The organism is Streptomyces sp. NC-S4, assembly GCF_054353315.1.
The window spans coordinates 279,292-331,967 of the sequence record NZ_CM135937.1; the positions used below are offsets into that span (position 1 = coordinate 279,292).

The following is a 52,676-nucleotide window of genomic DNA, read 5'->3' on the forward strand; positions in this document are numbered from 1 at the left end:
GCCACATCGAGCTGACCGTGGACAGCGCGGCCGCCGGTCCGGTGCGGCTGCGTCTGAGCCACCTCACCCCGTGCGCGCTGTGGCGGCCCGCCTACCGGGCCGTTCTGGACGGGGACTCGCTGACGCTGGAGACCGATGCGATGGTCTGGCAGCGCACCGGCGAGGACTGGTCGGACGTACGGCTGACCCTGTCGACGGCCCGGTCGGCACTGGCGACCGAGCCGCCGCGGCTGGACGAGGACCGGCTCGCACTGGGCGACCGTACGGCGGCGGAGCGCCGCACGGTCGACGTCGAACTGCGCGAGGAGGAGATCGGGGACCTCGGTCCGGCGGCTGCGGTGCTCGGCCTGCCCGGTGTGGACGACGGGGGCGAGGCGCGGGTCCTGCACTCCCCCGTACCGGTCTCCGTACGCGGGGACGGCCGCGCCCACCGGGTGCCGCTCTCCGCCTTCCGTACGGCCGCGAGCAGCGAGTACGCCTGCTCCCCCGAGCTGTCCCCGCTGGTCACCCGGGTGGTGTCCTTCGACAACCGGTCCGGTCACGCACTGCTGGCGGGTCCCGTGGACCTGGTCCGCGGCAGCGGGTTCAGCGGCCGCGGCACGCTGGGCTTCACCGCCCCGGGCGCCCCGGTCGAGCTGGCTTTCGGCAGCTGCGACGACCACCGGGTGGTCCGGTCCGCCGAGGAGTCCCGGGACTCGGCCGGATTCACCCAGCGGACGGTGGTCACGCGCACGGTCCGGCTGCACCTGTCCCGGTTCTCCGCCCCCGGGGACAGTGGTGAACGGGTGGTCGTCGTCCGGGAGCGGATCCCGGTCTCCGAGGTCTCGGCGGTGGAGGTGCGCCTGCGCAAGGAGGCCTGCTCGCCGGCGCCGGACTCGGTCGATCCCGAAGGCATCGCCCGCTGGGACGTCCCGCTGGCCCCGGGCGGCCGGCGGACGGTCACACTGGTCTACGAGCTGTCGGCGAGCGCCAAGGTCACCGGGCTGTGAGCGGAGCGACGCCGGTGCCCGACGGCCACCCCGGACGGCTGTGGGCGGCCACGACGGCGTGCTGAACCACCGCTTCCACGCGGTGAGCGGGATCGACCGGTTCTTCTTCCGGGTCTGACGCGGTTCAGCGCGGCACGAGGCGGTCGACCTCGGCGGCGAAGAGCAGGGCCGGATCGAGGCCCATGCCGGTGAAGTGGCCCGCCAGTTCGAGGGACAGCACTCCGTGCAGCCGGCTCCAGAAGGTCAGGGCCAGGTGCAGCGCCGACGGCGGGGCGTCCGGACGGCTGCCCGCCCATGTGCGGTGCGCGGCCAGGTGGTCCTCGAAGGCGTGCGGCGCCGCGTCCGGCGCCGCGTCCGGGGCGGCCTCGGCGCAGGCGTCCAGCAGGACCGACATCAGTTCCGAGGCGATCCCGGTGATGTCCGGCGGCGCGTGGTAGCCGGGCACCGGGGTGCCGTAGACCAGGAAGTAGCGGTGCGGGTCCGCCAGGGCCCAGTGGCGCAGCACCTGCGCCAGCCCGGCGAGTCCGGGCCGGCCCGCTCCCCCGTCGGCAGCGGCGGCGATGAAGGCGTCGGCGAGGCTGCGGTAGGCGTCGCGGACGAGTTCGGTGATCAGCTCGTCGCGGTTGGCGAAGTACCGGTACAGCGCCGGTCCGCTCATGCCCATCTGCTTGGCGATCGCGTTGAGGGAGAGCGCCGAGGCGCCGGAGCCGGCGATCTGCTGCCAGGCCTTCTCCTTGACCTCGTCACGCACCTGCTGCCGGTACCGCTCCCGGGGGGTCGTCGTGCTGCCCGTCATCCCTGCCGCCTCTCGCCGCTCGCCCTTCACCGTCTGACGAGTTAGAGGCTATCACCATCGTCACACCCACTTCCGATCGAGCGGAGCGATCCCTTGACATCGACGAGATAGCCAATCACTCTGGTTACGGCTTCTAACAAACACGACAAGCAGAAACTCACTGGAGGTCATGATGACGAACACCGTCGAGCGGATCGAGGTCGTACTACCGGGCAAGGTCGAGCCGGAGGGCCTGCAGTTCCACCGCGGTCCCGTCCCGGTACCGGCGGCCGGCCAGGTGGTCGTCGCCATGGAGGCGACGGGCGTGTCCTTCGCCGAGCAGCAGATGCGGCGCGGCCGGTACTACGACCAGCCGCCGTACCCCTTCGTCCCCGGGTACGACCTGGTCGGCACGGTGCTGGCCGTGGGTGAGGGTGTCGGTGACGCGCTGCTCGGCAAGCGGGTCGCCGCCCTGACCAAGACCGGCGGCTGGGCGAGCCACGTCGCGCTCACCGCCGCCGACGTGGTGGAGGTGCCCGAGGGCGTCAGCCCGGTGGACGCGGAGACCGCGGTGGTCAACGGCATCACCGCCTGGCAGATGCTCCACCGCAAGGCCCGGGTGCGTGCCGGCCAGACCGTCCTGGTCCACGGCGCCAACGGCGGTGTCGGCTCGATCCTGGTCCAGCTGGCACTGACCGCGGGCGCCCATGTGATCGGCACAGCCTCCACCCGCCACCACGACGCGCTGCTCGCGCTCGGGGTGACGCCCGTCGACTACCGCTCCGGCAACGTCCCCGCACGGGTACGGGCCCTGGCGCCCGGCGGAGTGGACGCGGTGTTCGACCACGTGGGCGGCGACGGCATCGTCGACTCCTGGCGGCTGCTGGCCCCCGGCGGCACGCTCGTCTCCTACGGCAGCGCCGCCACCCGTGACGACCAGGGCTCCGGCTCGTGGCCGGTGCTCAGGCTGCTCGGCCGGGTGTGGGTGTGGAACGCGCTGCCCAACGGCCGCCGCGCGTACTTCTTCAACGTGTGGGCCGGCCGCGCCTACGCCAAGGACCGCTTCCGGGCGCGCCTGCGCTCCGACCTCACCCAGGTGTTCACCGCCCTCCAGCACGGCGAGATCACCGCCAAGGTCGCGGCGCAGATCCCGCTGGCGCGCGCCGCCGAGGCGATGCGCCTCGCCGAGTCCGGCACGGTCGCCGGGAAGGTCGTCCTCGTCCCGTGACCCGGCCGCCGGGCACTTCAGGAGAAGGGCTGCCGGTCCGGCTGGCAGACCGTGCCGGGCGGCGGGAGCGTGCCGTCGATGAAGTAGCGGCTCTCGTAGGTGTTGATGCAGGTGCTGGAGTTGTTGAAGAGTGCGGTGTGGCCGTACCCGTTGTTCGTGAGCAGCCGGGCGTCGGCCAGTTCCTCGGCCATGGCCTGGGCGTCCGAGTGGGGTGTGGAGGGGTCGTACGTCGTACCGACCACCAGGACGGGGTTCGCCGTGGGCGCGTTCCACGGACCGTCGTACCGGTTGGCGGACCGGGCCGGCCAGGTGGCGCAGGGTTCGCCGGACCAGGTCCAGTAGCGTCCGGCGTCTCCGGCGCGCTTGGCGCTGTCCTCCTCCAGACCGTGGTAGACGGCCGGGTCGCGCGGGTTGGGGCTGTCGCCGCACCACACGGCTGCCGCCTGTTCCTCCCCCAGGTACGGGTTCGGGTTCGCGACCGGGGGCGGGGGCGGGTACTGGGCCGGCTTCGGGGTGCGGCCCTGCCAGAGCTCCTGGAGCCGGGCGGCGAGGGCGGTCCAGCCGGGGTGGACGATGTAGAGGCTGCTGACCGCGTCGGCAACGGTGGCGGCGTACGTCCACGGGCCCACCGGGTGCTCGCGCAGGCGGCCCATCAGCTGGTCGAACTTGTCGCGGGTGGCTTGCGGACTGCCGGCCGAGAAGGCGCAGCGGGCGGTGGTGGCCGATCCGCAGAGTTCGAGGAACTTGTCGAGGGTCGCCGCGGCGGTGCGGTCCGAGCCCATGCGCAGGAGGGTCGTGGTCCGCGGTTCGCTCGTCGAGCCGTTGTTCGTCCACGCCAGCGGGTCGATGTTGCTGTCGAGGACCATGGCGCGGACCTTGTCCGGGAACAGGTTGGCGTAGGTGGCGCCGAGGACCGTGCCGTAGGAGACGCCGAGGTAGTTGAGCTGAGGCTCCCCCACCGCCCGGCGGAGCAGGTCGAGGTCCTGGGCGGTGTCGGCGGTCGACACGTGGCGCAGGAGGTCGGGGTCGCGCTTCTCGCAGCGGCGGCCCAGGTCCTCGTACGCGTCGATCCAGGTCGTGCGTTCCTTCTCGCCGACCGGGAAACCGACCGGCTTGCCCGCGCCCCAGGCCTGGGCCTCCTCGGGGCTGTCGAAGCAGTTCACCGCGGTGCTGTTGCCGATGCCCCTGGGGTCCCAGCTGATGATGTCGAACCGTTCGCGCAGGTCCTTCGGGAAGGAGTCGTAGTTCTGCGGCACCTGCACCGTCCCGGGGCCGCCGGGGCCACCGGGGTTGACGAACAGCGTGCCCAGGCGCTTCGCGGGGTCGCCCGCCTTCCGGCGGACGACGGCCAGGTCGATGGTGCGGCCGGACGGGGCAGCGTGGTCCAGCGGCACCTCGGCGGTGGCGCAGTCGTACGGGCTGCCGGGTTTGCAGGGGCTCCAGTCCAGCCGGGGGACGGTCTGCGACGGCGAGGGCGAGGGCGACGGCTCCGCCCGCGCCGCGGCGAGTTCCGGCGCGACGAGCATCGAGGAGCAGACCGCCGCCACGACGAGGGCGGCCGCGCACCGGTGGCGGCCGGACCTCGGCCGGGGTGCGGGTCGAGGTACAGGTACAGGTGCGGCTCCAGATGCGGCTCCAGGTCCGGGCATGGTCCGCCCTCCTCCGGCACGTCGGGGGCGTGGCGCGGCGGCCGGCTACGGCGTGCCGGCACGTGCCGCTCGCTCATGGTTCAACCAAACCCCTTTTCGCCGACGCGCGCGAGCCGGGCCGGGCCGGGCCGCGGGATCACGGCCGCAGGCGTCCGCAGGGGCGCGGATCCACGGCCCGCACGCTATCCTCCGCGCCATGTTGATTGACATGGACATGCGCTTACGGGTGCGGTCGCGCGCCCTGGTGTGCCTCCTCCTGCTGGCCCTGCTGGGCACGGCGACCACCGCGGCCGCCGCACCCCGGCCCGCGGCCCCCGCCACGCAGGCCCCCGCGGCCACCGCGAACACCTCCGCCGCGGCCGCGGCGACGGCCCGCTGGGGCGACCGGCGGCTCGACGAGGCCGCCTTCCTGACCACCCACAACGCCTTCACCAACTACGAGGACTCCCGCTGGAGCTCGGTGAACCAGTCCGAGTCCGTCCGCGCCCAGCTCGAAGGCGGCGTGCGCGGCCTGAGCCTGGACACGCACTGGTACGAGCGCAGCACCTGGCTGTGCGTCATCAGCTTCGGCAGCGACTGCTACCCCAGCGACGTGTACCTGTGCCACGGCGACTGCAAGACCTTCGCCGGAGCCACGTACGCCCTGCCGCGCCAGACCTTCCACGGCACGATGCAGACCGTGGTGGACTTCCTCGCCGCCCATCCGCAGGAGGTCGTGACCGTCTTCCTGGAGGACTACGTCGGCGCCGACCAGCTGCAGGCGTCCCTCGGCCGGGTCAGGGGGCTGCAGGACATGGTGTTCCGTCCCGACCAGTGGGACGTACGCCAGCACGGCTGGCCCAAGGTGGCCGACCTGGTCACCTCCGGCAAGCGGCTGCTGATCTTCTCGGACCGGTCCGACCGGGAGCACCTGGGCGTCATGTACGACAAGTCCTGGACCGTCAGCAACTTCTGGAGCCTCGGGGACCTGGGCAATGACCTCTCGTGCGTCAGCCGCTGGTCCGACGTGCCGCTCGACCGTCAGGAGCCCGGATTCCGGCGCCTGTTCACGATGAGCCACCACCGCAACGTGCCCACGGTCCTCACGGCCGCCCTGGACAACGGGGCCAAGCTGCGCAACCGCATCGCCGAGCAGTGCCGGGCGGCCACCGGGGGCCGCGACCCGAACTTCGTCTCCGTCGACTTCCACCGTCTCTCGGACGGGAGCGGCCACACACCGGCCTCGATCGTCGCGGAGCTGAACGCGCGGCCCTGATCGGCCCGTCGGCGCGCCGGCCTGTCGGCCTCCCCGCCGGCCGGGTGCATCACCGCGTACGGCGCGGCGCGGCGCACCCGGCCGGTCAGCCCGCCTTGCGCGCGCCCAGCGCCCGCCGCTCGTCCTCGGTCAGTCCGCCCCACACGCCGTACGGCTCCTGCACGCGCAGCGCGTGGCTCAGGCAGTCCGACCGCACCGGGCACAGCGCGCACACCTCCTTGGCCTCCTGCTCCCGCGCGCTGCGTTCCTCACCGCGCTCCCCCGCCGGGTGGAAGAACCGGTCCGTACCGAGGTCCCGGCACGCCGCGTCCTCCTGCCACTCCCACCGGTGCTCCGCTCGGCCCGGCAGGCGTGCCACCTTGGACATGTCCCGACTCCTCTCCTCCGCCTTGCGCATCTCTTTCGACTCCTTGCTCACGCGTCTGACCCGGGTGCCGGTTTCGAAACGCCGTCCGCGTACGCCGACGGGACGGCGGCCGAGGACGTGGAGACCCTGGGCAGGGCGTACGGGTGCTTCTCCGCCAGCCAGGCGACGAGCTGTTCGCGTACCGCGCAGCGGGCGGTCCACAGGTCGTCCGCGTCCTTCGCGGTCACGATCGCCCGCACCACGATGGCGCTGGGCGTCGTGTCGGTGACTGCCAGGTCCCAGCCCCGGCCGTCCCAGGCCTCGCAGCCCTCCAGGATCTCCCGGAGCTTCTCGCGCATCAGCGCGACGGGGGTGGTGTGGTCGCAGTGCAGGAAGACCGTGCCGGTCATCTGGATCCCGCCGCGCGACCAGTTCTCGAAGGGCCGCCCGGTGAAGTAGGAGACGGGCATGGTGATCCGCCGCTCGTCCCAGGTGCGCACGGCCAGGAAGGTGAGCGTGATCTCCTCGACGACTCCCCACTCGCCGGCCACCACGACCGTGTCGCCGATCCGCACCATGTCGCCGAAGGCGATCTGGAATCCGGCGAAGAGGTTGCCCAGGGTGGACTGGGCGGCCACGCCCGCCACGATGCCGATGATCCCGGCCGAGGCCAGCAGCGAGGTCCCGACGGCGCGGAGGTCGGGGAAGGTCAGCAGCATCGCCGCCGCGGCCACCACGACGACCACGGCGGTGACGATCCTCATGATCAGCGTCACCTGGGTACGGACCCTGCGCACGCGTGACGGGTCGCGCGTGCCGAGCGCGTAGCGGGCGTACGAGGACTCGACCACCGCCGAGGTGACGAGGACGACGCACCACGCGCCCGCCCCGATCAGGACGAGCGTCAGGGCCCTGCCCACGGCTGCCTCGTGCTCCTGCAGCGGCTCCCACTCGATCTGCCGGTACACGGCGCGCAGCACCGCCGCGAACAGCAGGAGCCGTACCGACGAACGGCATCGGCGCAGCATGTTCCAGAGCGGTGTCTCGGGGTGCCGGGCACTCGCGCGCCGCAGCAGCAGGTCGGTGACCCTGCCCGCGACGAAGGTGAGCACGATCGAGCCGCCGATGACGGCCGGTACTTGCACGAGGCTGTTCATGACTCCTCTGGATGGGTCTGGGGGACGGGTCCCGTCGCGCGTGCCCGGCTCCTGCTGGGACAAACGGGGCGTCCGTTGCGCAATGGCGGGTACAAGCGACCACGACACGACAGCCGAGGACGGGGTGAGTGCGCAGTGCAGACCATCGGACCGGACACCGGCGGGCCCGGAGCGGACGCGCGGGGGCCGGCCTTCCCCCAGCTCCGCCGGCTCGCCCTGCGCGAGGCCTTGCGGCAGGTGGCGCGAGGCCGGCAGTTCACCCGTGAGGCGCTGGAGGACTGGGGGTGGGGCGGCCGGGAGACCGCCGAGGACGCGATCCTGGTCGTGTCCGAACTCGTCACCAACGCCAAACTGCACGCCGGCGGATGCCACGAGCTCACGCTCCGCGCCGGGGACGCGTTCCGCGTCGAGGTGTACGACGGCCACAGGGAGCTCCCGCGGCCGCTGCCCGCGCTGCGTCCGGGTCGCCCCGGCCGCCCGGGCGGGCACGGCCTGCGCCTGGTGCACCGGCTCGCCGACCGCTGGGGCGTCCAGGCGGTGGGGCACGGCAAGGTCGTCTGGGCCGAGTTCGACGCCGAGCGCCTGCGGACGGGCCGGCCCGGGCGCGTCTGAACCCGACGGGGCGCCCCGTCGGGTTCAGACGCGCCCGGGCCGGGCGGAGCGGTACCGGGTCAGGTGTGCAGCAGCTCCTCGCGCAGGGCGCCCAGGGTGCGCGTGAGCAGGCGGGAGACCTGCATCTGGGAGAGGCCGATCTCCGCGCCGATCTCCGCCTGGGTCATCTCCTGGCCGAAGCGCAGCTCCAGGATCTGGGTGGAACGCTCGTCCAGGTCGGCGAGCAGGGGCGCGAGGGCGTGCCGGTCCTCGACCGCCTCCAGGGCGGGGTCGATCTCGCCCATGGTCTCGGCGAGGCTGCGCGTGTTCCGCGCGGCGGCGGACACCTGCGTGCCGCCGGTGGCGCCGTCCTGGGGCACGTCGAGGGACTGCGTGGAGTAGCCGTTGGCCGCGACCAGGCCCTGGCGGACCTCCTCCTCGGTGAGGTCGAGCCGCTCGGCGAGTTCCGCGGGGGTGGGCGCGTGGTCCGTTTCGGCCGTCAGCTCCTCCGTGGCCTTCGCGAGCTCCAGGCGCAGCTCCTGGAGGCGGCGCGGCACCCGCACGGCCCAGGTGGTGTCCCGGAAGTGGCGCTTGATCTCGCCCGTGATGTAGGGCAGGGCGAGGGTGGTGAGCTGCGTGTTGCGCTCGGGGTCGTAGCGGTCGATGGCCTTGATGAGTCCGATGATGCCGACCTGGACGATGTCCTCGTTCTCGGGGCCGCCGGGGCGGTCGCGGAACGGGCGGGCGGCGAACTGCACCAGTGAGATGTTCATCTCGATCAGCGTGTTGCGCACGTACTGGTACTCACGGGTCCCCTCCTCGAGGCTCTGGAGCCGTTCGAAGAAGACACGGGTCAGCTCCCGGGCGTCGCGGGTCGACAGTTCCCGTGGGCAGGGCACGTCCGGCAGCCCGCCGAGTGCGGGGGCTTCGCCGGTGCCACCGCTGGGGGTGGCCGTCGTCGGGATCGTCGTCGGGGTCATGGCCTCGGCCGTGGCCGTGAAGGTCATCGTCTTCGCTCCTTGGGCACGTGTGCTTGCGGTGCGGTGCGTCGCTCGGTTGCTCCGGTCATGCGGAACTCTGCTTCCGCTTCCCCTGAACCCTGTCGGGGCCGGGGACACACGTCAAGTAATACCGGAAAACCAGTTCTGGAATTGCATTTCGTGAGTCATCCCTCAAGAATGACGGTGTGGAGAGCGAGCGCACAGGTCACCGCCGCAACAGCTGGACCTTCCTGACGAACCACGCCCGGGTGCTGATCGCCATCGCGCGCGACCCCGGCATCCGGCTGCGCGACATCGCCGCGGACTGCGGTCTGACCGAGCGCACCGTGCAGGCGATCGTCACGGACCTGCAGGCGGACGGGTACCTCGACAAGACCCGGGACGGGCGGCGCAACCGCTACGTCGTCGCCCCCGGCGCCCGCTTCCGGCACCCGGCGGAGGCCGGCCACGAGATCGCCGGCCTGCTGGCCTACCTCACCGCCCCGCTGCCCACGCCGTCTGCACCGATGACGACGGCGACACCGGCCGCCGAGGTGGCGAACGACACACCCGGCCACGAAGAGCCCCGCGCCGCCGTGTGATCCCCGACCCGGGTGCCGCACCGGGTCAGGAGCGGCCCGGGGACGGCCGCCCGAACCGTACGGGGACCCCCGGCGAGTAGAGCACGCTCACGGGCGGCCCGGCCGGGGCGGGCAGGCCCGCCGCGGCCACCAGGTCCTCGTCGCAGTCCAGGAGCTCCGCACGGTGCAGCGGCCAGCGCGGGTGCGCGTTCGGGACGTACAGCGCCCGCCCGAAGAGCTCCGTGTGCATGCCCCAGCGGGCGGTCAGGAAGTGTTCCAGGGCCGTCGGCTCCGCGATGCGCCCGCCCACCCGCACGGCGATCCGACTGTGCGCGCCGCGCGGGCCGGGCAGGCGTCGGCGACTGGTGTACGTCACCGTGTCGCCGTCATGACGGACCGCCATCCGGGACCAGACGTACGGCAGCCGGAACGCGGCCCGGCCGACGGCCACCGGAATCAGCCGGGAGGCGTCCAGTGAGCGGAAGACCACGGCCCGGCGGCCTGCGGCATCGACCGAGTAGAGGCGCACGTTGGTCTCGGGGAAGGAGCCCAGGTACGGGACTCCGGGCAGCCGGAACCAGCCGACCCTGTGCATGCGGAAGGCCACCAGCCCGACGTAGGTGACCCCGTCCAGCGTGTCCGGCACGGTGCCCGCCGGCAGCAGCGGGGCGACCCGGGCCGGATCGGCGGCCCAGTGCAGGAACGCGAGGTCCAGCCAGGACTGGGTGAGCAGGGGGCGGTCCACCAAGTGCGGCGGGTCGGCCGATACCGGCTCCGGGACCACGGCGGGCGGCGGTGACTGACGCATTCGGCCAGTATTCCCCGCGCGCCCGGGGCTCAGGCGTCGACGGTGACGGCGGGCCCGCGCCGCACGGCGGCGTCGGTGGGCGCAGCCGCCGGTACGGGGGGCTTCGCCCGGCGGGTGAGGAGGCCGGCCAGCGGTTCGGTGCAGCGGGCGGTGAGCGGGCCGATGACGACGAGGATCAGGACGTAGGCGGTGGCCAGCGGGCCGATCCGGGGCTCGACCCCCACGGCGAGGCCGGCGATGACGATGGAGAACTCGCCGCGGGCGACGAGGGTGCCACCGGCCCGCCAGCGGCCCCCGCTGCGGATCCCGGCGCGGCGGGCCGCGTACCAGCCGGTGGCGATCTTCGTGAGCGCGGTGGCGACGGCGAGGAGGAGGGCGGGGAGGAGGACCGGCGGAATGTCGGCGGGATCGGTGGACAGGCCGAAGAAGACGAAGAAGACGGCGGCGAACAGGTCCCGCAGCGGGGTGAGGAGGGCGGCGGCGCCTTCGGCGACCTCTCCGGACAGGGCGATGCCGACGAGGAAGGCGCCCACGGCCGCGGAGACCTGGAGCTGCTGGGCGATCCCGGCGACGAGGAGGGTGAGGCCGAGGACGACGAGGAGCAGCATCTCGGCGTTGTCGGAGGAGACGGCGCGGCTGATCAGCCGTCCGTGGCGCAGGGCCACGTACAGCACGGATCCCACGGTGCCCAGGGAGATCAGCAGGGTGACCGCGCCTCCCGCCAGGCTCGCTCCGGCGAGCAGCGCGGTGAGGATGGGCAGGTAGACGGCCATGGCGAGGTCCTCGATGACCAGGATGCCGAGGACGACGGGGGTTTCGCGGTTGCCGAGGCGGCCGAGGTCTCCGAGGACCTTGGCGATGACTCCCGAGGAGGAGATCCAGGTGACGCCGCCGAGGGCGAACGCGGCGACGGGTCCCCAGCCCAGCAGCAGCGCGGCGGCGGCGCCGGGTGCGGCGTTGAGGACGAAGTCGACGGCGCCCGAGGGGTATTGGGTCTTGAGGTTGGTGACGAGTTCGGAGGCGCTGTATTCCAGGCCGAGGAGGAGCAGGAGGAGGATGACGCCGATCTCGGCGCCGGTCGCGACGAACTCCCCGCTCGCCTGGAGCGGCAGGACGCCGCCGTGCCCGAAGGCGAGTCCGGCGAGCAGGTACAGGGGTATGGGGGAGAATCCCACGCGCCCGGCGAGTCTGCCGAGCAGGCCCAGGGCGAGGATGATGGCTCCGAGTTCGATGAGCAGGGCGGTCGTGTGGTGCACGGGCGTCGGTCCTCCGGTCGGTTCGGTGACGGCGTCGGCGCCTTCTCGGGTACGGGCAGCCGGGCGCGGTGCCCGGTGGGTGCGGCGGCGCCGGGCACGGCAGGCGTGCGCGACCGCCCGGTCGGTCGGTCGGTCGGCGAAGGCATGACCGGGCCGGTCTCGGCGTACGGGTGGGCGAAAGGACGGCGCACCGGGAACCGGGCGGTCGGCGAAGGCAGTCGGGGCCGTCGCGGAAGGGACCACGCGCGTGGTCGCGCGAGGTCGCGCGCCGTCAGACGCGAGGAGCGGTGCGGCCGGTATCGGGCACGCTGTCGCGGGCCGTGTTGTCCATGCGGACCGCCCTCGCGGGGCGCACGGGCCGCGGGTTCGGCGACTGGGCGGCGGGCGGGTTCAGGGCATGGACGTGTCGACCCATGTCATGTCCCCCCGTTCGCACCGACGTCCGGACCGGACGACAAGAAGCCCCCAAGAATGAGCATTCATCCGCTCAATGGAGCGTAATGACTCGGTAAAGAACTTTACCCCATGATCAGCGTGCCGGAGCGATCACGGCCCCGCTCGCGACGCCGGGCCCCCTTCCCCGGTGGTGCATCATCTCCGAAAGCCCCGACGGCGGGGCACCGCGCGAAGGAGGCGCCGCATGGTCGAGTGGAAACGGATCAGCTCGGGGATTCGCCCCGTACCCAGCCCCGCCGCGACCCCTTCGGTCTGGGCGGCGGCCGCCGCCCTGGCCGTCATCCTGGTCGCCCTGCTCAACCTCCTGGACGGACCCGACGACCCCACCGTCGACCTCTTGGCGCTCTCCCTCGCCGTGGCCGTGGTGAGCACCGGAGCCCGCCTCGCCGCCGCCCCGGGGACCGCCCTGCTCTGCTGGCTCGTCCTCAACTTCTTCGCGACCGCGCCCGTGGGCGAGCTCAGCTGGGAGACCCCCTACGACCTGGTGCGCCTCGTCTGCCTCCTCGCCTCGGCAGGCACGGGAACCGTCATCGCCCGCCTCATCCACGCGCGCGCCGCACACCGGCGGCTCACGCCGTAGGAGCATGACGCCCCCTGCCGCGCGTCAGCCGGCGGGCGCGGCTCCCGAGGTCCCCCGCAGCACGCCTATCTTGTCGATGCGGTGCTCGGGATTGCCCTGGGCGTCGTGCCAGAAGTTGCCCTCGGCGTGGTCCTCCGGGGTGGCACAGGTCGAGATCGTGATCATGGCCTGGGTAGGGGCCGCCCCGGGTGCCCCGGGTACGGCGGCGCGCTGTTCGCCGAGCGAGCGCTCCGACCGGAAGGACGTCTTGCGGGTCGCGGTGATCTCGTAGGTGTACACCACCTCGCCCACGGTCACGCCGACCGTGTCGCCCGGCCCCACGGCGGGCAGGGCCCCCAGCGGACCACCGGCCGACAGGCGGTGTGCGGTGACCAGGAAATTGCCCACCTGGCCCGGTCCGACCCCGCCCCGCTTCCCGTACGGACTGGCGGCCACGCCGAGGTCCTGGATCCGGGTTCCCGCCACGTCGTCGGTGGTGCCCTCGTACGGCACCACGCGCAGCCCGGTGACACCCGCGGCGGGTATGGACAACGTGGATTCCGCGGGGGCGGTGGCGGGCACCGGGGCAGCGGCGGCGGTGGCCACGGCCGGGGGCGTTCCGGCCGGGGCGGAGTCGGGTACGGCAGCGGTCGAGGGGGCGCACGCCGCGAGCAGGGCGGTCACGGCGCCGGCCAGCACGGCAGGGACGGCTCGGTACGGGAACGGCAAGGACATGGGTGTTTTCCCTGTCGGTCGGTCGGCCGGGGCGTGCGGTGGGGGCGGGACCCGATGCGCCCGGCCAGAGTGACATACGGAGCAAGCGGTCCATAAGGGTCCGCCCCTGTGACCTCGCTCCCGGTACTTCCGTAGGCCGGCACACAAAAACGGAAGTCGCGGGAACTTCCCTCCGCTCCTCTGCGACTACCTCGCCGGAGGAAGTGCCGTCCCGGCTCCGGCCACGGCCCGATCGGCACCTCGTCCGTCTGGAACCGAGCACAAGAATCCGGAGTGACGATGACGGACCGGCTTGAGTACCCGACCCTGGCGATCACCGCGCTCAAGCGGTGGGCGCCGCCGCCCGCTCTCGCCGGCTTCGTGGCGCTCCTCATAGTGATGTTCGGCGTGGCCTACGCGGTGGGAACGGGCGCCGGCCCGGTGGCCCCCGGCATGCGGTCCACCGAAGTCGAGACTCCGGCGTTCGTCGGGGAGCTGGGACGGACGCACGGTCACACGGGCGGTACGGGTGGCACCCGGTGACGGCGGAGCGGACCGAGGTGGTGGTGGCCACCACCGATCTGGTGGTCGGCGGGATGACCTGCGCGGCCTGCGTGAACCGGGTCGAGAAACGGCTGGCGAGGATCGAGGGCGTGAGCGCCACGGTGAACCTCGCCACCGGGCGGGCGCGGGTGCTGCATCCGGCGGACGTGACGCCGCAGGACCTCGTCTCGGCGGTGGAGCGGGCGGGCTACAGCGCCGAGCTGCCGGCGCCGCCCGCACCCGCGCCCGCGCCCGCGGAGGACCGGACGCCCCCGTCGGGGACCGAGGGCCCCCCGGGCGGCGAGGAGGTGCGGCGGCTGCTGATCACCGCCCTGCTCTCCGTTCCGGTCCTGGCGCTGTCGATGGCGCCCGCCCTTCAGTTCCGCAACTGGCAGTGGCTGTGCTTCGTGCTGGCCGCGCCGGTCGCCGTCTGGGGTTCGCTGCCGTTCCACACCCGGGCGCTGCGGGGGCTGCGGCACGCGGCGGCGACGATGGACACCCTGGTCTCGCTGGGCGTGGTCGCTTCCTTCTCCTGGTCGGCGTACGCGCTGTTCCTGGGCGGGGCGGGCGATCCGGGGATGCGTATGCCGTTCAGCCTGCTGCCCTCGGCCGGCGGCGAAATGGCCCACATCTACCTGGAGGCCGCGGTCGGGGTCCCGCTGTTCGTGCTGACCGGGCGCTTCCTCGAATCCCGGGCCCGCCGCGGCACGGGTGAGGCGCTCCGCTCGCTCGCCGGTCTGGCCGCCAAGGACGTGACCGTACGGGAGGACGGCCGCGAACGGCTGGTCCCGATAGAGCAGTTGCGGGTGGGGCAGGAGTTCGTCGTCCGGCCGGGCGAGCGGGTCGCGACGGACGGGGTCGTGGCCTCCGGCGGTTCGGCCGTCGACCTTTCCCTGGTCACCGGCGAGAGCGAGCCCGTCGAGGTGGGCCCCGGCCGGGCGGTGGTCGGCGGTGCGGTCAATGCGGGCGGTCTGCTGATCGTCCGGGCCACCGCGGTCGGCGCGGACACCCAACTCGCCCGCATCACCCGCATGGTCACCGAGGCGCAGTCCGGTAAGGCCCGGGCCCAGCGGCTGGCCGACACGGTGGCGGGGGTCTTCGTCCCGGTGGTACTGGCCCTGGCCGTCACCGTTCTCGGCTTCTGGCTCGGTGCCGGTGCCGAGCCGCAGGCAGCCGTCACGGCCTGTGTGGCCGTCCTGGTCGTCGCCTGTCCCTGCGCCCTGGGGCTGGCGACCCCCACCGCCCTGCTCGCGGCGACCGGCCGGGGCGCGCAGCTCGGTCTGCTGGTCAGCGGACCGCGGGCGCTGGAGACCCTGCGGCACGTCGACACCGTGGTGCTGGACAAGACGGGCACGCTGACGACCGGACGGATGACCGTCGCGCGGGTGACGGCCGTGCCCGGCGGGATGGGCCGGGACCGGGCCCTGTGGCTGGCCGCGGCGGTCGAGCAGGGCTCCGAGCACCCGCTGGGCCGCGCCGTGGTCGCGTACGCCCGGCAGGAGCCGCACCTCGGCCCGCCGACCGAGGTGACCGGGTTCCGGGCCACCGCGGGCATCGGGGTGACCGGGGTGGTGCAAGGGCACCGCGTGGAGGTCTGCGCCGCGGGTGCGGACCTGCATCCTTCGCTGGACCGGGCCCTGGCCGAGGCGGAAGCGGCCGCGCACACGCCGGTCCTGGTCCGGGTGGACGGCGCCGACCAGGCCCTGATCGCTCTCGGGGACGTCCTGCGACCCGGCAGCTACCGGGCCGTCGACCGGCTGCGGCGCCTGGGGGTGGATCCGGTCCTGGCCACCGGCGACCGCGAGGCCACCGCGACCCGGGTCGCCGCCGCGCTCGGGATCAGGGACGTGCGCGCACAGTGCTCGCCCGAGGACAAGGCCCGGCTCGTACGGGAGTTGCGCGATCAGGGGCGGCGGGTCGCGGTGATCGGCGACGGGGTGAACGACGCCGGCGCCCTGGCCGGGGCCGACCTCGGCATCGCCATGGGGAGCGGAACGGACGTGGCCATCGGCGCGGCCGATGTCACGCTGGTGCGCGGCGACATCGAGGCGGTCGCCGACGCCGTCGAGCTGGCCCGGCGGACCCTGCGGACGATCCGGGCCAACCTGGTCTGGGCCTTCGGCTACAACGTCGTCACCGTGCCGCTCGCCGCGGTGGGGCTGCTCAACCCGATGGTCGCGGCCGCCGCGATGTCGGTGAGTTCCCTGATGGTGGTGGCCCACAGTCTCCGGTTGCGCACCTGGCAGCCGGCACCGCACGCACGCCGGGCGGGCACGAGCAGCCGAACGAGAGGTACGGGGCGATGACGCTTTCACCTTCGGAGCAGACCCGGGGCATCGGCGGCCTCCTGATCGACCGGCGCGTGCGCGAGGGGCTGCGCACGGCGATCGCCCCGGTGGCCGCCTGCGCGCTGGCGCTGGCCGGCCTGACGGCCTGGACCTCGTCCGGCGCCGCGGGCAGCCCTCCGCAGATCGCCGCCGGGAACGGGCGCGTCATCCTGCCCGACGGCAATGGCCGGGACACGGCCGCCTTCTTCGACATCACCAACATCGGTGGCGCGGACGACCAGTTGACCGACGTGACGTCGTCCGGCGTCGAGAAGACGCTGCTCAGTCGGCGGGAGAGCTCCGGGCTCGGTCCCGACCTCCTGCGGACGGCGGGTCCGGTGCGGGTGCCCGCGGGCGGCACCGTCACGATGTCCCCCTTCGACCTGAGCGTCACGACGCGGACGAAGGAGGCCCGCTGGGAGGCGGGCGACATGGTGCCGTTCGTCCTCCACTTCCGCCACAGCGCGCCGGTCGAGTTGATGGCGGTGGTGGTCCGGCCCGGCAGCTGACTCGCCGTCGGTTCTCTCCGCCCGGTCCCCCGGGGCCGGGCGGGGACCCGTACAAGGCCTCGGGAAGGACCCTGCGATCATGTGTCCCATGGGCGAACCGGTCGAGCGGGTCGATGAGCAGGACCGCGTCGTGGCCGTCGTGGACCGGGCGGAGGCGATCCGGGAGCGCTGGCCGCACCGCGTCGCGACGATCGTGTGCCGCGACGGCGACGGGCGGATCCTCGTGCACCGCCGTCCGGACGACGCGTCCCGGTTCCCCGGGCAGTTCAACTGGATGCTCGGTGGCGCCGTCGACGTAGGCGAGTCGTACGAGGAAGCGGCCGCCAGGGAGCTGGCGGAGGAGCTCGGGGTCCGCGCCGCGCCCCGCTTCGTGCTCAAATTCCTGTGCGACGGGGCGATCAGCCCCTACTGGCTGGGACTCCACGAAGCCGTGATCACGGCGCCGGTCCGGCCCGACCCCGAGGAAGTAGCCTGGTACGACTGGCTGACCGAGCCCGAACTCGAGGAACTCGTCGGCCGCTCCGCGTTCGTCCCGGACGCCCGTGAGGCGTTCCACCGCTATCGCGCCCTGGGGCGCCCTCTCGCGCACGAAGAGTGACGCACGGCCACGGCCTGCACAGCTTCAACCTCCCACGAGCGGGTATGGGGCTTTGAGGGAACTCCCCGAGGAGGCCTTATGCCTGCCACTCTCCGTAGCCGTGCCGGCTCCGCACCGCAGGATCCCCGCGAGATCCGCGATCCGCGGTCCGTGAGCACCGCCGACGCCCACGACCTGTCGGTCTCGCTCTTCCGGCGCCTGCGCGAACTGGACGAGGGGACCGCGGCGTACTCGTACGTGCGCAACACCCTGGTCGAGTTGAATCTGAGCATGGTCAAGTATGCGGCCACGCGCGTCCGGCACGTCGGCGCGCCGTGGGAGGACGTTCTGCAGGTCGGCACCATCGGCCTGATCAAGGCCATCAACAGGTTCGATCCGGAGCGCGGGTTCGAGTTCATGTCGTTCGCCCTGCCCACCATCGTGGGAGAGATCAAGCGCTACTTCCGCGACACGACCTGGGCCGTCCGCGTACCGCGGCGGCTGCAGGAGCTGCGCCTCGATCTGGCCAAGGCGAACGACGCCCTGGAGCAGGAACTGGGCCACGCTCCGGGTACGCGGGAGCTCGCCGAGCGGCTGGACATCACCGTGGAGGAGGTCCGCGAGGGCCGGCTCGCGGCCAACGGCTTCACCAGCCTGTCCCTGGACGTCCCCGTGACGGCGGACGAGGACGAGGCCCCCGGTGTGTCGTCACGGAGCCTCGGCGTCGAGGAGGGCCGCTTCGAGACGGTCGAGGACCTGGAATCGCTGAGGCCGCTGGTGGGAGAGCTGTCCGAACGGGACCGGCGGATACTCGCCCTGCGTTTCGGGGAGGAACTGACACAGGCCGAGATCGGCGAGCGCCTGGGCATGTCGCAGATGCACGTCTCCCGGCTGCTGGCCCGCATTCTGGACCGGCTGCGGGAGGGACTGCTCGCCGAGGACCCGCCGGCCGAGGCGGCATGAGGCGTCCGATGAGGCACCACCTGCTTCCGTACGGGACGGACAGGCATGTCGCGCCGGAACCCGGGCAGGTGCGGAGTGCACGACGGAAGGGTGATGCCGGATGGTGCCGGAGGCGGAGAGTGAACGCTTCACCGTCGCGGTGAGGGCCGTGGACGGAGCGGTCGTCCTGACGCTGGCGGGGGAACTGGACCACGACACGGCGCAGCCGCTGCGGGACGCGCTCGACGAGGCACTGGCCCCGGGCCGCCGGCTGCTGGTCGACATGGCGGAACTGGGATTCTGCGATTCCACGGGGCTGAACGTGCTCCTGAACACCCGCCTCGCGGCACAGGAGGCGGGAGGCGGTCTCGAACTGGCCGGTCTGCACGGACCGGTCGCCCGGATGTTCCGCATCACCGGTGCGGACGGCGTGTTCCCCGTCCACGCCGACGTGACGGAGGCCCTGCGGACGCCGCACGGCGGAGGGGCCTGAGCGTCATGGAGCAGCCCAGGCCGTCCGACCGGATCTGGAGCCTGATGCTGTCCGGAACCACCGATGTCGTCTCGCGCAGCCGTGACTTCGCCCGCCAGGCGCTGACCGCCTGGCGCTGGCTCCCGGGGACGGGGGACGGGGACCGCGAGAGCGCCGAGGACGTGCTCCTGCTGGTGTCGGAGGTGGTGGCCAACGCCTGCCTGCACGGTGGCGGACCCCGCGCGCTCGTCCTCGACTGCTCTGCGGAGCGGTTGCGGATCGAGGTCACGGACGGTAACCCGGCCCCGCCGGTGCGCGTGCCTGCACACGGGCCGGGCGACCGGGGAGGGCCGGCCGGTCACGGACTGCTGATCGTGGAACGTCTGGCCCGGGACTGGGGCTCCGAACCGGGGGTGGACGGCAAGCGCGTCTGGTGCGAGGTTCCCTGTCCGCCGGGGATCCGCGTTCCCGGATGACGGTGGCGGGCCTCGTGGAGCACCCGTGCCGCCGCCGGACCGTCTCGTGTCAGACGCTCGGTACGGCCCGGACGCGAACGCGCGATGCGGGTTCCTGGTGGCCGCCGCTCGCGATCATGCGTACGTCGCCCTGGTCGCTGATCTCCGCCTGCACGATTCCGGTGTCGTCGGCGTAGATCGGATGGCCGCCGGGGCCGGTCCGGTCGGTGCGGTGCACGAGGACCGATTCCTCGCCACCCGGTACCGCATGGTCAGGGGCGGCGAATACCAGTTCGTACCTGCTGTCCCGTCCCATTCCGGCCTCCTTCGTACGAATACCCCGTCATCACCATTATCGGGCAGAGCGACCTGGCTGCGCGCTCCCGGACACGGATCGGGGCGCGAGCTCCATCGGATACAACGACCCGCGCACACTCAGGATTCCGGCTCGCGATGTGATCTTCCCCCACCCCTGAATGCCTTTCCGGCACGGCTCTCACCTGCGCATACTCCAGGACCCTCCTCGCCCCGAACCATCGGGGGACGATGGCCGATCGAATGGAGCTGATCATTCAGATGACGTCGCACACGGTCTCCGCAGCGGCTTCGGGCACATGGGTGCTCGGCGATCTCACGGTGAACCGGATCGGCTTCGGCGCCATGCGCCTGACCGGCAGCGCGGCCTTCCACGAGGGCGTTCCCGGCGACCGCGGCCGGTCGATCGCCGTCCTGCGCCGGGCGGTCGAGCTCGGCATCGACCACATCGACACCGCCGCGTTCTACTTCTCGCGGCTGCGTTCGGCCAATGAGCTGATCAACTCGGCGCTGGCGCCGTACGCGGACGACCTCGTCATCTCCACCAAGGTCGGCCCCGCCCGGGACGCCTGCGGCGGGTGGGCCGAGCCGGCCCGGCCCGACCAGCTGCGCGGCCAGGTCGAGGAGAACCTGCGCCAACTCGGCCGGGACCACCTCGACGTGGTGAACCTCCGCATCATGGGCCAGGAGTCCGTCAGTGAGCACTTCGGGGCCCTGTCCGAGCTGCGCGACGCCGGGCTGGTCCGCCACCTCGGCATCTCCAACGCCCGCCCGGAGCACCTGGCCCAGGCCGAGGCGATCGCGCCGGTGGTGTGCGTCCAGAACCGCTACGGACTCGACGCGCCCGACCGGACGGGGATGCTCGGCGTCTGCGCGGCGCGCGGTATCGCCTTCGTGCCCTTCTTCTCCATCGCGGGAGAGGGGTCCGAGTCCGGCGCCGTCCGGGCCGAGCACGACGAGGTCCTCGCCGTCGCCCGGGCGCACGGAGCGTCGCCGGCGCAGGTGCGGCTCGCCTGGACCCTGGCGCAGGGCTCCCACGTACTGGCCATCCCCGGAACGGGCAACCCGGATCACCTCGCCGACAACGTGGCTGCGGGCACCCTCCGGCTGACGCCGGAGGAGCTCCGGCTCCTCGACAGGAACAGAACATGAGAACCGCTCGCGTGCGAATGTCCGAAGAAACGGTCGGAGCAGCCGTTACAGGGCTCTGAACCCGTTCGGCGCAGAGCGGGAGGGGGTCACGAGGGCGGCACATCCGCGCGGAAGGACCTCCGCCTCCGGGCCCGCCAAGGCATGTTCGGCACGCTCGCGCCGGTCGCGTCAGCGCGGCATTGACAGATGTCCGATACACGGGAGAGTCACCGATACTTCCGCATTTCGCAACACGCCCCGAATTGGTGGCTTTTGATGGCGGTCGGGGGTCAGAGTGTGGCTCCTCGGCAGGACGCCGAGAACGGTTCCAGGCCCACCCGCCCCGCACGAGGCGGACGGGCTGCTGTCTGTTGAAGGGGTCATCTTCATGTCTGCTTCTCTCGCCACCCGCCGGTTCGTCGCCGCGTTCCTGGCCGCGGGCTCCCTCGTCGGCGCCGCCGCCCTCCCGGCCTCCGCCGACGACCACCGGCGCGACCGCGACCACCGGGCTGCGCACTCCTCGATCGTCATCAGCGACGTCCAGTACGGAACCGCCGGCCGCGACCGCTCCGCCCGTGCGCTGAACCGGGAGTGGGTCGAGGTCGAGAACACCGGGCGCAGGAGCGTCAACCTGCGCGGCTTCACCCTCACCGACCGCCAGGGCAACCGCTACCGCTTCGGCGACTTCCGCCTGGACGGCAGGTCCACCGTGCGGGTCCACACCGGCCAGGGTCGCGACACCCACCGCGACGTCTACCAGGACCGTCGTCACCAGATCTGGGACGAGCGCGACACCGCCACCCTGCGCGACAACCGTGGCAACGTCCTCGACACCGACTCCTGGGACGGCCGTCGGCACCACCGCAACGGCTGACCCGGACGGGTCACCGGCCTGACGCGCGCCCGCACCCCCCCGCACGGTGGGGGTGCGGGCGCGCTGCGATATCGGGCTGCGACTGTCAGAGGTGGGTGGCAGGATCATCGGCGGTGATCCGACCACCTACAGGGGGCAGGGATGGGGAGCACGACGTTCGAGTGGCCGCGCGGCGCCGAGGCACGGGACACGGCGGCGCTGGAACTGTGGCTCGCCGTGCACGGCTGGGAGGTCGACCCGTCGGTGTTCATGGCCGGCGGACTCGGCCCGGCCGTACAGGTGCAGCCGATCGGCGGGGAGGAGCAGGACACGGAACCCGGGTTGCTGATCCTGCCGGGCGAGACCGTGGAGTACGCACGGGACCGGATCCGGATCGCCTCCCGGGCCGCCGCTCCCACGGCCGCCGGACCCCCGGTCAGTAAGTGACGACGATCCGGCGCGCCGGCCCGTCCACCCGGATACGCCCCCCTACGGGGATCACGAGCTGCGGGTCGGTGTGGCCGAGGTCGACGTCGAACACCACCATGGCCTCGGGGGCGTACTGGCGCATGGCCCGCAGGACGGCCTCGCGCTGCTGTCGGCGGAACTCCGCCTTGGCCGCGGCGTCGAGCCGGTTCTCGAACGACCAGCTCTTCGCCCTGGCCATGAGCAGTGCGGGGAACTGGCGCAGCAGGCCGCGTTCACCCATGCCGCGCAGGATCCGGTAGACCTCTTCGGCGGGCGGCATTTCCTCGGACGTCTCCAGGAACAGCACGTTGCCGGCGTAGGAGTCGACGGGCCCCGGCACGCGGTCGGCCATCAGCAGCCAGGAGATGATCTCCAGGTTGCCGCCCCAGCCGATGCCGTCGACGACCCGGTCGGCGTTGTGCCAGGACCAGCCGTCGGCAGGTTCCATGGGGGGCTCGGACGCGAAGGTCTGCGGGTCGTCCCAGGGGCGGTCGATGTCCCCGCAGGCGCTTGCCGCGGTGAGTTCGTACTCGCCCGAGGTGAACAGCGCGGCCCGCAGGGAGTCGGCGGTCGACGGGTGCATCGCGCCGGGCCGTCCGAACCCGACCATGACCGAGCCGCCGTGGTAGCCGACGATGCCCAGGTCCCGCAGGAACAGCAGCAGGTTGGTGTTGTCGCTGTATCCGAAGAACGGCTTGGGGTTGGCGCGCAGGAGGTCGCGGTCGAGGTGGGGCAGGACGGTGATCTGGTCGTCGCCGCCGATGCTGGCGATCACCGCCTTGATGTCGGGGTCCGCGAAGGCCGCGTGGATGTCCGCGGCGCGCGCCTCGGGCGTCGCGCCCATCGCCCTGGTCGTCGGGTACTCCACCGCCTTCAGCCCGAAGTCGTCCCGGAGTCTGCTCAACCCCAATTCGAAGGGCAGCGGGAACAGGCCGGGAAGGCCGGACGAGGGTGAAATCACGGCGACCTGGTCGCCGGGGGCGGGCTTGACGGGATAGCGGGGATTCTCCATCCGATGATCATAGAAGTCGGCGGATCCGGCCTCGCGTCAATTATCCGGGGTGGGCCCGCGATGGCATTGCGGACCGGCGTGTCGAGCGCGCCCATATGACGAGCATTCAGCCCTATCATCTCGAATCGAATGCAAAATCGAGACAAATCAGACTGTGTCCCGCGCTGTTCGGCGGATCCCGTCGGAGAAAACTGGTCCGCCGTCAGAACCATGACGCATTCGACCGAGAACAGGACCCCCATCACTGATCTGATTGTTACCTGCCAACCGATTGCGGAGGTGTCACGATGCCCTGCTTCAGGACCGACTTCCGAGGGGCCCCCAAAGGCCTTCTCCCCACGTGTTGTTGCCCCAGAGCCCGCGCCATACTCTCCTTGCTGCTCCTGACGGCCGCCGTAACGACCGGCCCCGCAGCCCCGGCGCACGCCACCGCCCCGTATGGCGCCAGAGCCGTCGCGGTGGCCGCCTCCAAACAGGGCTCGCCGTATGCCTACGGCGCCACCGGCCCCAAACGCTTCGACTGCTCGGGCCTCACCCTCTACGCCTTCAAGAAGGCGGGCAAACGGCTGCCACGCACCGCCGAGCAGCAGTACGAGCACACCGTCCACATTCCCGAGGCCGATCGCGCGGCCGGGGACCTGGTCTTCTTCCCCAGCGGCGCGACCATGACCCACGTCGGGATCTACGCCGGCGACGACCGCATCTGGCACGCCCCACGTCCCGGCACCCGAGTACGCCTGGAACGGATCTGGAGCTCAGCGGTCCGCTACGGGCGCGCGACCTGATCGGGCGTCCCGCCGGTCCGGGCCCTTCGGTCCTGGTCCCCCGCCGCGACGACGGCCGGACCCGGGTCCGCGGGCAGCCTGCGTACGGCCCACACGCTCGGGGCGAGCAGCAGGACGAGGCTCGCCAGGACCATCAGTGCGGCACTCCAGAGAAGGACGGGCTCGGTACCGAGGGACGTCGCCGCGGCGCCCACGACCAGGTAGCCCAGTGGCACGGACAGGAGCTCACCGGCCGAATTGAAGGAGCTGACCCGCCCGAGAACCTCGGACGGGAGTTGTTCCTGCACGGCGGTGTTCCAGCACACGATCGCGATGTCGAGGCCGATGCCGGCCATGGCGCTCGCCCCGGCCAGAACGGCGAGCGGCGCGCCCCAGGCAAGTGCGAGGAAAGGCAGCGCGAGAGGCAGATTGGCGCATACGCACACGACCATGATCCTGGACGGTTTCCATTTGAGTGAGACGACACCACCCAGGAGCAGGCCCGCCGCGAATGCCCCCTGGACGATTCCCCAGGAAGGAGCACCCAGATGGCTGTTCTGGGCGATCACCGGTCCGAGGAGTTGATATCCGCCGAGCCAGAGGGCGACGACCACGGTGCCGGACAACGTATAGGACCATATCCAGAAGAGACGGGAGAATTCTTTCCAGCCGTCCTTGAAGTCACGAAGGACTGAAGCCGTGGTCCTGACGGGTCCGGACACGTCAAGACGGCTGCAGAGGAAGGCCGCGACCGCGAAACTGGCGGCGTCCCAGCCCAGGGTCGGCTCCGGGCCGACGAGGGCGACGAGGGCGCCGCCCACCGCCGGGGCGAGGATGCGGATGATGTTGCTGGGCAACCGCATCAGCGCGTTCGCCTGCTGCAGCTCGCCGGGATCGACGAGCTGCGGCAGCAGGCTGTTCATGGCGGGCTGGGTCAGTGCCGACGCACAGCCCGCCAGCGCCGCGAACAGGGCGATCCGTCCGGTGGTGGCCGTTCCCGTCGCCACCAGCAGTGCGACGCAGCCCTGGGTGACGGCCGGCATCGCATTGCCGATGACGACGACCCGTCGCCGTGAGAACCGGTCCGCGATCACTCCTCCGACGAGGAGCAGGACGAGCTGCGGGGCGGTGTTGGCGGCGAGGACGACCGCCAGGGACGCCGGGCTGCTGTCGAATCCGAACACGGCGAAGGCCAGGGCCACGGGGGCCATCGCCGTTCCGCTCATCGAGATCAGACGTGCCAGGAGGAATAACCTGAACGGCTTGTGCCGCAGTGCGGAGAGGGATCCGTGTCGAGCCATTCGACGGAGACTAACCTGCTCCGGTGCGGGTGACGGAGCCGGGAGGGGTACCGGGATGGGTGCCCGGAAGGGGCCGGCGCGTCAGAGCGATTCGCCGGGCCGCAGGTACCGGTAGCCGTGCGAAGTCTCCTGGCCGAGCCAGCCGTTGACGCTGTCGAGACCGCGGTCGTTGATCTGTGCGTCGTGAATGGCGAACGCCCGCCGCGGCCCCACGGCCTTGACGAAATCGATCACCTCAGCCATCTTCAGCCACGACCCGTGCGCGGGCACCAGCAGCGTCTCGATCTCCTGCTCGGGCACGTGCAGCGAGTCACCCGGGTGGTAGACCGAGTCGTCGACGACGTAGCCCAGGTTCGCGCAGTCGGGTTGGCCGCCGTAGATGAAGGCATGACGGCCGCCGACCGCCCGTATCGAAAAGCCCGCGGCGGTGAACTCCGTACCGGCGGAAACCCCGATGACGTCCAGGTTCGGAATGTCCGCCTCGGCGGGGGCGTAGACCGGTACGCCGAGACCCGCCAGGCGCAGCACGTCGACGTGGTCGATGTGCTCGTGTGTCACCAGCACGGCGTCCGCGCCGGCCAGGGCGGACGGCTCGCTCCACGTACCGGGATCGATGACGAGTACCCGCCCGCCCTGCTCGATCCGGACACATGCATGGGTGTACTTCGTGATCTTCATGGCTCCGCACCGTACAGTGCCGGGCCCGCCGTGACCCGGCAATTTCCGTGTCACGGGGACGAGTTGGGCGGGGTCACGCCGGGGTCATTCCCCGGTCGTCCCGTCGATCGCCTCGCGCAGCAGGTCCGCGTGCCCGTTGTGGCGGGCGTACTCCTCGATCATGTGGGTCAGGATGTAGTGCAGCGAGTACGACTGATCGCCGAAGTGCACCGTCACGTCGAGGGACTCGGCGGCGTCCACGATCGCGCGCGAGCGCTCGCACGTCTCCTCCCAGATCCTGAACGCGTCGGCCACGTCCACGTCCTCGACGTGGAACTCCGTCCACTCCCCCGCCTCGTTCTTCGGGAAGTAGCCGCGTACGTCCTCCCCGGCGAGGACGTTGCGGAACCATCCGCGCTCCACCTCCGCGAGGTGCCGCACCAGCCCCAGCAGACTCAGCCCGGACGGGGCCACCGCCCTCGTCCTCAGCTGCTGGTCGCTCAGCCCCGCGCACTTCATCATCAGGGTGTCCCGCTGCCGCTGCAGCACGCTGGTCAGGGTGGCGCGCTCGTCGCCCGTCAGCACGGGCCGGGTCCGCTGTTCATCGATCACCGGGCGATCATCACATCCGGTGCCCGCATCGGCCCACGCGTTCTCGCATGCTGGTCAGCGCGGTTGGTCGCTCCGCTCGGTTCGGAACTGGCTCCGCCCCCGGGCAGCGCCTGGGGTTTCAGCAGTCACGCAGCGGCCACACGCGCAGGAGGAACGGAAACGGAACGGAACGGACTACGAGGAAACGATCGTTCCCATGACGACGATGGTCCTGCTGATCGCGCCGATGGCGCTGGCCCTGCTGCTCGTCCATCGCAGGGACGGGCACCGCGCCCGGCACCGGGCCGGCTCTTGTCCGCAAGGTCACGGGAGCCACGGCCGCAGGCAGACCCGGATGCCCAGGGCCTTGTCGTAGCCGGGTGGCGGGGGTGGGGGCCGGCCGCCCCCGCCGGTACGCGGCGTTGTCCTCTTCCTGCCCGCGCAGGAGCGGGCTCCCGGAACCGAGCACTCCGCAACAGCCTTCAGTACGGGAGGTAGTAGCTGAGTACATCGGCGGTGAGAGGCGGGAAAAGCGCCCGGAACAGCTCTTCGTCCGCGGAGTAGACGTCGGGGCGGATCCGGTTCAGCCCCTCGATCCCGTGCGGGCCGAACAGCAGGGCGGGCAGATGGTCGGGCGCCACCCCTGCGCCTCCCACCGCTCCCGGCGACTGTATCGCCCCACCGGTGACGACCTCACCGAGCCCGTTGGCGCGAACCGGAATCCGGTGGTGCGCGCCGAAGGTGGAGATGACGATGTCCTGACCGGTGCGGTCGATCCCGGCCGCGGTGAGGCGCTGCCAGAACAGCGGGCGCAGCTTGTCGACCAGCGCTGCGACATCCGGGATGCGGATGTAGTACTGCTCGGCACTCCGGCGCGGTTCGTGTTCGACGAACTCCTGCCACGCGTCGCCGGTCACGGTGCCTGCCCGATGGACGACCCGGATCCGGTCGCCGGGTGCCTGAGCGGCAATGCCGTTCAAGAGGCCCCGTGCCGCCGCCTCGTCGCGCGCCGCCGCCTCCGCCAGGAGCAGCTCCTCGTCGTCGGCCGTGGTGCGCGCGGTGGCGATGACCGTGTCGGCTTGCTCGAGAACCCACAGGTTGCTCGACTCGTGGTCCAGGAGCCATCGCCAGCACGCCGTCGAGTGCGGCATGGTCACATCGAACCCGCTCTGGGCCGAGGCTTGCAGGGCAGCCATGGCGGGGATGTCGGAAGGCCGGGCGGGACGGAGCACGGCCGTTCCGTCGGCGGGCGGCAAGGCGTTCACGTCGAGCGTCTGCGGTATGTCGATGGCGTACTCGTAGCCGAACAGCCGGTAGAAGTACGGGATTCCGATCATTGCCTGGACGAGGTGGCCCCGGGCGGCGGAACGCTCGTGCGCCCAGTGCATGAGGGCTCTTACCAGCCCGCGTCCCTCGTATTCCTTCTCGGTGGCGACCAGTTCCACCTGACCGGCGGGCAGGCGGACTCCTCCGATGCGCACCTCCTCGTCGAGGAGCGTCGCGGTGGACACGACCCGATCGCCGTCGACCACCACGGCACAGGCGGACAGGCCCGCATCGGGGTCGGTGACGACCAGCCGGTGGTCGATGGCGTCGTCCGGCTCGCCGCGCTCGGACAGGAGCGCGGCGATCTGGTCGAGATCTGCGGGCGTCGCCTGCCGCAGGGTGAGGCCGTCGGCCGGCGAAACGGCTCCGGAATTGTTTCTGATCTTGGTCACAGCCAGACTGTGGCATCGCCCGGCCATCCCGGCCAACAGAGTTTTTCGCAGTCGTCGCCGGGGCCGACGGTCTCGTACCCGGACCAGGGCACTGTTGGCCGTCAAGCGGTCTGGCAGGGTGTGCCCCATGGAGTCGTCGAGAGTGGTAGAGGCACTGTGGGACCGGATCCAGGCGCGGGACTGGAATGGCGTTGCCGGGCTGGTCGCGGAGGATGCCGTCGTCGAGTGGCCGGTCAGCGGTGAACGCATCGTAGGCAGGGAGAACTACGTTGCGGTGAATCGTGAGTATCCGGAGGGCTGGGCCATCCGGGTGCTGCGGATTGTCGCCGAAGGCGACGAGGTCGTCTCCGAGGTCGAGGTTCCGCACGAAGGCATCGGGGTGTTCCGTGCGGCGTCGTTCTGGACCGTCCACGACGGACGGATCGTCCGTGGGAGGGAGTACTGGACTGCCCCTGGCGCCGACCCGCGCCCGCAGTGGCGGGTTCCTTTCGTGGAACCCATGTAGGACGAGACAGCCGGCCGGCCCTGCGTCGAGCGGCAGCGCCTGCCGACGCCATGACGTGACGTGACCCTGAGCTCGTGGAGCCCGCTCCTCCGGTCAGCCGGCGACGGCCTCGATCAGGAAATACGGTGCGGCGCCGGCGAGCGGGGTGACCGACGTGACGCGCAGGGCCGCCCCGCGGCACACCTCCTCGAAGTCCGCGCGGGTGCGTTCCCTGCCGCCGACGTTCACCATCATGTTGAGGTCGCTCAGGTAGCTGCCCTCGTCCTGCGCGCCCACGACCTCGGGAAGGACCGGCTCCACGATCAGGACCACACCACCAGGCGGCAGCACCTGGCGGCAGTGGCGCAGGATCGTGACTGCCCGGGCGTCCGTCCAGTCGTGCAGGATGCTCTTCAGGAGGTACACGTCCGAACCTCGCGGGACCGACCGGAAGAAGTCCCCCGCGATGAGGGAGCAGCGGTCCTCCAGCGCGTGCCGCGCCAGTGTCTTCGCAGCCTCTGCGAGGCCGTCGCCGGTATCGAAGACCACACCGGCGAGACCTGGGTGCGCTTCGAGGACGGCGGCCAGGAGGGTGCCGTTGCCTCCGCCGACGTCCGTGACCGAGGCGAACCGGCTGAAGTCGAAGGCTCGGGGCAGGACGGCGGCTGTCTCGGTGGTGACCTGGCTCATGGCCGTATTGAAGTCCGTGGAGAGTTCGGGGTGCCGGGCGAGATGGCTGAAGAAGTCCGTGCCGAAGACGGAATCGAACGCGGTCTCTCCCGTACGCACACTGCTCTCCAGGTGCTCCCAGGCGCGCACGATCGCCGGATCGGTGAACATGCGGACGAACGACGCGAGGGAGTCGGGGTGGCCGGGGCCGAGGAGCGCACCCGCCGGGGTCACCGAGAACGTGTCGGGGGCGTCCTGCGCGAGCAGACCGAGGGCGGTCAGGGCACGCAGCAGGCGTGTCATGGGCTGGTGCGCGGTTCCGGCTCCGACGGCTACCTCGGCAGCTGTGCGCGGTCCGTCGCCGATCAGTTCCACGACGTCCAAGCGGACGGCCGCGCGCAGGGTGTGCGCGGCCATGCTGCCGAACGCGAGCCGGACGACGAGCTCCCGGCCTTCCGCCGTCTGTGCTGCTCGGACATCGATGTTCGTCACGGGCCTTGCTTCCTTCCTTCGGGTCGGCCGGTCAACGACCGGCCTGGACACGGACATTCAGGGCTGGGTGGACGCGCTCAGGCCGGCCAGTGCACCGGGGCGTGCACCCCGGCGAGGGCCTGGATGTCGCGGTGGAGATGGGGCTGGTCGGCATATCCGCACGCCACGGCGACGTCGCCGACGCGCTCACCGGCGAGGAGTGCCCGGGCGGCGTGGTCGAAGCGGACCAGCATCGCGGCGCGCTTGGGGGTCAGGCCGACCTGGGCGCTGAACCTGGCCCAGAGCCGCTTGCGGCTCCATCCGCAGGAGGCGGCAAGGTCACCGACCCGTACTCGGCCGCGGCCGGCCACGATGGCGTCCCAGGAGGCGGCGACCTCGGCCGCCATGGGCGGGGCTCCGGCGGCCCTCCGTCTGAGGAATCCGTCCGTGATTTCGAGGCGTTCCTCCCAGGACGCGGTGTCGGCCAACTGCTCGCGCAGCAGCCGGGCGTGCCGCCCCCAGAGGTCCTCGAGTCCGGTGATGGAGCCGTCCAGTTCGAGTGGGGACACGCCCAGCAGGGCGTAGGCGGCCCGGGGTGACAGCGCCACCTCGACGCATTCGACGCCCTCGCCGCGGATGCGGGCCGGACGTGGCGACAGGGAGGCGACAAGACCTCCCAGTGGCCGCTGCCCGGAAGCGCACTCCACCGTGACCGGGCCGACTCCGAGCCCGATGACGACGATCACGGCGGGCTGCGGCAGCACCCGCATGTCCAGCCTGCCGCCCGTACGGTCCCGGAACCCGGCCATCCGTACGCCGTCGAGCGAGGCTCCGCCCAGGGGGCGGGCGACCTCCCAGCGGTTGTGAGCAGTGCGCTCCGGGGGCACGTCCCCCGCGTCGTATCCGGGCATGCCTCCAGGGTCGCTGGAGTCGCGGGCCCTTGTCTTGGACGAAAATTCCCTCTCCCCCACGCTCCCCACGCTGTTTCTCTATGCCGTCCGTGTCGTCCGTGTCGTCCCTCTGGAGAGCCACGTACTGCTATGGCTCTCCAGAGGGACGCCGGCCAAGGGGGTTGCTCCATAGGCTCGGTACGGATGAACAGTGAAGTACTGGCGGTATCAGATAATGAACACGTGTCCGAGACGACCGCCGCAATGGCAACCCGCCCCGGCCTTCGCACCCTGCGGGCTGATCTCCTCTCCCTCCGGGGCCGCCCCATGCCGCCGCTGGCCTGGCCTCGCTGGCTGCGCTGGCTGCCCCACGGCCTCGTGTGCTTCGCCGCCGCCCTGACGGCGACCGCGTCGGCGGGCACGGCCGCCCCGGTCGCGGCCATCGGGCACGCGGCGATGCTGGTCGTGGCGCTGCGCCGGCCGTCGTCCGCCTGGTGGCTGTCGTTGGCCCTCGTCACCGGCATCACGCTGAAGTACCCACCCACCCACGACACCCAGGTCTACGTGTGGATGGTGCACGCCGGGGTCCTCTTCCTCCTCGCTCTGCGGGTGCGTTTGTCCTCGGCGATCACCGCGGCCGTACTCAGCACCCTGCTGACCGTTGCGCTGAAGCTGTCCGGCTCTGCCGTCGGGTCCTGGCAGATGATCACCGGAGCCCTCACGCTGTTCGCTCTGGCCCTGCTCATCGGAGCCGTGGCGCGCGGCCGCCGCGAGGACCATGCGCGCCTCACCGAGCAGATCGCCGCCACGGCCCGGGAACGGGCTCTGCGCACTGTCCTGGAAGAGCGCACCCGGATCGCCCGCGAGTTGCACGACGTCGTGGCCCATCACCTGTCACTCATCTCCATCCAAGCCGATGCCGCGCCCTATCGGGTGCAGGACCCGCCGGCGGAGCTGGTCACCGAGCTGGCCTCGATCCGCGCCAACGCACTTGAGGGACTAGGCGAGTTGCGCCAGCTGCTCGGCCTCCTGCGGTCGAACGGTCCCGGCGACAGCACCACCGGCACGAGCCCGCAGCCCTCGCTGGCGCAGCTCGACGCGCTGCTCGTGAGCGTGCGAGCCGCCGGCCTCCGTACCACCGCCCGGATCGAGGGCACCGCCCGTCATCTGCCCCCGGGCGTGGAGCTGTCCGCGTACCGCATCATCCAGGAGGCCCTCAGCAACGTTCTGCGCCATGCCCCCGGCGCCGAGACGAGCGTCGGACTCGTCTACGCACGCGATGCGCTGTGTCTGAGGGTCGTCAACGGGCCCGCCGCACTCCCCGCCGCCCCCTCACCCGGTGCCGGGCACGGTGTCATCGGCATGCGGGAGCGCGTCGCCCTGCTCGGCGGCGAACTCGCCGTTGGCCCGACCCCCGAGGGCGGCTACGAGGTGAACGCGGCCCTGCCGACCTGCCCCGGGTCCGCGCCTACGCCTACGCCCGAGCCAGCAGCCCCTGTCGCCACCGCCGGCACGGAGGCCTACGCATGACCATCCGCGTACTTGTCGCCGACGACCAGGCCATGGTCCGGGATGCCTTCGCCGTCCTGCTCGGTGCCCAGCCCGACATCGAGGTCGTCGCCACGGCCGAGAACGGCACGCAGGCCGTTGCCCTGGCCGAGGAGCTGGCGCCCGACGTGATCGTGATGGACATCCGGATGCCCGGCCTGGACGGCATCGAGGCCACCCGTCAGGTCACGTCCGTCCCCGGGACCTCGACGAGGATCCTGATCCTGACCACCTTCAACCTCGACGAGTACGTATACGAGGCCTTGCGTGCCGGGGCCTCCGGCTTCCTCCTCAAGGACGCCTCCGGCATCGAGCTCGCAGAGGCCGTACGGGTGGTGGCGCGGGGCGAAGCGCTGCTCGCGCCCGACATCACGATGCGGCTGATCGCAGAGTTCTCCCGGGTGAGTCCGAGCGCCAAGCAGCCGACGGGCGTGCGCATCGAGGCCCTCACCGACCGCGAGACCGAAGTTCTCGCGCAGGTGGCACAGGGCATGTCCAACGCGGAGATCGCCCAGGTGCTGGTCGTCGCCGAGGAGACGGTCAAGACCCACGTGGGCCGCATCCTGCGCAAACTGCAGCTGCGCGACCGCACCCAGGCCGCCGTCTTCGCCTACGAAACCGGCCTGGTCGTCCCCGGCAACGTCACCCGCTGGGCACCCTCGCCCGGAACCGCCACCTGAACCGCCTGCCGCTGCCTCCACAACGCGAGATCCAGGCGTGGGCAGTCAGCGGCTTCACCCGGTCAGGAGCCGTCGGCAAGAGGCGCGTAGCCGACTCGGACGGTTCCGGTCGCTCCTCGGAGGTCGGCGTAGCCCTGGAGGGCTACGCCGCAGGTTGGCTCCTCCGGGGGACGCGGGTCACCGACGCTGAAAGCGAACCTTGTGGAGCCCGTTCGGAGGCACCGTCCTTCCGCGCCCCACACCTCCAAGGAAGCCACCATGTCCGTAGCCCCATACCCGGCACCTGCCTCCCAGGCCTCGCCCCCCGGCAAGATCAAGAGGTCCCTGCGCGTCGTTCTCGCTTCGATCGCCTCGGTCCTGGCCTTCCTCACCGCTGCGATCATGTTGGGCGCGTACTTCCCGGCCATCCCCAAGGCCGGCGTCATCGGCCCGGTCATCGGCGGACAGTACCCGCTGCACATGGCGCTCCTCGGCATCGTCGGCACCGCTCTGGGAGCCCTGGCCCGGCGTAGCGGCTTGCTCCGCTGGGGGCGCGTCCTCACCGCGGTGACCGCACTGTCGACCGCCGCCGCTGTCGGCATCGGGGGCATCCAATTCATTGCCGCGCGCGACGCCGATACGAAGGTCTCCTTCGGTCAGGTCTTCGGCCGGCTCGCCTCCCCCGCCGATGCCGCACCGGACACGACCCGGATCTATGCCACCCGTGACGGCGAGGCGCTCGAAGCGGACGTGTACCTGGCCAAGGGCGGCCAGGGCAGAAACAGGGTGCCGGCCATCGTGCTCGCCCATGCCGGAGGCTTCCACACCTTCGACAAGAGCGACCTGCGGGGCACCGGTCGTTGGCTGGCGGACCACGGTGTGGCCGTCATAGCCGTCGACTACCGCCTGGCCACCCCCGACCGTCCCACGTGGAACAAGGCCCCACAGGACCTCATGACCGCCCTGGGTTGGGCGCAGGACCATGCCGCCGAGTACGGCATCGACTCCTCCCGTATCTCGCTGGGCGGCATGTCGGCCGGCGGCACGCTCGCCATGAACACGGCCTACCGACTCCAGAACGGCACCATACGGGCCACTGACGGCCCCACTCCCAAGCCCCCGTTCTCCGTCGTCGGCTTCTACCCGGGCACCGACGTCAACGAGATGTGGCAGAAGGACGTCGCCGGCACCCGTGAGGCCGCAGAGCTCTTCACCGGCGGCACACCTGCCCGCTACCCCGAGCGCTACCGCGAGGTCTCCCCGACCGCCGACATCAAAGAAGGCCTGCAGCGCACCCTGCTCGTCGTGGGAGACCGCGACCGCAGTGCCCGCCCCGACGCCATCAAGGACTTCGGCGCCTCACTCCGGGCCAAGAACGTGGACACGACGGTGAAGGAACTTCCCTTCGCCGAACACGCCTTCGACGACGCCTACAGCAGTCTCACTTCCCAGACCAGCCGCCAGATCCTCCTCGACTTCCTCGACAAGAACACGTGACCGCAGCCATCCGGCCCTGCTGCGCTCGTCCGACACTGTGCCCGGGTTCAGGCCAGACGGGAGCCCAGGCGCAAGCGCATCTCCCCGGCGGCACGGCGGACCTCCTCGGGCTGCGCGTCGTCGTCGAGCAGCCCGAGGAGCACCATCAAAGCCCTCGCCTCGTCCCCGCTGATCAGTTTCAGGCGCGGCTCGGTAACGCCGTCCAGGAGCACGTCCAACATCTCGTCCATGCAGGCAACAACGCCTGGCCGACGGTCGGGGTCACCGGGTCGCCCCGGTGAACGTGGAGCCCCGGATGAGGACGCCACGCCGAGGGCGGCTCCGGTGCACGAAAGCCATCGCCTCCACACCGAAGAACTCAACCACGTGGTGTGAGCCCGCAAACGGGTTCGCGCCGCGTCGTCCTGGTCGGGTGGCCGCTACGGCAGCTTCAGCCAGGGGCTCTTGTTGGCCATGGTGGCGGTGTGGCTGCTGGTCCAGAAGATGGTCGTGTAGTTCCCGTAGGCCCGCCCGTCCCGGCCGGTGAAGTCGGGTGAGGTGAGGTGCAGGTTCGTGACGGCCCCCGCAGGACAGTCGTAGATCTTCTGCGACATGATCCTCGAGCCGCCGGTCTCCAGTGTCTGGAGCATGATCTTGCAGGCGGGGTGCCCCGCGCGCAGGGTGACGTAGGCGTCGGGCCGGCCGACGCCCGCCCTCGGAGCGCTGATGCAGGACTTCCAGTCGACGTAGCTGGAGCCGAAGCCCTCCGAGTACTCCCAGCAGCCGCCACCGCTCGCCGCGCTCGCGGCGGGAGCGAGGACCAGTGACGAAGCGAGGATTCCGGCCGCGCCCAGGAGTCCTGCGGCGGCCCGAGTGATCTTTAACATGCTCATTCCCCATGCTGTAGCCGTCGGATGACGGATGATCAGAACCGAAATCAGGGGCCGCCCAGCAGGCTGTCCACCAGCCGGGCTGTGTTCGGAGGCGGATCAGAGGAAGCGACACCACGACCGGCCTCGTCCGCGACCATGCCACCCTTGGCGGGCCGACGCGCTCGCCGACGTCTCCTGCCCGGCCCGCACCTGTCACTTCGGCGTCGCCTCCCGCGGGGACCCGCCGACTGATCCGTGCCGGCCCGCGGCCGACGCTGCGGCCGCTGTGGCAGCAGCGAGCAGCAACATCCACGTCGACAGGGTGAACGCACGTGAGCGCGGCCGACCGGGGAGGAAGCCGGGGCCGCGCTCACGTCTCACACGGGGAAACGGCAAGGCTCCCCGGCGTCCTGCTGGGACTGGATCAGGCGTTGACGCAGGTGTTGCCGAAGGCCGGGTTGAGCAGCGCGATGATGTTGACGGTGTTGCCGCAGACGTTGACCGGAACGTGGACCGGGACCTGGATGGCGTTCCCGGAGGCGACACCCGGCGAGCCGATGGCCGCGCCCTGGGCACCGGCGTCGGCGGAGGCCATGCCCGCCGCGCCGAGGAGGATGGCTCCGGTCGCGGTGATGACGGCCGTGGTCTTCTTCACTGGGTACTCCTTCAGGATGTACGTCGAAACGGTGAACGAAAGCGGGCGTCGGGCGTGGGCCGGGCAGACCGGCCCACGCCGGGCGCTTGTCCCCTCCAACACCTCCACCGGGCGCAGGGACACGCTGATCGACCCATTCGGGTGCCGCCCGTACGCCGGGGCTGCGCAGACCCGGCCCGAAAGCCTGCTCCCCGGCGCCCCACCCGACGGGATGAGGAAGTCGCCCGCGGCGGCGTCGTCTCCGACCCCGGCTGGGGGGCCGCACACCCCGAGCCCTGGGGAGGGGGTACCCGGGCTCGGGGTGTGGGGCCTGCATGTGTCCGTCTACTTGAAAGTGACGTCCGAGCAGGAGTAGAAGGCCTCCTCGCTCTGGAAGGAGCCGTCGGGCCGCTTCAGCCCGTGCCAGATCGTGTAGATCAAGTGCTTGCCCTTCTTCTCGGGGAGCACCGTCTTGAACGTGAACGCCTTCGCGCCGAGGAAGCCCGAGGGTGCCGTCGTGGCCGCGGTGTTGTCGGCGCTGAGGAAGGGGGTGTCCTCCAGGTCGGACCACTTCAGCGGCTTCTTCGGGTCGTAGCCGTCCTTGGTGACGTACATCTCCATGCGGTACGGGTTGTGCAGCGCGCTGATGTCGTAGCGGATGTCGTACTCGGCGCCGCCCGGCAGTGTCGTCGAGGGGAAGTCGTCCCGCGCCAGGTCCAGGCCGGAGAACTGCGCGTTGCCGGCGCTGCAGAGCTTGCCGTCGGGTATGCGGGCGCGGTGCTGCGGGGAGGAGGTCGGGGTGCTGTGGTCGATGGCGCGGCCCTGGACGATCGACTTCCAGTCGCCGGGGATGCCGGGGCTCTGGGCGAGGGCCAGCCGGCAGGCCTCGCTCGCCTTCGGGTTCTTGGTGCAGGCCACGCTGCGGCTCACCGGGTCGGCGGTGGATCCGTGTGCGGAGGCGGGCGCGGAGCCGAGGGTGGTCACGGCGAGGGGGAGGGCCACGAGCGCGGTGAGGCGCAGCAGGGCGGTGCGGCGGGCCGGGGGCCGTGCCGGGGCCGGGGCCGGGGCCGGGGAAGTCGTGGCGGCGGGGCGGGTCGTACTCATGAGGGGATGCTCCTGGTCATGGGGTCGGTCTTGCGCGCGGGCGGCAGGGCGGGCGGTCAGCCGCCCGTCTTGACGGTCAGCTCGCGGGAGAAGGCCCCCCACGTGCCGTCGCCGAGCCGTGCCCGGATCTTCACGGTGTACGTCGTGCCGGGGTGGGAGCCGACGAGTACCTCGCGCGACCCCTTCGTCGTCGGGATCGGCAGCACCGGGTCTCCGGTGCCCCACATGAAGGTCTGGGCGGGCTTGCCGTTCAGGTAGACCTGGTAGGTGGTGATCTGGCCGACGCCCTGCGGGACGGACCAGGCGAGGTTCAGGTAGTGCTGGGTGACACCGCCGTCCTGCTTGGTGGCGGTGGTGGCGGCGAAGTCGCCGGGAGCCGCCTTGCCGCCGTTGCCGTCGGGGGCCGCGGTGGTCGTGACCTGTGCCTCGCGGGTCGGGTCGGACTCCTTGCCGGAGGCGTCGACAGCGGTGACCTTGAAGCGGTAGGCGGTGCTCGCCGTCAGGCCGGGGACGGTGGCCGAGGTGGCCTTGGCGTCCGCCTCCTGGACCTTGGCGCCGTTGCGGTAGATCCGGTAGCCGGTGACGGCGACGTCGTCGGTCGCCGCGCGCCAGCGCAGCAAGGCCTGGTACGGGCCGGAGGCCGTCGCCTCCAGGTCCGCGGGGATGACCGGCTTCGCCTTGTCCTGGCCGGGCGCGGCGAGGGTGCTGAGCACGATGTCCTTGCTGAAGCCGGTGGTACGGCCGTCGGCGCGGACGGCGCGGACCTTGAACGCGTAGCGGGTGGCGGGGGCCAGCCGCTCGATGTCCGTCATCGTGTCCGTGACGGTCTTGACCTGCTTGCCGTCCTGGAAGACCTCGTAGCGCACGACCTCGGCGCCGCCGGTGGGCGGCTTCCACATCAGGTGGACGGCGGTGTGGTCCTTGACGAAGGAGCCGCCGTCGGCGGGGACGGCCGTGTTCGTGCCGGTGTCGCTCCCGTTGCCCGACGGGCCGTTCACACGGCATCCGGTGATCTTGGGTAGGCCCTTGCCGGCGGGGTTGATGCCGACCTTGACGGTCCGGTTGCCCTTGGCGGCCACGTCGGCGCGGTCGGCGATCGGCTTGATGGTGACGTGCTTGCCGGTCTGGCGGAGTTCGTACGCCCAGGGGTTGTCGAGGGTGACCTGCCCCTGCGACACGTCGAACTCGGCGGTCCAGTCCCGTACGGGCCGGTCCCCCTTGTTGGCCAGGGAGACCTCGCCGGACGCCCACCACACGGTGGCCTGGTCCGCGACGCGGCAGGCGGCGCGGAAGCCGTCCTCTTCCTCTCCCGCATTGGCGGCCACGGGGATGACGACGGAGCCGACCCCTACGACCAGGGCCGCACAGGCCAGGGCAATTCGCTTTCGGGACATCAGAAACCTCTTGGTAAAGCCGATCCGCCGGTGCAGCGGCAGCATCGAAAAGTGCCTCGGTCAACACCCTTGACCCTAAGCGTGGTTATCGGTTCGAAAGCCCCTCCGAGGGGCTGCGAGCTCGCTGTTATCCGTCCCTTAAGGTCCGGATAGGACGCCCTTGATCCCCTGCCCGCGCGTTTCGACCGAGCGAACACTGAAGATCACGCTCTGTTCCCGACGCCGTCGTCGATGCCGTTCCCGTCGACGTTCTTGTCCCTTTCCCGCCGACCGGCCGGCCGACCGGTGACAGACCGGTATTCGCTCCTTCTCCCTGGCGGAATCGCGCCCCTGACGCTCGGAAAGACAAAGCATCTTCCGCCTAGCGGCGTCTTGCGTTCGCAGGGGCGTAACTGTGCGGTGTTTGCCTACCGGGCAAGTCCAGTCCTGACCAGAAAGGCTATGGAACGATGACTCTTCGAAGGTCCTCCGCCGTGCTCGGTGCGCTGGCCGTGGTCGCCGTGCCGACCGTGCTGCTGAGCGCCGCGCCCGCCGCACAGGCGGCGTCGGCGCCCAGCTACCAGACGTGGCAGTCCGATGTGAGGGCGGCGGTGTCGCCCGCGATTCCCTGGCTGCGAGAGCGCCGCGAGGAGGGCGGGCAGGGGCTGTCGATAGTCCTGGACATCGACAACACCGCCCTGGAGACCTACTACCACCCCGGTCACGCCAACAATCCGGTGCTGGACGTGGCCCGGTGGGCCGATGCGCACGGCATGAACGTCCTGTTCGTCACGGCTCGTACGTCCTCGTCCTCCGCCAACGCGCAGCTGAGGGCGGCGGGCTACCCGGTGGACGGTATCTGCACCCGCAAGCACGGGGAGAGCCTCGGCAAGGGCAAGGCACGCTGCCGGCAGGACCTCACCAGGGACGGCTACACCATCACCGCCAACATCGGTAACCGGTCCACCGACTTCGAGGGCGGCTACTACGAGAAGCGCTTCAAGCTGCCGAGCTACGGCGACCTGCTCGACTGAACACTGTCCGGTCTGGACGGGTGAGCCTGGCCGGTGACCGAGGGCTCGTCGGGAAGCCGTAGCGCCGTCGGCCGCGCAGGCGGTGGCGGTGGCGGTGGCGGTGGCGGTACAGCGCACCGTCGATGCCCTCGGCCCGGGCAGCCCCCCGCGGCTGGGGCATCGCCTCCCCGCGCAGAGGGAGCCACCGAGGTCCTCTCGGGTTTCCCGCGCGCCCTCCACGCATGGAGCCCGAGGTCATCGTGTTGGTCTGTCTTGCCGGGCCGCCACTGCCGGAGGTCGAGGAACAGACGGGCATGGCGGCCTCTGCTGTGTCCCTTGTGGGCTGGGGACTCGCTGCGCGAGCTGCTCCTGCCGACGACGACCGAAACGGTGTCCGCTCCTGCTGACGCGTGGCAACGGGGAGGGCGGCCAACTGTTCCCTGCCGCGCGTTGGGGCTGCTGCCCGCCCGGGCGCCGCCTCGGTCGCAGCCGAAGGCCGGCGATGACGACGAGAGTGCTTGCTCGCCGGAACCGTCCTGCCACTACGCCGGAAATGGACATGCCTTCGGATTCCGCTGCCGCGCGATGAAGCCATGCCGGACCCATCCTGCGCCACGGGCGCCCCGCAGCAGCGGATGGCCGGACAGCTCGGGCGACTCGGAGTGCCGTCTCGTGCGGGAGACGGCGAAGCTGCGGATCCCGGCTCGGGCTCCGACCCGGCTCCGGCCCCGGCCGACGTCGTCATGGTTCGCTCATCGAACGCCCGCAGCGCGCCTTCGGCGGCGGGGGCGGCGGTCTGTACGAGGGCACCTGACTGTCGGACGAGGTCCAGGAGGCGCGATGCGGCCACCCGGCCGGAGCCGGGTTCGGCAGAGCGTGCGGGAGCAGCCTTCGTGGCCCTTACGAGGGGCGGGCGCGGCACCGGAGAGTAAAGTGATGGCCATAGCTTGTTTACTATGTCCTCCCGTTCAGCGCGAACAAGGGCGGACACCACCATGCGCGTACTCCTGGTCGAGGACGAACCCGACCTCCGCGAGGTCGTGGCGGCCGGCCTCAAGGCCGCCGGCTACGCGGTCGACGGCGCCCACGACTGGGCGGAAGCGGACTTCCTGCTCGACCTGAACGCCTACGACTGCGTCGTCCTGGACCGGATGCTGCCCTCCGGGGACACCCTCCCCGCCCTGGAACACAAGCGCCGCTCCGGTTGGGCGACCCCGGTGCTCTGCCTCACCGCCCTGCACACCCTCTCCGACCGGGTCGCCGGTTTCCGCTCCGGCGCCGACGACTACCTCCCCAAGCCCTTCGCCATGGAGGAGCTCGTGATGCGGGTCGGCAGCCTGGCCCGGCGCGCCGGGGACCGGCTCCCCGTCCACCTCCGCCACGCCGACCTGGAGCTGGACGCGGCCCGCCGCGAGGTCCGGCGGGACGGGATCCTGCTCACCCTGACCCACAAGGAGTACGCCGTCCTGCGGCACCTGCTCGTCCACCGGGAGACAGTGGTCACCCGCGCCGCGCTGGTCGAGCACTGCTGGGACGAGATGGCCGACCCCGTCTCGAACGTCGTCGACGCCGTCATGGCCGGCCTGCGGCGCAAGCTCGGCCCGCCGCCGCTGATCCGTACCGTCCGTGGCCACGGCTTCCTGCTCGGCGGCGAGGGCGAGGGCGAGGGCAGCGACGGCAGCTACGGCACCGCGCCCGGCCGCCCCGGCGGCCGCCGGGCCAAGCGGTGACCGGTGCCGCGCGGGAGCCGAAGGCGGCACGCGGGCGAGCCGGCCGCCGCCTGCGGTCGCCGGCCCGCAGACGGCTGCGCCGGCTCCAGCTCAGGCTGACCCTCGCCTACACCCTCATCACCCTGGCCGGCGTCAGCGCGCTGTCCTGGATGGTGATCCGCACCGACGAGCGCTCCTGGCGCGCCGCCGCGTACGACGAGATGGACCAGCGCGCCGCCGTCAGCACCTCATTGATCTACTACACGGACCAGGGTCTCCAGCTCGACGGCCTCTACGACGACGAAGCCACCCGCGGCAGCCCACGCGTACGGGTGCTGCACCTGGCACCCGGCGGCGCGCTGCGCCCGGTCTTCACCTCCCCGGGACCGCCCGACCCCACCGTGGCGCAGGAGCGGCTGACCGCGCTCGCCCGCGCAGCGATGGACCGCGACGACACCGTACGCGCCGAGGCGCCCGGTACCCGGGGCGCCGCCGCCTACCTGCTGGCCCGCCCCTTCCACCACGACGAGACGCAGGAGGTGCGCGGCGCCGTCGTGGTCGTCGGCGACCCGTCCCAGTGGATGGCCGAGCACCGCCGACTGGCCGCTTCCGTCCTCGTCGGAGCCGGGCTGCTCACCGCCCTGGCCGCCGTGACGGGCCATCTGCTGTCCGGGCGCAGCCTGCGCCCGGCCTGGCAGTCGCTGGAGGCGCAGGAGCGCATGCTCGCCGACGCCGCCCACGAGTTGCGGACCCCGGTGGCCGTCATGCGCAGCTCGGTCGACGTCGCGGGCACCGACCCGCGCGGCCTCGACCCGCACCTGCCGCGCATCCGCCGGGCCACCGAGCGCCTCACGGACGTCGTCGACAACATCCTCACCCGCGGCCGCCTCCAGGCCGCCGGACCTGACCTGCGGGCCGTCCGCCTGCGGCTGGACCAGCTGGTCGAGCAGGCCTGCGAGGATCTGGCGGCCGGCCCTCACGTGCTGACCACCTCGCTCGACGCGTCCGTCGTCACCGCGGACCCCGCACTCGTGCGCATCGCCGTCCGCAACCTTCTCGACAACGCGCTGCGCCACGGCCGCACCCCGTCCCCCGCACCCGCCGCCGCCCGGGCGGAGGTGCACGTCATGGTCCGCGGCTCGACCGTGGCCGTGGCCGACCGGGGTCCGGGCATCGCCGCCGCCGACCTGCCCGCCCTCACGGAACGCTTCCGCTCGCCGGGCGGCGGTACCGGCATCGGCCTGTCCCTGGTCAGTGAGATCGCCGCCGCGCACGGCGGCGATCTCACGGCGGACCTCCGCCCCGGGGGCGGCACCCTGGTCCGCCTCTCATTGGGTCCCGGAGACCGGGGCCCCGCCCACGCGGGCGGCCCGACACGGTTCTAGGTGCCGGACCGCACCTCATCGATTCCTCACGATTGCTCCCGCAGGATGCGAACACCCCATCGCACCCCGCACAGGAGCACGTGTGCCGAAGCACTCCCCCACCCCCTTCCTGCGGCGCAAGGCCACCCTGGCCGCGGCCGCCGCGGGCGTCGCCCTCGCCGCCGGAGCGGGCCTGACGCTCTCCCAGGCCTCCGCCGGCCAGGCCGCCTCCCCCCGCCTCCCCGCGGCGAACGTGGCCTTCGACTACCAGATCGGCGCCCCCTACACACCGCCGAAGGGCGCGGGCGCGGTCTCCCGCGACCGCTCCGCCCCGCCCGCCGCCGGGCTCTACAACGTCTGCTACATCAACGCCTTCCAGGCCCAGCCCGACGCCCTGGGCTGGTGGCAGAAGAACCACCCCGACCTCGTACTGCGCGACTCCTCCAAGCGCCCGGTCGTCGACGAGGACTGGGGCGAAGCCCTCCTCGACACCTCGACGGCCGACAAGCGCACACGGCTCGCCAAGATCGTCGGCGACTGGATCACCGGCTGTGCGCGCAGCGGCTACCAGGCCGTCGAACCGGACAACCTGGACTCCTTCTCCCGCTCCGGCGGCCGGCTGACGAAGGCGAACAACGCCGCCTTCGCCAAGCTGCTCGCCGACCGCGCCCACGCCTCGGGCCTGGCCATCGGCCAGAAGAACACCGCCGAGCTGCTCCCCGACCGGACGAAGATCGGTTTCGACTTCGCCGTCGCCGAGGAGTGCGGCCAGTACGACGAATGCGGCGACTTCGCCAAGGCCTACGCGAACCGCGTGTTCGTCATCGAGTACCAGAACTCCGGCTACAGCAAGGCCTGCGCCGCCTGGGGTGCCAGGCTCTCCGTCGTCCAGCGCGACCTGGACGTCACGGCCCCCGGCTCCAAGGCCTACCGTTTCCGCACCTGCTGACCCTCCGGGCCCGGCGTCTCCCGCCGCGTCGGCGGGAGACGCCACTGAGGCGTGCCGGGTCGCTGCCACCACCGCAGCCCTCACCGCCCGGCTCCGCACCTGGCCGGCCGGACGCGTCCTGGCCGTACGGACCCGGGCGCGCGGAGGCCGCCCGACCACCCGCGTTCCCGGTCTGCGGCCTTGCCGGGAGGACCGGGAACGCGGGGAGCCGGCCCCGGTCATCGCCCGCGCGAAGCAGTCGGCGCCGACAGCCCGTAGGCACTTGCCCGACCACCCCACCGGCCGCGGCGGCGTCCCCGCTCCCCTCCACGGGACGCCGCCGCACCCAGCAGCTGGAAGGGCGGTACTCGGCCGCCGCACGGGCGGCACGGCCGCGCCCTACGGCTCGGCGGTGCCGCCCTCACGGTCAATCCCGTAGATCCGCTCTTCAAGCCGGTCTCCGGCCCAGTCCAGGCCGACGCCCAGGTCGAACCAGCGGCGATCCCGGCGGACTTCGGCCGGCGCCAGGTTCACCGCCGCCCAGGAGAACACCCCCAGGAGGACGGAGCGCCCGTGCTGTGCCGTACGCACGGACAAGGCGAACGGGGCGGCGAGTGCCGCGCGGGTGACCAACATGATCTGTTCGTCCTCGGAACGCCGACGCCCACCCGTGAGGAAGCGGGGCGTTTCAAGGATCTTGACCCACTCGACCACTGCGTCTGCCACCTGGACGCGCAAGGACTCTTCGATGCCGTTCCGAACAGCGCCTGCGGGATCGTCGCCGAGCCAGCCGAGCCAGTGGTCGGGATCGGTGAGCTTGCTGAAGTCGTCCCGTGGCACCCCGTGGCCGGGATTCTTCTGGTACTCCCCTGTCAGTCTCCCGTTGCTGTCCACCGACCACGTGCCGCGGATCGCCTCGGGAGGCACGTAGCCGTTCGGGTCGTCGATGTACGTCGTGTCGATCTCGGCGATCCTGCCACCAGGATTCTCGGCGGCGGCAGCCCGTAACTCCGGCTCGTCCGGTATGCCCTTGCGTCGGCTCCGCAGGCCAAAACGCCGCATGCGCCCACCCCTCGCTGTCGCCCGCCCAGTTGACCGCGATTGTGCCGCACCGGTCAGAACCGCGGCAGGTGGGGCCGCGACCGAGAACGGCGAGCCGGAACCGCCCGCGCAGGCCCGGCGCGCCGAGCCGGCTGCGGTGGCCGCCCGAGCCCTGCCCTTGAGCGTGCTGTCGTCGCCGCGTGCGAGGCTGACCCACGATCTTGCCCATGAAGTCACCCCGGAGAGCAGATGTCGGCCGCGTTGGAGAAGCTGAAGGAGCTGCTGGGCGAGCCGGCCTGCTGGGGCTGGGTGCGGCCGCGTCTCTGGGAGGCCGCCGAGGAGCACCTCGGTCGCTCGCTCCCCGCCGACTACAAGGCGTTCCTGGACCTGTACGGTCCAGGCGCCTTCGACGGATTCCTCTGGATGGACCGCCCCGTGCACGGCACGGCGGACGAGCTGGAACGGCTCTGGCCCGGGTCGGGGGGCGAGCACGATCTGCACCTCACTGATCCCGGCCGCAACCCGTTCCCGTACCGTCACCGGCCGGTCGACCTGATCGAGTGGGGCGGGGAAGAAGGCGGCGCCGTCTACTACTTCCTTCCCGAAGAGCCTGACCCGGCCGACTGGCGCGTGGTCGTCGAGACGGAGGACGGCGAGTGGCACGAGGCTCCCGGCCCCGTCACGGAATTCCTGCTCGCCCTTGCCGAAGGCACCCATCCCCCTTCCTTCCTCGGCCGCTACCGCCCTGGCCCCGGAATCCGCTACCACCAGACCCTTGTCACCTGAACGAAGCAGAGCAACCGTATCCCCCGAGAGAACCGAGACCAAGCCGAGGACTGCGCACTACGACGAGCTCGTCCCACGCTCGAACCGGCCGAAACGGCCTCCGCTCCGGCTGCGACGCGGGGGCGGTCCGCCGTTCCCCGCCGCCTGCAGGGACCGGGTCGGTCGCGGGCACGGGTCCCCGCGTCTGTCCGCGCCGCCGGATCGTCCGTTTTCAGTACGGTGCCGGGTCACGCCGTGCAGCACGATCCGCTCCAACTCCGACCACTCCTGACCCCACTTCCGGCGCGCCGCACCGGCCTCCGCAGGATCGTGGCCCTGAAGACGAGGAGTTGACGCAGCAGGCTGCGGAAGTCGCTGTTTCCTGGATTCCTGGCGGGAGAGCTGACGCAGAAGCAGCTGAAGCACGCGGCACAGCTGGCCGGGGGAGGCGGACCGGCTCCTCCGCTGGGAGAGAAGCCTGCGTGGCGCCCTCACCGGTGGGCACCGACGGCGAGGAGGGCCGGCCCCGGCCACCAGCGCGTCTGCGAATACCTGCTCCGCATCATCGCCACCGTCTTCCCCATGGCCCCTTGGGCCGGTAGAACCCCGGTGGGGACAACGGCCGATGACCATCGTCCTGAGCCTGGCGGGAGAACCGCGACTTCGGCCGGGTCGGATTCCTTCGACCGGTCAGCTGCTCCGCGCACCCATGTCCTTGAAGTCCCGACGACGTATGAACGGCCTCGGCCGACTCCGGGGAAACGCGGCGTACGAGGACGAACGGACGCAGCCCGTCATCCGCCCGCCCTTGACTCGTACCCAGCGCTGCCAGCAGACTCATTGGGCTTGCTGATCTTCGCTGGGGGAGCTATGAACGGCTTGAGTACTTTCTATGCGTGTCTGGGACTGCCGGTCGTCGCGCTTGTCGCGTTCCTCCTATGGAGCGACAGGGCCACACGGACGAAAAATCTCGACGGGCTGCAAATAGAGGAACAGGCCCGCCAGCAGGCCCGCTTCGACAAAATGTCCCCCGCTCGCAGGCTGTACACCCCGCCGGGAGAGCTCAACCGCCGCCGCTGACCCTGGCCATCGCCACAGGCAGCGACGTTTGCTCGGTCGAGGCGCGCCCGGTTTCCCTCGCGAGGAGCAGATTCTCCCTGTTCTGCGCGCGCGGAAGACTTCACCCTTGAGAGCCCGGATCGTAATACGGAGGCCCATATTCCGCCACGCTGAAACTGAAATCGTGATCCGTCAGCACTCTGAACAGGAATTCCGAGGCCGACATGGAGTACGTCGACCAGTCGCCTTCAGAGTCCTGCACCACGATGGGCCATTCCTCGGGTGGCTGATCGCTCGCCAGCCAATAGATCTGGCACGACGAGTATGTGTCCGCCCAGGGCAACAACCCACCGGACCCGGCCCGATAGACCCCGAATCTCTGCAGATCGGCCGCCGCGAACCGGTTGACCTCCACGATTCGCTGCAGCGAGCGCCATTCTCGCAGAACCCCCAGGTCTGTTCCGCCCGACGAAGAGGCGATCTCCAGGGCTCCGCTGAACGTGCCGTTCCCGAACGTCTCGCACAGCTGCTTGAAGTCCACCGGGAGAGCACATTGCAGAGTTTCTTCGATCTCCTCCCAGGCGATCTCCAGGGAGAGGGGGACCCAGTCGAGCTGGTCGACGACTCTATCCACCCAGTTCATGACGACCCTCATTCTGCCCTACCCAGTGAGGTTTCCTCGATGAAGATCGCCTCCGATGGCTGTTGAGGACCAAGGTAGCGCGGGCAGTATCACCGATCCGTGTGGGGTGGTGGGGTTCAGGCTGATGCGGCTCAAAGCGCGCCAGTGTTCCTTGAGTTCGGTGGCGACGCGTTCGTCGAGGGCTCGGACGGCATGGGAGCGACGCGGGGCGAAGGCTGCAGTGATCGCTGACGGAGGCTATCGAGGTAGCGGTCTCGTCATTCCGCACCGCTGCGCGCCCGGGCAGAGCGAACTGCCTGTCTGGAAAGAAGAACACAACACCTCCCACCGCATGCTCGGGCCGAACACGCCTTTGCCCGGATGAAGACCTGGAAGATCTCGCGTGACTGTCGGCTCAAGGGCGATGGCGTGCACCACGCGATGCTCGGTATCGCCCATCTGCACAACCGTGCGCGCCACGGCCGACCGCGCCGGGCCGAAGCACGGCCCGTTCAGGATTCGGCGGGCAGGAGCTGAACAAGGCCGACCCAGCTCTCCTCGCTCACCCAGGTCTGCGTGGCGCGGACGCTCCAGCAGCCGACGGGCAGCTGGACCGATGCCTCGGCAGGCATGCCACCGTCGGGATACTCGACGCCCAGGTCGGACCCCGCTTCGGCAGCGTCCATGAGCACCACGGGGCCGTCCGAGACCCAGGTGCCGCACTCCTCCCACACCGTGGCCGGGTCCGCGAGGACCGCATGGGCTGCGGCGCTCAGTGCGGCCTCGCTTCCGGCGGCGAGCCATCGCAGGAACGCGCGGTGCTGGGGCAGATAGCAGCTGGTCGCCGGCTCGTCCGCCAACACCAGCGCCTGCGCGCCGTTCTCGTCGACGGGGATCACACCGGCCAGATCGTCCACCGCGCAGGCCCGGTCGTAGTCGTCCGGGGCCGTGGCGTCTCCCGCCATGAAACCACTCTCCGTGGCCCCGCCCCACGAGGCCAGGGCGGAGACGGGGACGGCGATCAGAGGACCGCCCATCGACTCCACCCAGACAGGGGAGGCGTGGGAGGCATCGGCTGCGGTGGATGAAGGAGGAATCACGCAGTCAGTGTGCCCTCGCCCACTGACATCGCCACCACACTCACGCAGCAGTTGCGGGGACAGCCTTTACAACGACTAACACAATGAGGGGATCGGCTCTGACAGCATTGCCCTGGGTGGAAGTTGAGCGTTCACCCCGGCGTGGGGAACTTGCCGTGGACCGTGTCGGATGAGCTGTGGGAGCGCCTGGAGCCGCTACTGCCACAACGTGAGCGGCGCTTCCGGTACCCGGGCCGCATGCCGCTGCCAGACCGGCAGGTGCTGTCGGGGGTCCTGTACGTGCTGCACAGCGGTATCCAGTGGGAGTACCTGCCGCAGGAGCTGGGCTTCGGCTCGGGCATGACCTGCTGGCGCAGACTGCGGGACTGGAACGATGCCGGCGTGTGGCAGCAACTGCACGAGGTGCTTCTGGCCGAGCTGAACGCGGCCCTGCGGCTGGACTGGTCCCGCTGCGTGGTCGATTCCTCCCATGTCAGAGCCCTAAAAGGGGGAGCCACACGGGTCCGTCGCCGGTCGATCGGGGCCGGGCTGGCTCAAAGCACCACTTGATAACCGACGGGCACGGCACCCCGCTCGCGGTCCTGTTGACCGGCGGCAACCGTAATGACGTCACCCAGCTGCTGCCCCTGCTCGACGCCATCCCGCCGGTCCGCGGCCGTGTCGGGCGTCCGCGCCGCAAGCCCGACTCTGTGTTTGCGGACCGTGGCTATGACCACGAGGTCTACCGTGACCAGGTGCGCGATCGAGGCATCGTGTCGGCGATTGCCCGCCGCGGAACGCGGCATGGCACCGGGCTGGGCACCTACCGATGGGTGGTCGAGCGCAGTTTCGCGTGGTTGCACGGCTTCCGACGCCTGAGGATCCACTGGGAACGTCGGGCCGACATTCATGAGGCCTTCCTCAGACTGGCCTGCTGCCTCATCACCTACCGACGAGTGAAATCCTTGTGTTAGCCGTGTGCGCTGCTGGACGGAGCTCAAACAGTTCGGACCGCAGCCGGCAGTCGCACCGGCGCCCATGGTTGACCTCTCTTGGTAGCCGCCGAGAGCGGCACGCCACGGGTACAAGGAAGGAACTCCGATATGTCTCAGTCTGCTGTCACCCGCCTGCGTCAGCTACTCCCGCCACCTGTCTCCGGAGGAGACGCGGTGGACTGGAAAGGGCTCGCCGACGCGGTGCAGCTGGAACTCCCTGCGGATTACCGTGAGTTCGTGGAGTCGTACGGCGGGGGAGAGATCGACGAGTACCTGTCCATCAGTACGCCTCCCGTCCCGGGATCGCCGTACGGGGATCTCCTCGAGAGAGTCGATGCCGCACTCTCGGACCGGGACTGCCAGGAGCTGGGCGCTCTCCTCGGAGGGCAAGACTTGCCACTCCTGTTGCCCTTCGCGGACTCGGCGAGCAGCGATGTCGCCTTCTGGCTGCGAAAGGGCGCTGCCGACAGCTGGAGGGTGGCCATTTTCCGGAGGCAGACGCCGTGGGGGGCGAACCGTTGGACGGTCTTCGACGGTGGCATGGCGGAGTTCTGCCTGGCCGTCCTAACCGGCGTGGTAGATCCGTTCAGCGAGCGGATCGCGGGATCAGGACCCCACGTGTTCGTGAGCTGGCGTGACGTGTAACCACCGGGCCGACCGCGCGATCACCCGACCGTACTGCTGTCCTCGGGTGCCCGTCGGCGGCCGCTCACCTCATTGTGTTAGTCGTTGTTAGAGGTCGTCTCATTTGGAGTACTGGGTAGCCTTCACCGCATGGTGATGGTCGAGCGTTTGGTTCCGGACGAGCTGCGGGAGCTGTTCCAGCGGGTGGTCCCACCCGCTCCAGCTCGACCGCAGAGCGGCGGCCGGCGCCGGTACGGGGACCGTGAGGTGCTGGTCGCGATCACCTTCGTGGCCACGACGGGCTGCACCTGGCGGTAGCTACCACCGGTCTTCGGACCATCGGGGCCGACCGCACACCGACGCTCACCGAGTGGAACACCGTCCGGATCTGGGCCAGGTTGCACCGCGTCATCCTCGACGAGCTGGGCTCGCGCGGTGGCCTGGACTGGTCGCGCTGCGCGATCGACTCTGTGAACATGCGGGCCCTGACATCGGGGACCCGACAGGTCCGAATCCTGTCGACCAGGGCAAGAAGGGCTCGGAGATCCACTTGATCACCGAGCGGACCGGTCTGCGCATCTCCGTCGGGATCTCCGGCGCGAACCTCCACGAGGCTGCGCACGATCTCCTGGCTGGGCGGCTGCCGTCGTCTGCACCGCCGCTACGAGCGCAAGGCCGAGCACCTCCTGGCCTTCACCGTCCTCGCCTGTACCCTCATCCGCTACCGCAGACTGACAGTCTGACAAGCAACGCCCACGGGTGGGACGATCCACAACGTGATCGGATGGATGCACCACACTCCGCGCTGGGCAGTCGCATCGGCCTGCGGCATCGCGGCCGTCCTGCTCTTCGTCGGCGCATCCGCGCACATTGCCGACCTCCTCAGCCACGGTCTGCGCCCCTACGACTGGGCGCCGGGCTAGTGCTGTGACCGCATGGGTTACCGGGTTCGACGGTCAGCGTTGCTGGTGAGGGCGGTAGGCCGCGACGCAGGCCGCTGATGCCTCTAACGCCGCGTGGGTGACAATGACGCCGTGGAGCCAACCAGTCGGATCATCGTTGCTTTGGATTTTGACAACCGCCGAGCGGCTGACGAAGTCGTCGCCCGGCTCGGTGACGAGTGTCGTTTCTACAAGGTCGGGATGGAGCTGCTCACAGCAGCCGGGCCGGACCTGATCGAGCACCTCGTAGCCAAGGGCAAGGAGGTCTTCCTGGACCTGAAGCTCTTCGAGATCCCGAACTCTGTGGCCGGCGCCGTCCGCGCCGCTGGCGCTCTCGGTGTCTCCATGGTGACCGTCCACAGTATGGGCGGCACCGGCATCATGGCCGCCGCTGTCGCCGCGGCCCGCGACTTTCCAGACCTTCGCGTGCTGGCCCTGACCGTCGTCACCAGCATGACGAGCTCCGATCTCGCTGACATCGGCGTCACCGGCTCAACCTCGACCGAGGAGCAGGTGTTGCGGCTGGCCCAGCTGGCGGAAGGCGCTGGCTGTCATGGCGTGATCGCATCGCCGCAGGAAGCCGGGCCACTGCGTGGCGTGCTGGGAGCCAGCGCCCTGATCGTCACGCCGGGAGTCGCGCTTCCTGGCGAGTCCGCAGGTGAGCACGCCCGGCCCGGCACACCGCGTGCCGCTGTCGCCGCGGGTGCTTCACACGTTGTCGTGGGCCGGGGAGTCACCCGTGCCGCGGATCCTGCCGCAGCATTCCGGCTGGTCCGCGCGAACCTGGAGCTGTGAGCGGAAACGATCACGGCACTGCATGGTCAGGCCGCTGCCGACGAGAGCGGGCGGCAGCCCCATCGGATGCCCTTCTCGCTGCGGATGCGGGCGCGTTCCTTGCGTTGGGCGGCCAGAACGTCGGGGTGGCGGGCGTTGGCGTTACGCCAGCGTAGGTAGGCGTGCAGTGCGCGGGTCTGGACAGTGTGGTTTGGGTGGTTGGAGTTCGCCAGGGTGAACTGCCGCAGCGGCCCGAAGTGCGCCTCGATCGGCTTCGCCCAGGAGGCGTTCGTCGGGGTGAAGCACAGCTCGGTCTTGTTCTTCCGCGCCCACTTGCGGATCTTGCTGCCCTTGTGTGCCGAGAGGTTGTCCAGGATCACGTAGATCGGGGCGCCGTCGGGACGGGCTGCCCGGATGGATTTGAGCGCAGCCAGGGACTGGGCGGCGCCCTTGTGGCGGCGGTTGACGCCCCACAAGGTGTCGTCGCCGACCGAGTAGCAGCCATGGAAATAGGTGACCCCGTGGATACGGTGGTGGGTCGCCGGGACCCGGTCGGGCCGGCCCGCCTTCGCCCAGCAACACCCACCGGTGGGGCGGAAGCCGAGCGGTCCGAACTCGTCGAAGGCGAAGACCCGGTCGGGAAAGTGGTCCAGGATGTGCTCGATCCGGTAGAGCTTGGCATCGCGGTCGGGGTCGCTGGACTCCTTCCAGGTCTTGGTGCGCTGGAAGGTGACCCTGCGGCGGGCGAGAAGGCGGCGCAGCGCCTCGCGGCCGATGCGGATTGTCCGGCCGTGGACGCGTCGCAGGTAGGCAGCGAGTTTGCGGATCGACCAGCGGGTGAAGGGCTGGCCGAGCTTGGTCGGGCGGGTGGTGGCCGTCTGGACGACGAAGTCCTCGTCGTCAATGCTGAACCGGTGGATCACATCCCGCACGGTGTCCTCGTCGGCCTGCACCAACTGGGCGATCACCGGCACCCGGTTGCCGCCGGCCGAGGCCAGCAGCATCATCGCGCGGCGATAGCGCACCGAACTGGTGCTGCCCCGGTGCACGATCTGCTGCAGTTTCTGACCCTCCTGGTCGGTCAGTCTGCGTACGCGGACAGGCTCGCTCGGCCACCGCACCTCCAGCAATCGGATCGGACGTCACCGCACATCCAACCGCCACGACCACCAACCCGGCGAACCTATGCGGTCAGAGCACTGGCTCAACCTCTACTGGTCGTCCCTGGCGCTGTTCGACACGCTCGCCGCCGTGTTCCTGATCAGGGGCAAACGCCGGGGAACCGACCTCGCCTGCGCCATCATGGCGACCGACCTCGCCGCTCAACCCGGCCTTCGGCGGCTGGGCGTCTTCGCCGCACTCGTCCTGGGAACGGCACCGTTCATCCGACGGCACCTCACCAATTGAGACCACCTCTCGGGCACTGTGCATAGTGTGCTCATGGATCGATTCGTGGGTCGGGGCCGCCTCGAATGGTGGGCCAATCAGTCGACTTGTCTTGAGATGTACGACATCGACGTCACCGTCACCGTCGACACGGTCGGCAAGCGGCGGGCAACCGGGCTGCATGCCGACACCCTTGACGCGACCCAACGCGAGGTCT

Annotated in this window: 58 protein-coding genes and 2 pseudogenes (2 of these 60 only partly in view); 35 read left to right on the forward strand and 25 right to left on the reverse strand. The window is 71.0% G+C overall.

Annotated features, from left to right (window positions below; genetic code table 11):
* Nucleotides 1–989, forward strand: partial view of a mucoidy inhibitor MuiA family protein gene (locus ACXNSR_RS01390; protein WP_458640284.1) — the 3' portion only. The gene continues 577 nt to the left of window position 1, outside the view; only the last 989 of its 1,566 coding nucleotides appear in the window; its start codon lies off the left edge, out of view; its stop codon occupies nt 987–989.
* A gap of 124 nt (nt 990–1,113) precedes the next feature.
* Here the strand turns inward: ACXNSR_RS01390 and ACXNSR_RS01395 are convergent, their stop codons facing one another.
* The gene (locus ACXNSR_RS01395; protein WP_458640285.1) at nt 1,114–1,785 is read right to left on the reverse strand and encodes a TetR/AcrR family transcriptional regulator; all 672 of its coding nucleotides are present in this window, start codon (nt 1,783–1,785) and stop codon (nt 1,114–1,116) included.
* A gap of 169 nt (nt 1,786–1,954) precedes the next feature.
* On the opposite strand from ACXNSR_RS01395, the gene ACXNSR_RS01400 reads away from it, so the two are divergent.
* Nucleotides 1,955–2,992, forward strand: a complete 1,038-nt coding sequence (locus tag ACXNSR_RS01400; RefSeq protein WP_458640286.1) for a medium chain dehydrogenase/reductase family protein — start codon at nt 1,955–1,957, stop codon at nt 2,990–2,992.
* Between the two features lie 17 nt (nt 2,993–3,009).
* Here the strand turns inward: ACXNSR_RS01400 and ACXNSR_RS01405 are convergent, their stop codons facing one another.
* Nucleotides 3,010–4,518 carry an alpha/beta hydrolase gene (locus ACXNSR_RS01405; protein WP_458640287.1) on the reverse strand — a complete coding sequence of 503 codons (1,509 nt, stop codon included), beginning with the start codon at nt 4,516–4,518 and terminating at the stop codon, nt 3,010–3,012.
* 319 nt (nt 4,519–4,837) lie between these two features.
* Between ACXNSR_RS01405 and ACXNSR_RS01410 the strand changes: the two genes are divergently transcribed.
* Entirely contained in the window at nt 4,838–5,896 is a 1,059-nt protein-coding gene (locus ACXNSR_RS01410; protein ID WP_458640288.1) for a PI-PLC domain-containing protein, read from the forward strand.
* An 85-nt stretch (nt 5,897–5,981) separates the two neighbouring features.
* Here ACXNSR_RS01410 and ACXNSR_RS01415 read toward each other — a convergent pair whose 3' ends face one another.
* Together ACXNSR_RS01415 and ACXNSR_RS01420 are read right to left on the reverse strand one after the other, a co-directional pair.
* Entirely contained in the window at nt 5,982–6,263 is a 282-nt protein-coding gene (locus tag ACXNSR_RS01415) for a WhiB family transcriptional regulator (protein WP_458640289.1), read from the reverse strand.
* A 47-nt stretch (nt 6,264–6,310) separates the two neighbouring features.
* A complete protein-coding gene (locus tag ACXNSR_RS01420; protein WP_458640290.1) occupies nt 6,311–7,399 on the reverse strand; it encodes a mechanosensitive ion channel family protein in 1,089 nt (362 codons plus the stop codon).
* Between the two features lie 135 nt (nt 7,400–7,534).
* Between ACXNSR_RS01420 and ACXNSR_RS01425 the strand changes: the two genes are divergently transcribed.
* On the forward strand, nt 7,535–8,011 hold the full coding sequence (locus tag ACXNSR_RS01425) for an ATP-binding protein (RefSeq protein WP_458640291.1): 477 nt from the start codon (nt 7,535–7,537) through the stop codon (nt 8,009–8,011).
* 59 nt (nt 8,012–8,070) lie between these two features.
* Here the strand turns inward: ACXNSR_RS01425 and ACXNSR_RS01430 are convergent, their stop codons facing one another.
* The gene (locus tag ACXNSR_RS01430; protein ID WP_458640292.1) at nt 8,071–8,997 is read right to left on the reverse strand and encodes a SigB/SigF/SigG family RNA polymerase sigma factor; all 927 of its coding nucleotides are present in this window, start codon (nt 8,995–8,997) and stop codon (nt 8,071–8,073) included.
* Nucleotides 8,998–9,176: 179 nt separating this feature from the next.
* Here ACXNSR_RS01430 and ACXNSR_RS01435 point away from each other — a divergent pair, with 179 nt between their 5' ends.
* The gene (locus ACXNSR_RS01435) at nt 9,177–9,572 is read left to right on the forward strand and encodes a helix-turn-helix transcriptional regulator (protein WP_458640293.1); all 396 of its coding nucleotides are present in this window, start codon (nt 9,177–9,179) and stop codon (nt 9,570–9,572) included.
* A gap of 25 nt (nt 9,573–9,597) precedes the next feature.
* Here the strand turns inward: ACXNSR_RS01435 and ACXNSR_RS01440 are convergent, their stop codons facing one another.
* Both ACXNSR_RS01440 and ACXNSR_RS01445 read right to left on the reverse strand, forming a co-directional pair.
* A complete protein-coding gene (locus tag ACXNSR_RS01440) occupies nt 9,598–10,359 on the reverse strand; it encodes a YqjF family protein (RefSeq protein ID WP_458640294.1) in 762 nt (253 codons plus the stop codon).
* A 29-nt stretch (nt 10,360–10,388) separates the two neighbouring features.
* Nucleotides 10,389–11,615 (reverse strand): cation:proton antiporter, encoded by a 1,227-nt coding sequence (locus tag ACXNSR_RS01445; RefSeq protein ID WP_458640295.1) that lies wholly within the window; start codon nt 11,613–11,615, stop codon nt 10,389–10,391.
* A 640-nt stretch (nt 11,616–12,255) separates the two neighbouring features.
* Here ACXNSR_RS01445 and ACXNSR_RS01450 point away from each other — a divergent pair.
* A complete protein-coding gene (locus ACXNSR_RS01450; protein ID WP_458640296.1) occupies nt 12,256–12,651 on the forward strand; it encodes a DUF4118 domain-containing protein in 396 nt (131 codons plus the stop codon).
* 24 nt (nt 12,652–12,675) lie between these two features.
* Here the strand turns inward: ACXNSR_RS01450 and ACXNSR_RS01455 are convergent, their stop codons facing one another.
* Nucleotides 12,676–13,365: a sortase domain-containing protein gene (locus ACXNSR_RS01455; RefSeq protein WP_458640297.1), complete on the reverse strand. Its 690-nt coding sequence runs from the start codon at nt 13,363–13,365 to the stop codon at nt 12,676–12,678.
* Between the two features lie 279 nt (nt 13,366–13,644).
* On the opposite strand from ACXNSR_RS01455, the gene ACXNSR_RS01460 reads away from it, so the two are divergent.
* The 7 genes from ACXNSR_RS01460 (at nt 13,645) to ACXNSR_RS01490 (ending at nt 19,190) form a co-directional block, all read left to right on the forward strand.
* Nucleotides 13,645–13,887 carry a hypothetical protein gene (locus tag ACXNSR_RS01460; RefSeq protein ID WP_458640298.1) on the forward strand — a complete coding sequence of 81 codons (243 nt, stop codon included), beginning with the start codon at nt 13,645–13,647 and terminating at the stop codon, nt 13,885–13,887.
* Between the two features lie 53 nt (nt 13,888–13,940).
* The gene (locus ACXNSR_RS01465; protein ID WP_458643526.1) at nt 13,941–16,193 is read left to right on the forward strand and encodes a heavy metal translocating P-type ATPase; all 2,253 of its coding nucleotides are present in this window, start codon (nt 13,941–13,943) and stop codon (nt 16,191–16,193) included.
* A complete protein-coding gene (locus ACXNSR_RS01470; protein WP_458640299.1) occupies nt 16,190–16,723 on the forward strand; it encodes a copper chaperone PCu(A)C in 534 nt (177 codons plus the stop codon). Before ACXNSR_RS01465 ends, ACXNSR_RS01470 begins: the two co-directional genes overlap by 4 nt.
* An 88-nt stretch (nt 16,724–16,811) precedes the next feature.
* Complete coding sequence (locus ACXNSR_RS01475; RefSeq protein WP_458640300.1) at nt 16,812–17,321, forward strand: NUDIX hydrolase; 510 nt, start codon at nt 16,812–16,814, stop codon at nt 17,319–17,321.
* Between the two features lie 78 nt (nt 17,322–17,399).
* Complete coding sequence (locus tag ACXNSR_RS01480) at nt 17,400–18,263, forward strand: SigB/SigF/SigG family RNA polymerase sigma factor (RefSeq protein WP_458640301.1); 864 nt, start codon at nt 17,400–17,402, stop codon at nt 18,261–18,263.
* Between the two features lie 100 nt (nt 18,264–18,363).
* Complete coding sequence (locus ACXNSR_RS01485; protein ID WP_458640302.1) at nt 18,364–18,735, forward strand: STAS domain-containing protein; 372 nt, start codon at nt 18,364–18,366, stop codon at nt 18,733–18,735.
* A gap of 5 nt (nt 18,736–18,740) precedes the next feature.
* A complete protein-coding gene (locus ACXNSR_RS01490; protein WP_458640303.1) occupies nt 18,741–19,190 on the forward strand; it encodes an ATP-binding protein in 450 nt (149 codons plus the stop codon).
* A 49-nt stretch (nt 19,191–19,239) separates the two neighbouring features.
* On the opposite strand, the gene ACXNSR_RS01495 is transcribed toward ACXNSR_RS01490, so the two are convergent.
* Nucleotides 19,240–19,485, reverse strand: a complete 246-nt coding sequence (locus ACXNSR_RS01495) for a DUF6296 family protein (protein WP_458640304.1) — start codon at nt 19,483–19,485, stop codon at nt 19,240–19,242.
* A 260-nt stretch (nt 19,486–19,745) separates the two neighbouring features.
* On the opposite strand from ACXNSR_RS01495, the gene ACXNSR_RS01500 reads away from it, so the two are divergent.
* The 3 genes from ACXNSR_RS01500 (at nt 19,746) to ACXNSR_RS01510 (ending at nt 21,915) form a co-directional block, all read left to right on the forward strand.
* On the forward strand, nt 19,746–20,636 hold the full coding sequence (locus ACXNSR_RS01500; protein ID WP_458640305.1) for an aldo/keto reductase: 891 nt from the start codon (nt 19,746–19,748) through the stop codon (nt 20,634–20,636).
* Nucleotides 20,637–21,003: 367 nt separating this feature from the next.
* Nucleotides 21,004–21,489, forward strand: a complete 486-nt coding sequence (locus ACXNSR_RS01505) for a lamin tail domain-containing protein (RefSeq protein WP_458640306.1) — start codon at nt 21,004–21,006, stop codon at nt 21,487–21,489.
* Nucleotides 21,490–21,630: 141 nt separating this feature from the next.
* Complete coding sequence (locus ACXNSR_RS01510) at nt 21,631–21,915, forward strand: hypothetical protein (protein ID WP_458640307.1); 285 nt, start codon at nt 21,631–21,633, stop codon at nt 21,913–21,915.
* Here ACXNSR_RS01510 and ACXNSR_RS01515 read toward each other — a convergent pair.
* Entirely contained in the window at nt 21,905–22,948 is a 1,044-nt protein-coding gene (locus ACXNSR_RS01515) for a S66 family peptidase (RefSeq protein ID WP_458640308.1), read from the reverse strand. The two genes, ACXNSR_RS01510 and ACXNSR_RS01515, sit on opposite strands and share 11 nt — an antisense overlap.
* Before the next feature lie 374 nt (nt 22,949–23,322).
* Here ACXNSR_RS01515 and ACXNSR_RS01520 point away from each other — a divergent pair, with 374 nt between their 5' ends.
* Nucleotides 23,323–23,733: a C40 family peptidase gene (locus ACXNSR_RS01520; protein ID WP_458640309.1), complete on the forward strand. Its 411-nt coding sequence runs from the start codon at nt 23,323–23,325 to the stop codon at nt 23,731–23,733.
* Here the strand turns inward: ACXNSR_RS01520 and ACXNSR_RS01525 are convergent.
* The 3 genes from ACXNSR_RS01525 to ACXNSR_RS01535 all read right to left on the reverse strand — a co-directional run bounded on the left by ACXNSR_RS01525 (nt 23,715) and on the right by ACXNSR_RS01535 (nt 26,282).
* The gene (locus ACXNSR_RS01525; protein ID WP_458643527.1) at nt 23,715–25,070 is read right to left on the reverse strand and encodes an MFS transporter; all 1,356 of its coding nucleotides are present in this window, start codon (nt 25,068–25,070) and stop codon (nt 23,715–23,717) included. The two genes, ACXNSR_RS01520 and ACXNSR_RS01525, sit on opposite strands and share 19 nt — an antisense overlap.
* Nucleotides 25,071–25,094: 24 nt before the next feature.
* Nucleotides 25,095–25,691 carry an MBL fold metallo-hydrolase gene (locus tag ACXNSR_RS01530; RefSeq protein WP_458640310.1) on the reverse strand — a complete coding sequence of 199 codons (597 nt, stop codon included), beginning with the start codon at nt 25,689–25,691 and terminating at the stop codon, nt 25,095–25,097.
* Between the two features lie 84 nt (nt 25,692–25,775).
* The gene (locus ACXNSR_RS01535) at nt 25,776–26,282 is read right to left on the reverse strand and encodes a DinB family protein (protein WP_458640311.1); all 507 of its coding nucleotides are present in this window, start codon (nt 26,280–26,282) and stop codon (nt 25,776–25,778) included.
* 196 nt (nt 26,283–26,478) lie between these two features.
* Here ACXNSR_RS01535 and ACXNSR_RS01540 point away from each other — a divergent pair, with 196 nt between their 5' ends.
* Nucleotides 26,479–26,637, forward strand: a complete 159-nt coding sequence (locus tag ACXNSR_RS01540; protein ID WP_458640312.1) for a hypothetical protein — start codon at nt 26,479–26,481, stop codon at nt 26,635–26,637.
* A 106-nt stretch (nt 26,638–26,743) separates the two neighbouring features.
* On the opposite strand, the gene ACXNSR_RS01545 is transcribed toward ACXNSR_RS01540, so the two are convergent.
* On the reverse strand, nt 26,744–28,006 hold the full coding sequence (locus ACXNSR_RS01545; protein ID WP_458640313.1) for a GNAT family N-acetyltransferase: 1,263 nt from the start codon (nt 28,004–28,006) through the stop codon (nt 26,744–26,746).
* Between the two features lie 100 nt (nt 28,007–28,106).
* Here ACXNSR_RS01545 and ACXNSR_RS01550 point away from each other — a divergent pair, with 100 nt between their 5' ends.
* Nucleotides 28,107–28,484 carry a nuclear transport factor 2 family protein gene (locus ACXNSR_RS01550; protein WP_458640314.1) on the forward strand — a complete coding sequence of 126 codons (378 nt, stop codon included), beginning with the start codon at nt 28,107–28,109 and terminating at the stop codon, nt 28,482–28,484.
* A gap of 93 nt (nt 28,485–28,577) precedes the next feature.
* Here ACXNSR_RS01550 and ACXNSR_RS01555 read toward each other — a convergent pair whose 3' ends face one another.
* Both ACXNSR_RS01555 and ACXNSR_RS01560 read right to left on the reverse strand, forming a co-directional pair.
* Entirely contained in the window at nt 28,578–29,624 is a 1,047-nt protein-coding gene (locus ACXNSR_RS01555) for a methyltransferase (RefSeq protein WP_458640315.1), read from the reverse strand.
* A 77-nt stretch (nt 29,625–29,701) separates the two neighbouring features.
* Nucleotides 29,702–30,514, reverse strand: a complete 813-nt coding sequence (locus tag ACXNSR_RS01560; protein ID WP_458640316.1) for a helix-turn-helix domain-containing protein — start codon at nt 30,512–30,514, stop codon at nt 29,702–29,704.
* A gap of 222 nt (nt 30,515–30,736) precedes the next feature.
* Between ACXNSR_RS01560 and ACXNSR_RS01565 the strand changes: the two genes are divergently transcribed.
* From ACXNSR_RS01565 to ACXNSR_RS01575, 3 genes are all read left to right on the forward strand, one after another.
* Nucleotides 30,737–32,023 carry a sensor histidine kinase gene (locus tag ACXNSR_RS01565; protein WP_458640317.1) on the forward strand — a complete coding sequence of 429 codons (1,287 nt, stop codon included), beginning with the start codon at nt 30,737–30,739 and terminating at the stop codon, nt 32,021–32,023.
* Complete coding sequence (locus ACXNSR_RS01570; protein WP_458640318.1) at nt 32,020–32,721, forward strand: response regulator; 702 nt, start codon at nt 32,020–32,022, stop codon at nt 32,719–32,721. Before ACXNSR_RS01565 ends, ACXNSR_RS01570 begins: the two co-directional genes overlap by 4 nt.
* Before the next feature lie 258 nt (nt 32,722–32,979).
* Complete coding sequence (locus ACXNSR_RS01575; protein ID WP_458640319.1) at nt 32,980–34,197, forward strand: alpha/beta hydrolase; 1,218 nt, start codon at nt 32,980–32,982, stop codon at nt 34,195–34,197.
* A 47-nt stretch (nt 34,198–34,244) separates the two neighbouring features.
* Here the strand turns inward: ACXNSR_RS01575 and ACXNSR_RS01580 are convergent, their stop codons facing one another.
* The 5 genes from ACXNSR_RS01580 to ACXNSR_RS01600 form a co-directional block, all read right to left on the reverse strand.
* The gene (locus ACXNSR_RS01580; RefSeq protein WP_458640320.1) at nt 34,245–34,427 is read right to left on the reverse strand and encodes a hypothetical protein; all 183 of its coding nucleotides are present in this window, start codon (nt 34,425–34,427) and stop codon (nt 34,245–34,247) included.
* A 189-nt stretch (nt 34,428–34,616) separates the two neighbouring features.
* Nucleotides 34,617–35,063, reverse strand: a complete 447-nt coding sequence (locus tag ACXNSR_RS01585) for a hypothetical protein (protein WP_458640321.1) — start codon at nt 35,061–35,063, stop codon at nt 34,617–34,619.
* A gap of 409 nt (nt 35,064–35,472) precedes the next feature.
* A complete protein-coding gene (locus ACXNSR_RS01590; protein ID WP_458643528.1) occupies nt 35,473–35,643 on the reverse strand; it encodes a chaplin in 171 nt (56 codons plus the stop codon).
* 384 nt (nt 35,644–36,027) lie between these two features.
* On the reverse strand, nt 36,028–36,786 hold the full coding sequence (locus ACXNSR_RS01595; protein WP_458640322.1) for a lytic polysaccharide monooxygenase auxiliary activity family 9 protein: 759 nt from the start codon (nt 36,784–36,786) through the stop codon (nt 36,028–36,030).
* Between the two features lie 56 nt (nt 36,787–36,842).
* Entirely contained in the window at nt 36,843–38,180 is a 1,338-nt protein-coding gene (locus tag ACXNSR_RS01600; protein WP_458640323.1) for a fibronectin type III domain-containing protein, read from the reverse strand.
* A 449-nt stretch (nt 38,181–38,629) separates the two neighbouring features.
* Here ACXNSR_RS01600 and ACXNSR_RS01605 point away from each other — a divergent pair, with 449 nt between their 5' ends.
* The 4 genes from ACXNSR_RS01605 (at nt 38,630) to ACXNSR_RS01620 (ending at nt 43,194) form a co-directional block, all read left to right on the forward strand.
* Nucleotides 38,630–39,193, forward strand: coding sequence for an HAD family acid phosphatase (locus ACXNSR_RS01605; RefSeq protein ID WP_458640324.1), 564 nt, complete (start codon nt 38,630–38,632; stop codon nt 39,191–39,193).
* 974 nt (nt 39,194–40,167) lie between these two features.
* Nucleotides 40,168–40,902 (forward strand): response regulator transcription factor, encoded by a 735-nt coding sequence (locus ACXNSR_RS01610; protein ID WP_458643529.1) that lies wholly within the window; start codon nt 40,168–40,170, stop codon nt 40,900–40,902.
* Complete coding sequence (locus ACXNSR_RS01615; RefSeq protein WP_458640325.1) at nt 40,899–42,266, forward strand: sensor histidine kinase; 1,368 nt, start codon at nt 40,899–40,901, stop codon at nt 42,264–42,266. Before ACXNSR_RS01610 ends, ACXNSR_RS01615 begins: the two co-directional genes overlap by 4 nt.
* An 82-nt stretch (nt 42,267–42,348) precedes the next feature.
* Nucleotides 42,349–43,194: an endo alpha-1,4 polygalactosaminidase gene (locus ACXNSR_RS01620; protein WP_458640326.1), complete on the forward strand. Its 846-nt coding sequence runs from the start codon at nt 42,349–42,351 to the stop codon at nt 43,192–43,194.
* Between the two features lie 378 nt (nt 43,195–43,572).
* Here the strand turns inward: ACXNSR_RS01620 and ACXNSR_RS01625 are convergent, their stop codons facing one another.
* Nucleotides 43,573–44,235, reverse strand: a complete 663-nt coding sequence (locus ACXNSR_RS01625) for a hypothetical protein (protein WP_458640327.1) — start codon at nt 44,233–44,235, stop codon at nt 43,573–43,575.
* 228 nt (nt 44,236–44,463) lie between these two features.
* Here ACXNSR_RS01625 and ACXNSR_RS01630 point away from each other — a divergent pair, with 228 nt between their 5' ends.
* Nucleotides 44,464–45,000, forward strand: a complete 537-nt coding sequence (locus tag ACXNSR_RS01630) for an SMI1/KNR4 family protein (protein WP_458640328.1) — start codon at nt 44,464–44,466, stop codon at nt 44,998–45,000.
* 1,159 nt (nt 45,001–46,159) lie between these two features.
* Here the strand turns inward: ACXNSR_RS01630 and ACXNSR_RS01635 are convergent.
* A complete protein-coding gene (locus ACXNSR_RS01635; RefSeq protein ID WP_458640329.1) occupies nt 46,160–46,681 on the reverse strand; it encodes an SMI1/KNR4 family protein in 522 nt (173 codons plus the stop codon).
* 190 nt (nt 46,682–46,871) lie between these two features.
* On the opposite strand from ACXNSR_RS01635, the pseudogene ACXNSR_RS01640 reads away from it, so the two are divergent.
* A pseudogene (locus ACXNSR_RS01640) lies at nt 46,872–47,197 on the forward strand (transposase); the annotation flags it as partial.
* Here ACXNSR_RS01640 and ACXNSR_RS01645 read toward each other — a convergent pair.
* Nucleotides 47,173–47,697 carry an Imm21 family immunity protein gene (locus tag ACXNSR_RS01645; protein WP_458643530.1) on the reverse strand — a complete coding sequence of 175 codons (525 nt, stop codon included), beginning with the start codon at nt 47,695–47,697 and terminating at the stop codon, nt 47,173–47,175. The pseudogene ACXNSR_RS01640 and the gene ACXNSR_RS01645 sit on opposite strands and share 25 nt — an antisense overlap.
* Nucleotides 47,698–47,910: 213 nt before the next feature.
* Here ACXNSR_RS01645 and ACXNSR_RS01650 point away from each other — a divergent pair.
* From ACXNSR_RS01650 to pyrF, 5 genes and pseudogenes are all read left to right on the forward strand, one after another.
* Nucleotides 47,911–48,713, forward strand: a protein-coding gene (locus ACXNSR_RS01650) for an IS5 family transposase (protein ID WP_458643531.1) whose coding sequence is annotated in 2 segments (ribosomal slippage) — nt 47,911–48,225 and nt 48,228–48,713 — 801 coding nt in all. Because the reading frame shifts where the segments join, the coding sequence is not laid out codon by codon here.
* A gap of 195 nt (nt 48,714–48,908) precedes the next feature.
* A complete protein-coding gene (locus tag ACXNSR_RS01655) occupies nt 48,909–49,379 on the forward strand; it encodes an SMI1/KNR4 family protein (RefSeq protein ID WP_458640330.1) in 471 nt (156 codons plus the stop codon).
* A gap of 129 nt (nt 49,380–49,508) precedes the next feature.
* A pseudogene (locus ACXNSR_RS01660) lies at nt 49,509–50,101 on the forward strand (transposase).
* Between the two features lie 33 nt (nt 50,102–50,134).
* A complete protein-coding gene (locus ACXNSR_RS01665) occupies nt 50,135–50,281 on the forward strand; it encodes a hypothetical protein (protein WP_458640331.1) in 147 nt (48 codons plus the stop codon).
* Nucleotides 50,282–50,392: 111 nt separating this feature from the next.
* Entirely contained in the window at nt 50,393–51,094 is a 702-nt protein-coding gene (pyrF, locus tag ACXNSR_RS01670; RefSeq protein WP_458640332.1) for an orotidine-5'-phosphate decarboxylase, read from the forward strand.
* Nucleotides 51,095–51,120: 26 nt separating this feature from the next.
* Here the strand turns inward: pyrF and ACXNSR_RS01675 are convergent, their stop codons facing one another.
* A complete protein-coding gene (locus ACXNSR_RS01675) occupies nt 51,121–52,194 on the reverse strand; it encodes an IS630 family transposase (protein WP_458640333.1) in 1,074 nt (357 codons plus the stop codon).
* 64 nt (nt 52,195–52,258) lie between these two features.
* On the opposite strand from ACXNSR_RS01675, the gene ACXNSR_RS01680 reads away from it, so the two are divergent.
* Together ACXNSR_RS01680 and ACXNSR_RS01685 are read left to right on the forward strand one after the other, a co-directional pair.
* Complete coding sequence (locus ACXNSR_RS01680; protein ID WP_458640334.1) at nt 52,259–52,480, forward strand: hypothetical protein; 222 nt, start codon at nt 52,259–52,261, stop codon at nt 52,478–52,480.
* 33 nt (nt 52,481–52,513) lie between these two features.
* A protein-coding gene (locus ACXNSR_RS01685; RefSeq protein ID WP_458640335.1) for a hypothetical protein crosses the window boundary here: on the forward strand, nt 52,514–52,676 show its 5' end (the start). It continues 164 nt past the right edge of the window; 163 of the gene's 327 nt are visible here — the first part of the coding sequence; its start codon is at nt 52,514–52,516; its stop codon lies beyond the right edge, outside the window.

What these genes read in the sequence shown, in the direction of transcription:
- ACXNSR_RS01450 (WP_458640296.1), top strand. Translation starts at nt 12,256, where the DNA reads ATGGTCGAGTGGAAACGGATCAGCTCGGGGATTCGCCCCGTACCCAGC.
- ACXNSR_RS01430 (WP_458640292.1), bottom strand. Translation starts at nt 8,997, where the DNA reads ATGACCTTCACGGCCACGGCCGAGGCCATGACCCCGACGACGATCCCG.
- ACXNSR_RS01395 (WP_458640285.1), bottom strand. Translation starts at nt 1,785, where the DNA reads ATGACGGGCAGCACGACGACCCCCCGGGAGCGGTACCGGCAGCAGGTG.
- ACXNSR_RS01590 (WP_458643528.1), bottom strand. Translation starts at nt 35,643, where the DNA reads ATGGCCTCCGCCGACGCCGGTGCCCAGGGCGCGGCCATCGGCTCGCCG.
- ACXNSR_RS01440 (WP_458640294.1), bottom strand. Translation starts at nt 10,359, where the DNA reads ATGCGTCAGTCACCGCCGCCCGCCGTGGTCCCGGAGCCGGTATCGGCC.
- ACXNSR_RS01605 (WP_458640324.1), top strand. Translation starts at nt 38,630, where the DNA reads ATGACTCTTCGAAGGTCCTCCGCCGTGCTCGGTGCGCTGGCCGTGGTC.
- ACXNSR_RS01415 (WP_458640289.1), bottom strand. Translation starts at nt 6,263, where the DNA reads ATGTCCAAGGTGGCACGCCTGCCGGGCCGAGCGGAGCACCGGTGGGAG.
- ACXNSR_RS01405 (WP_458640287.1), bottom strand. Translation starts at nt 4,518, where the DNA reads ATGCTCGTCGCGCCGGAACTCGCCGCGGCGCGGGCGGAGCCGTCGCCC.
- ACXNSR_RS01635 (WP_458640329.1), bottom strand. Translation starts at nt 46,681, where the DNA reads ATGAACTGGGTGGATAGAGTCGTCGACCAGCTCGACTGGGTCCCCCTC.
- ACXNSR_RS01610 (WP_458643529.1), top strand. Translation starts at nt 40,168, where the DNA reads ATGCGCGTACTCCTGGTCGAGGACGAACCCGACCTCCGCGAGGTCGTG.
- ACXNSR_RS01585 (WP_458640321.1), bottom strand. Translation starts at nt 35,063, where the DNA reads ATGTTAAAGATCACTCGGGCCGCCGCAGGACTCCTGGGCGCGGCCGGA.
- ACXNSR_RS01465 (WP_458643526.1), top strand. Translation starts at nt 13,941, where the DNA reads ATGACCTGCGCGGCCTGCGTGAACCGGGTCGAGAAACGGCTGGCGAGG.
- ACXNSR_RS01485 (WP_458640302.1), top strand. Translation starts at nt 18,364, where the DNA reads ATGGTGCCGGAGGCGGAGAGTGAACGCTTCACCGTCGCGGTGAGGGCC.
- ACXNSR_RS01595 (WP_458640322.1), bottom strand. Translation starts at nt 36,786, where the DNA reads ATGAGTACGACCCGCCCCGCCGCCACGACTTCCCCGGCCCCGGCCCCG.
- ACXNSR_RS01400 (WP_458640286.1), top strand. Translation starts at nt 1,955, where the DNA reads ATGATGACGAACACCGTCGAGCGGATCGAGGTCGTACTACCGGGCAAG.
- ACXNSR_RS01515 (WP_458640308.1), bottom strand. Translation starts at nt 22,948, where the DNA reads ATGGAGAATCCCCGCTATCCCGTCAAGCCCGCCCCCGGCGACCAGGTC.
- ACXNSR_RS01680 (WP_458640334.1), top strand. Translation starts at nt 52,259, where the DNA reads ATGCGGTCAGAGCACTGGCTCAACCTCTACTGGTCGTCCCTGGCGCTG.
- ACXNSR_RS01630 (WP_458640328.1), top strand. Translation starts at nt 44,464, where the DNA reads ATGTCGGCCGCGTTGGAGAAGCTGAAGGAGCTGCTGGGCGAGCCGGCC.
- ACXNSR_RS01505 (WP_458640306.1), top strand. Translation starts at nt 21,004, where the DNA reads ATGTCTGCTTCTCTCGCCACCCGCCGGTTCGTCGCCGCGTTCCTGGCC.
- ACXNSR_RS01580 (WP_458640320.1), bottom strand. Translation starts at nt 34,427, where the DNA reads ATGGACGAGATGTTGGACGTGCTCCTGGACGGCGTTACCGAGCCGCGC.
- ACXNSR_RS01560 (WP_458640316.1), bottom strand. Translation starts at nt 30,514, where the DNA reads ATGCCCGGATACGACGCGGGGGACGTGCCCCCGGAGCGCACTGCTCAC.
- ACXNSR_RS01460 (WP_458640298.1), top strand. Translation starts at nt 13,645, where the DNA reads ATGACGGACCGGCTTGAGTACCCGACCCTGGCGATCACCGCGCTCAAG.
- ACXNSR_RS01575 (WP_458640319.1), top strand. Translation starts at nt 32,980, where the DNA reads ATGTCCGTAGCCCCATACCCGGCACCTGCCTCCCAGGCCTCGCCCCCC.
- ACXNSR_RS01570 (WP_458640318.1), top strand. Translation starts at nt 32,020, where the DNA reads ATGACCATCCGCGTACTTGTCGCCGACGACCAGGCCATGGTCCGGGAT.
- ACXNSR_RS01410 (WP_458640288.1), top strand. Translation starts at nt 4,838, where the DNA reads ATGTTGATTGACATGGACATGCGCTTACGGGTGCGGTCGCGCGCCCTG.
- ACXNSR_RS01625 (WP_458640327.1), bottom strand. Translation starts at nt 44,235, where the DNA reads ATGCGGCGTTTTGGCCTGCGGAGCCGACGCAAGGGCATACCGGACGAG.
- ACXNSR_RS01530 (WP_458640310.1), bottom strand. Translation starts at nt 25,691, where the DNA reads ATGAAGATCACGAAGTACACCCATGCATGTGTCCGGATCGAGCAGGGC.
- ACXNSR_RS01470 (WP_458640299.1), top strand. Translation starts at nt 16,190, where the DNA reads ATGACGCTTTCACCTTCGGAGCAGACCCGGGGCATCGGCGGCCTCCTG.
- ACXNSR_RS01500 (WP_458640305.1), top strand. Translation starts at nt 19,746, where the DNA reads ATGACGTCGCACACGGTCTCCGCAGCGGCTTCGGGCACATGGGTGCTC.
- ACXNSR_RS01420 (WP_458640290.1), bottom strand. Translation starts at nt 7,399, where the DNA reads ATGAACAGCCTCGTGCAAGTACCGGCCGTCATCGGCGGCTCGATCGTG.
- ACXNSR_RS01510 (WP_458640307.1), top strand. Translation starts at nt 21,631, where the DNA reads ATGGGGAGCACGACGTTCGAGTGGCCGCGCGGCGCCGAGGCACGGGAC.
- ACXNSR_RS01540 (WP_458640312.1), top strand. Translation starts at nt 26,479, where the DNA reads ATGACGACGATGGTCCTGCTGATCGCGCCGATGGCGCTGGCCCTGCTG.
- ACXNSR_RS01480 (WP_458640301.1), top strand. Translation starts at nt 17,400, where the DNA reads ATGCCTGCCACTCTCCGTAGCCGTGCCGGCTCCGCACCGCAGGATCCC.
- ACXNSR_RS01455 (WP_458640297.1), bottom strand. Translation starts at nt 13,365, where the DNA reads ATGTCCTTGCCGTTCCCGTACCGAGCCGTCCCTGCCGTGCTGGCCGGC.
- ACXNSR_RS01475 (WP_458640300.1), top strand. Translation starts at nt 16,812, where the DNA reads ATGGGCGAACCGGTCGAGCGGGTCGATGAGCAGGACCGCGTCGTGGCC.
- ACXNSR_RS01645 (WP_458643530.1), bottom strand. Translation starts at nt 47,697, where the DNA reads ATGGGCGGTCCTCTGATCGCCGTCCCCGTCTCCGCCCTGGCCTCGTGG.
- ACXNSR_RS01545 (WP_458640313.1), bottom strand. Translation starts at nt 28,006, where the DNA reads ATGGCCGGGCGATGCCACAGTCTGGCTGTGACCAAGATCAGAAACAAT.
- ACXNSR_RS01495 (WP_458640304.1), bottom strand. Translation starts at nt 19,485, where the DNA reads ATGGGACGGGACAGCAGGTACGAACTGGTATTCGCCGCCCCTGACCAT.
- ACXNSR_RS01490 (WP_458640303.1), top strand. Translation starts at nt 18,741, where the DNA reads ATGGAGCAGCCCAGGCCGTCCGACCGGATCTGGAGCCTGATGCTGTCC.
- ACXNSR_RS01550 (WP_458640314.1), top strand. Translation starts at nt 28,107, where the DNA reads ATGGAGTCGTCGAGAGTGGTAGAGGCACTGTGGGACCGGATCCAGGCG.
- ACXNSR_RS01600 (WP_458640323.1), bottom strand. Translation starts at nt 38,180, where the DNA reads ATGTCCCGAAAGCGAATTGCCCTGGCCTGTGCGGCCCTGGTCGTAGGG.